This is a genomic window from Pseudomonas sp. ICMP 8385 (assembly GCF_002699915.1).
Classification (GTDB): domain Bacteria; phylum Pseudomonadota; class Gammaproteobacteria; order Pseudomonadales; family Pseudomonadaceae; genus Aquipseudomonas; species Aquipseudomonas gessardii.
In genome coordinates this window covers 344,343-401,411 of the sequence record NZ_LKBY01000001.1, presented here as the reverse complement: position 1 = coordinate 401,411, position 57,069 = coordinate 344,343, and the positions used below count along the sequence as shown (strand labels likewise).

Below are 57,069 nucleotides of genomic sequence, written 5' to 3'. Positions count from 1 at the left end.
GCCACGGCCAAGCTGTTTCCCGTGGCCAACACCCCCGCCGCGATCCATGCCCTGGGGGTTGAAGGGCTGTCGCAGTACATCAAGACCATTGGTTTGTACAACAGCAAGGCGAAAAACGTCATTGAAACCTGCCGATTGCTGGTGGAGCTGCATGGCGGTGAAGTGCCCCAGACCCGCGAAGCGCTTGAGGCGCTGCCCGGCGTAGGCCGCAAAACGGCCAATGTGGTGCTCAATACGGCGTTTCGCCAATTGACCATGGCGGTGGACACCCACATTTTCCGCGTCAGCAACCGCACAGGGCTGGCGCCCGGCAAAAATGTGGTGGAGGTGGAGAAGCAATTGATGAAGTTTGTACCCAAACCTTACCTGCTCGACTCTCACCACTGGCTGATCCTGCACGGCCGTTATGTGTGCCAGGCTCGCAAACCACGCTGTGGCAGCTGTCGCATCGAAGATTTGTGTGAATACAAGGAAAAGACGTCGGACGATTGAGCAATCATTGATTTTATTGATCAGTCGATTGAAAAAATCTTTTTTACCCGGTGCACGATTGTCGATATAAGGAGCGCCAACGGCAGTCTTAGCCTGGAGTTAACCTTATGAGCACTGGCAAAGAACAATTGGATGTAGAAGACGACTTTGTTGCCGCAGACACTGAAGAGACAGTCGATGCACCTGTAGAAGTAGCCAAGACCAATTTGAGCAAACGCCGCACCATCGACAACCTGCTGGAAGAACGACGCTTGCAAAAACAGTTGGCCGATTACGATTTCGATCTCTAGCCAAGCGATCACACAGAAGCCTCCGCTCTGGAGGCTTTTCCTGCCTGTTGCTCCCTGCTTCCTAAACCAGGCCGTTACGCTGGGCGAGCTCGATCAGGTCCACCAGGGACCGGGCATTGAGCTTGAGCAACAAGCGCGTCTTGTAGGTGCTCACGGTTTTGTTGCTGAGGAACATGCCGTCGGCGATTTCCTTGTTGGTTTTCCCCTGGGCCAGTTGCTGCAACACCATCATCTCCCGGCCTGAGAGCCGCTCGACCATATCCGCTTCGCTGGTGTTGCCCTGGGTGGAACGCACCGAGTTGAGTGCCTGGTTGGGGAAGTAGCTGTAGCCAGACAGCACCGCCTTGATCGCGCTCAGCAACTCAGTGAGATCCTGCTGCTTGCACACATAGCCCGCTGCGCCCGCCTGCATGCAGCGCATGGAAAAGTGACCTGGCGCCTGTGACGTCAGCACCAACACCTTGAAGGGTTGCGCCTGCTTTGTGGAAGACAAGCGACAAATAACTTCCAAACCGTCAAGTTTGGGAATTCCAATATCCAGGATGACAATATCCGGCATATGCTCCCGCGCTAGTTGCAATGCGTCGACTCCGTTATCGGTCTCTGCAACGACCTCATAACCATGACGCTCCATTAGCATGCGTACAGCAAGGCGAATGACGGGATGATCATCCACGATCAGCACTTTATTCATGGGCAAGTCCAATTTCGCTGTTCGAATTATTCAGAACCCGCACAATAGCCTAGTCGTTTCCTCCTTGGCATAGCACTCCCCCCCAAGTAATAACAAGCAGAGACCCAACCCACAAAGTTATAAGAATAAGCCTACAAAAAAACGCCTATATGGATGTGTCGGTTATTGTTCAGCCTTTCAGAACTTTCCGTGGGCAAACATATTTTGATCAAAAAAAGCACCACCAACCCCGGAAAAGTAAACAGACCGCACGCTATCTTCAGGAAATGCCCCTTGCACGGGTTACACCCAGGGTGTGATGGCGCCGAAAAACCGCCTCCAAAAAAGTTCCCTTGGTGTAACAGCGACTAACAATACCTAGAATCATCTGACAGATATTTCTACAAATAAAATTGAACCCGTCATCTTTCCTACTCAATAAACGAATGATTTCAAACACAAACAATGCCGCACGCTTAAAACGCCAACTTCCAGATACAAAAATCAAAAGCCAAAATAATAAACAGTAACAACCTCAAACTTCAGAAAAACATTAAACATTGATAAACGAAACCGGGCACCCTGAATTACAGGCAAAAAAACGGCCCCTTTTCGAGGGGCCATTCTTTATGCGGCTTCAGGCACTTCAGAACAACTTGCGGCCCTTGTTGGCCGCAATGCGCATGCGCAGTGCGTTGAGTTTGATGAAGCCGGCGGCGTCGGCCTGGTTGTAGGCACCGCCATCCTCTTCAAAGGTCGCGATGTTGGCATCGAACAGCGACTCATCAGACTTGCGCCCGGTAACGATCACGTTGCCCTTGTACAGCTTCAAGCGCACAACACCGTTCACGTGGACCTGGGAAGCATCGATCATCTGTTGCAGCATCAGGCGCTCAGGGCTCCACCAGTAGCCGGTGTAGATCAGGCTGGCGTACTTGGGCATCAGCTCATCCTTGAGGTGAGCCACTTCGCGGTCCAGGGTGATGGACTCGATGGCGCGGTGAGCGCGCAGCATGATAGTGCCGCCCGGGGTTTCGTAGCAGCCACGGGACTTCATGCCCACGTAGCGGTTTTCCACGATGTCCAGGCGACCGATACCGTGTTCGCCACCGATACGGTTGAGGGTCGCCAGCACGGTGGCCGGGGTCATTTCGACGCCGTCCAGCGCGACGATGTCGCCGTTGCGGTAGGTCAGTTCCAGGTACTGCGGCTTGTCGGGAGCGTTCTCCGGGGAGACGGTCCACTTCCACATGTCTTCTTCGTGCTCGGTCCAGGTGTCTTCCAGCACGCCACCTTCATAGGAGATGTGCAGCAGGTTGGCGTCCATCGAGTACGGGGACTTTTTCTTACCGTGGCGTTCGATCGGGATGGCGTGCTTTTCAGCGTAATCCATCAGCTTTTCACGGGACAGCAGGTCCCATTCACGCCAGGGAGCAATCACTTTTACGCCTGGCTTCAAGGCATAGGCACCCAGCTCGAAACGCACCTGGTCGTTGCCCTTGCCGGTGGCGCCATGGGAAATGGCGTCTGCGCCGGTTTCGTTGGCAATTTCGATCAGGCGCTTGGCAATCAGCGGACGTGCGATGGAAGTACCCAGCAGGTACTCGCCTTCGTAGACAGTGTTGGCGCGAAACATCGGGAAAACGAAATCGCGGACGAATTCTTCGCGCAGGTCGTCAATGTAGATCTCTTTGACGCCCATGGCTTGCGCCTTGGCTCGTGCAGGTTCGACCTCTTCGCCCTGACCCAGGTCAGCGGTAAAGGTCACCACTTCACAGTTATAAGTATCCTGCAGCCACTTGAGGATCACCGAAGTGTCCAGGCCGCCGGAATACGCGAGAACGACCTTGTTTACGTCGGCCATGCCATCACTCCACGGGGTTTTACGGAAAGGCGTCGATTCTACCGATCAAAACCGTGAAATTACAGGGGCGCGACAGCAAATGAAGATAAAGCGACAGATTATGTCGGGCGAGCGACGAATGGCCGCACCTAAGAGGTCGCCGCCGCATTCGCCGGGGCCGTGGCCTGGGGGGCCGGTTTCTCGGGAGCCGGCACGCGGTCGAGGTGGATATTCACCCGCCGGTTCTTCGCCCGGTTGGCTGGATTGGTATTGGGCACCAGGGGGTAACGTTCACCGTGGAAACGCAGCACGATCTGCGACTCGGGGATGCCGTTGGCCTTGAAGAAGTCCATCACGGCCAGGCCGCGACGGCGGGACAGGTCGCGATTGGTCAGGCGATTGCCGCTGTTGTCCGAATGGCCGTCCAGTTCGATATGGTTGACGGTAGGGTCGGCCTTGATGAACTCAAGCATCACCATCAACTTGGCCTTGGCGGCCGGATCCAGGTCGATACCGCCGCCCGGAAAGCCGACTTCAGCCTGCTTGACCTGCTCGAAATTCATCGGCAGCAATTTCGCGGTACATAACTGGTAATCGCTGTAGGCCTTGTTGAAGCGCACCGGCAGCAAGCGGATTTCCGAATAGCCGCCATCCCGGGAATAGTGGCGCACGGTGGGGCTGCGGCCATCGAGCAAGCCATTGAACAGACGCCCAGCCTGGGCCTGGGAGCTGTTGAACAACACATCGCCGCTGCCTGCCCGCACGGCACCGAGGTTGATATCACCGCGCCCGGGCTGCCACGGCGCAGCCGCCGCCAATAGTGTTGCGGAGCCAACGCCCAGCGCACTGTTATAGGCTTTGAGACGGAATGTCGCCTGCTCGCCGGCCCGGCGCACGAACTCACCCGAGCCAAAATCGGTGATTGGCTGGCTCAAGCGGCACTCGAACTTGTCGCCTTCCACCTTCCACTCAATATTTTCCAGGCGCGTCTGGAACGTCAGGGCCATCGCGGGCAGGCTGGCGAACACGCTGAGCAGGGCTAGATATTGCTGGCGCACGGGAGGCTCCACTGGTTTCTACAACACAACAAGGCGTCATACATCGTTAAGGCATACCCAGGGATATCGGTCACGCCCTGCAAAACTTGATAGCGAGTGCCTGCAAGAGTCTTTTCCGGTAGCATTCCCACCAGATTGACCCGCCTGGAATCCCCAATGTCCGACCGCCTGACCCTGCTGCGTCCCGACGACTGGCATATTCATCTTCGCGATGGTGCTGCGTTGCCCCAAACCGTGGCCGATGTAGCGCGCACGTTTGGCCGCGCCATCATCATGCCTAACCTGGTACCTCCGGTACGCAATGCCGCAGAAGCCGACGCCTATCGCCAGCGCATCCTCGCTGCACGACCGGCCGGCAGCCGCTTTGAACCGTTGATGGTGCTCTACCTGACCGACCGCACCCAGCCCGCCGAAATCCGCGCGGCCAAGGCCAGCGGTTTCGTGCATGCCGCCAAGCTGTACCCGGCCGGTGCCACGACCAACTCCGACTCCGGCGTGACCAGTATCGACAAGATCCTGCCCGCCATCGAAGCCATGGCCGAAGTGGGCATGCCGCTGCTGATCCACGGGGAAGTGACCCGGGGCGATGTCGATGTGTTCGATCGTGAGAAGATCTTTATCGACGAACACATGCGCCGTGTGGTCGAGCTGTTTCCGACCCTCAAGGTGGTGTTCGAGCACATCACCACCGCAGACGCCGTGCAGTTCGTCACCGAGGCTTCGGCCAACGTCGGCGCGACCATCACCGCGCATCACCTGCTGTACAACCGCAATCACATGTTGGTGGGCGGGATCCGGCCGCACTTCTATTGCCTGCCGATCCTCAAGCGCAACACCCACCAGGTGGCGTTGCTCGATGCCGCCACCAGTGGCAGCGCGAAATTCTTCCTCGGCACCGACTCGGCGCCCCACGCCCAGCATGCCAAAGAAGCGGCCTGTGGCTGTGCTGGCTGCTACACCGCCTATGCGGCGATCGAGCTGTACGCCGAAGCCTTCGAGGCGCGCAACGCCCTGGACAAACTCGAGGCCTTCGCCAGCCTCAATGGCCCGCGTTTCTACGGCCTGCCGGCGAATACCGACCGTATTACCCTGGTCCGTGAAGACTGGACCGCCCCCACCAGCCTGCCATTTGGCGAGCTGACCGTTATCCCGCTGCGCGCCGGTGAAACACTGCGCTGGCGCCTGCTGGAGGAACACCCGTGAGTGAAGACCATTACGACGACGAACAGGAACACGGTGGCGGCGGTTCGCGCCACCCGATGGCCGAGCGCTTTCGCGGCTATCTGCCTGTCGTTATCGACGTAGAAACCGGCGGCTTCAATTGCGCCACCGATGCACTGCTGGAAATTGCCGCGACTACCATCGGCATGGACGAACAGGGTTTTGTGTATCCCGAACACACCCATTTCTTCCGCGTCGAGCCGTTTGAAGGCGCCAATATCGAAGCCGCGGCCCTGGAGTTCACCGGAATCAAGCTCGACCATCCGTTGCGCATGGCCGTCAGCGAAGAAACGGCCTTGACCGACATCTTCCGTGGCGTACGCAAGGCCTTGAAGGCCAACGGCTGCAAACGCGCGATCCTGGTCGGCCACAACAGCAGCTTCGACCTGGGCTTCCTCAACGCCGCCGTGGCGCGCCTGGACATGAAGCGCAACCCGTTCCACCCATTCTCCAGCTTTGACACCGCCACCCTGGCTGGCCTGGCTTATGGCCAGACCGTACTGGCCAAGGCATGTCAGGCAGCCGGTATTGACTTCGACGGCCGTGAGGCCCACTCGGCTCGCTACGACACCGAGAAGACCGCCGACCTGTTCTGCGGCATCGTCAACCGCTGGAAACAGATGGGCGGCTGGGAAGACTTCAGCGACTGATTACATCGCTAAATCCCGCGCATAAAAAAACCGGCCCTCTCAGGCCGGTTTTTTTTCACCGCGAACCTGGCTTACAGCTTGCCAGCGTTCTCGGTCAGGTAAGCCGCAACACCTGCTGGCGAAGCGTTCATGCCTTTGTCGCCTTTTTTCCAGTTGGCCGGGCAGACTTCGCCATGCTCTTCGTGGAATTGCAGAGCGTCGACCAGGCGGATCAGCTCTTCCATGTTACGGCCCAGCGGCAGGTCGTTGATGATCTGCGAGCGCACAACGCCCTTGTCGTCGATCAGGAACGCGCCACGGAAAGCCACGCCGCCTTCGGACTCAACGTCGTAGGCCTTGGCAATGTCGTGCTTCATGTCGGCAGCCATGGTGTATTTGACTTTGCCGATGCCGCCATCATTGATGGCGGTGTTGCGCCAGGCGTTGTGGGTGAAATGGGAGTCGATGGAAACGGCAACCACTTCAACGTTACGCGCCTTGAAATCGTCCATGCGGTGATCCAGGGCGATCAGCTCGGATGGGCAGACGAAGGTGAAGTCCAGCGGGTAGAAGAACACCAGGCCGTATTTACCTTTGATGGCTTCAGACAGCTTGAAGCTGTCAACGATTTCGCCATTGCCGAGGACGGCCGGGACGTCGAAATCCGGGGCTTGTTTGCCGACGAGTACGCTCATGGGTTATCTCCTGATGGTAATTGAAGTAAATGGACCGCCCTTGAGTCTGCCGTGCATTGACGACAGGCCTGTGACGCGATCACGCTTCGTAAAGACCGACCATCATACCTGAAAAAAACCGTTCGTCAGTGAGGGCCCCATGGCAGGCAACGGTTTGAGAAAGCACTTTGACAATCATTCTCGTTAACATTAAGATCCATCGCACTTAAGCCTTAAACCGCGATGGTTCTCCCTTATGTATGTCTGCCTCTGCACTGGCGTCACCGACGGACAAATCCGCGAAGCGATCTATGAAGGTTGCTGCAGCTACAAAGAAGTGCGTGAAACCACCGGCGTTGCCAGCCAATGCGGCAAATGTGCCTGCCTTGCCAAGCAAGTGGTACGGGAAACCCTGACAAAGCTGCAGGTGGCCCAGGCCGCGATCCCCTACTCGGCAGAATTTACACACGCCTAATTTGACGTGTTTTAAAGAACCGGACTTAGTGTCCGGTTTTTTTATGCCTGTAATTCAAACAGTTAGCGCCAAGACGCGGAACACAAACATTCTTATTCCGATTAATTTTCATTTATTATTCAATAACTTAGGTTTGACACTCGTCATTGTGCCGCTCAAACTCCGCCCTATATACAACGAACACAGGGCAGGACCCCAATCATGAAAGGCGACATCTCAGTCATCCAGCAACTCAACAAAATCCTTGCCAATGAACTGGTCGCGATCAATCAGTACTTCCTGCATGCCCGCATGTATGACGATTGGGGCCTGGAAAAGCTCGGCAAGCGTGAGTACAAGGAATCGATCAAGGCCATGAAGGACGCAGACGCGCTGATCAAGCGCATCCTGTTCCTCGAAGGCCTGCCGAACGTCCAGGACCTGGGCAAGCTGAACATCGGCGAGCACACCCTGGAAATGCTCAACAGCGACCTGGGCTTCGAGCGCAAGAGCCATGCCGACCTCAAGGCCGCCATCGCTCACTGCGAAACCAAGGGCGACTTCGGTAGCCGCGAACTGCTGGAAGATATCCTGGAAGACCAGGAAGAACATATCGACTGGCTGGAAACCCAAGTTGGCCTGATCGACAAAGTGACCCTGGAGAACTACCTGCAATCGCAGATGGGTGAGTAACCCATCGCCTGCCGGTAAACATCAGGCACAAAAAAGCCCCGCTCTCGCATGAGAAGCGGGGCTTTTTATTGTGCGCCAGTTACGCTTCGGTCTTGGCCGCCGCTTTTTCGGCAGCGTCCTTGATCAGCGCCTGCAACGAACCATCAGCCGCCATTTCGGTGATGATGTCGCTACCGCCGACCAGCTCACCGGCTACCCACAGTTGTGGGAAAGTAGGCCAGTTGGCGTACTTGGGCAGGTTGGCGCGGATTTCCGGGTTTTGCAGGATATCGACGTAGGCGAACTTTTCGCCACACTGCATCACGGCCTGGGAGGCCTTTGCGGAGAAGCCGCACTGCGGGGCATTCGGTGCGCCCTTCATGTAAAGCAGAATGGTGTTGTTAGCAATCTGCTCTTTAATCGTTTCGATGATATCCATGGAACACCTCGGCTGGAACTTTGCGACTCACAGGTCGGCACGGTGGCGCATTGTAACGCAAAATCCCAGCGTGGTGCTCGGGCTCCCCGACAGACTCACTGCGTCACGCCGCCGCGACCTGCACCGGCACACCGTTCAACGCCGCGTTGCCCGACAACTCGTCCAACTGCCGTTCATCCGTCAGGTCGTTGGCACTGGCCCCCGGCTGCGCGCTGGCAATGCTCATGTGCACGCCCGGGCGGTCATGACCCCAGCCGTGGGGCAGGCTGACCACGCCGGGCATCATCTCCAGGCTGGCCTGCACTTGCACTTCGATCATGCCGATCCGCGAACTGACCCGCACCCGCTGCCCGTCACTGAGCTGGCGACTGGCGAGGTCATCCGGGTGCATCAGCAGTTGATGCCGCGGCTTGCCCTTCACCAGCCGGTGATAGTTATGCATCCATGAATTATTGCTGCGTACGTGCCGGCGGCCGATCAACAGCAACTCATCGACCTTGGGCAGCGGTAAGGCGGCAAACCGCGCCAGGTCCGCCAGGATCACTGCCGGTGCTGCCTGCACCCGACCACTGGCGGTTTTCAAGCGCCCGGCCAGGTTGGCCTTCAGTGGCCCCAGGTCCAGGCCATGGGGATGTTCGGCCAGCATCGCCACCGACAGCTTGTGCGTGGAGGCGTCGCCATAGGCCCCCGCCCGCAGGCCGAGGTCAATCATCTGCGCCGGTGCCAGGGTCGGCTTGAGCGGGTGGCCGGTGCGGGCCGCAAACGCCTGGGCCAGGCCGACGAAAATCTCCCAGTCGTGCAACGCCCCCTCGGGCTTGGGCAGAATCGCCCGGTTGAAGCGCGTGACATTACGCACCGCAAACATATTGAACGTGGTGTCGTAGTGGTCGTTTTCCAGGGCCGAGGTCGATGGCAGGATCAGGTCGGCATAACGGGTGGTTTCGTTGATATACAGGTCCACGCTGACCATGAACGCCAAGCCATCCAGGGCCTGCTCCAGTTGCCGCCCGTTGGGGGTGGACAACACCGGGTTACCGGCCACCGTCACCAGTGCACGGATTTGTCCTTCGCCCTCGGTGAGCATTTCTTCGGCCAGGGCCGACACCGGCAGCTCGCCGCTGTATTCCGGGCGCCCGGACACCCGGCTCTGCCAACGGTTGAAGTGCCCACCGGAGGTGGCCGCCACCAGGTCCACCGCAGGTTCGGTACACAAGGCGCCGCCGACCCGGTCCAGGTTACCGGTGACCAGGTTGATCAACTGCACCAGCCAGTGACACAAGGTGCCGAATGCCTGGGTCGACACCCCCATGCGCCCGTAGCAGACCGCCTTGTCTGCCGCCGCAAAATCCCGCGCCAACTGGCGGATCTGTTCGGCCGGCACCGCGCACCGGGCGCTCATGGCCTCGGCGGTCAAGCCCGCGACGGCGCGGCGCACCTCGTCCAGGCCGTCCACTGGCAAGTGGCTGTCACGGGTCAGGTGCTCGCTGAACAACGTGTTGAGCAACCCGAACAGCAACGCCGCATCGCCACCGGGGCGCACAAACAGATGCTGGTCGGCCATGGCCGCCGTCTCGCTGCGCCGAGGGTCGACCACCACCACGCGGCCGCCCCGAGCCTGGATGGCTTTCAAGCGTTTTTCCACGTCCGGCACGGTCATGATGCTGCCATTGGAGGCCAGTGGATTGCCGCCCAGGATCAGCATGAAGTCGGTCTGGTCGATATCCGGGATCGGCAGCAACAGGCCATGGCCATACATCAGGTGGCTGGTGAGGTGATGGGGCAACTGGTCCACGGACGTCGCGGAAAAGCGATTGCGCGTCTTCAACTGCCCGAGGAAGTAGTTGCTGTGGGTCATCAAGCCATAGTTATGCACGCTGGGGTTGCCCTGGTACACCGCCACCGCATTCTGCCCATGCTGCGCCTGGATCCCCGCCAGCCGCTCGGCTACCAGGGCAAAAGCCTCGTCCCAGGGGATCGGCTGCCATTCGCTGCCCACCCGCAACATGGGTTGGTGCAGGCGATCGGGATCGTTCTGGATATCCTGCAGGGCCACAGCCTTGGGGCAGATATGGCCACGGCTGAAGGTGTCCTGGGCATCCCCTTTGATCGAGGTGATGGCAATGCTGCCATCATCCGAGGTGGTGGTTTCCAGGGTCAGGCCGCAAATGGCTTCGCACAGGTGGCAGGCACGGTGATGGAGAGTCTTGGTCATGGCCAGTCTCTTTATTAGGGCTTTGGCCCGACTATGGGCCGCACTCCTCAGGGGCGCCAGCAACGTTCGCCCCGTGAATCAATGGGCATCAGGCCAGGCCATGGGTAAGCATGAGCAAATGTTTCAAAAACCTCCCACCCCGCCCTGGAAACCGACACAACCGGGTCCGGCGCCGTCATCACGCATTGCAAAAGGTCGCGACGCCAGTGTACAAATGACCCGCTGCTGTCCGTAAACAGGCCTCAAAAGTGCAATTCCCGCCCCTTTGAACACCCCTAAAAAACCGTAGCCTATTGGTAAGACGCGACATTTAGTGTCAATATCGCGCCTTCCCCTATTTCGTCGCCCCGTGCGGCTTTCGCCGCAGGTCTCGCCCGTTGTCACAATAAACAAGGCTTTGAGTATCTGCGGTCTGTTGCAAAAAGGTAGTTAATGATGAGCGCAAGGCACTTTCTCTCCCTGATGGATTGCACGCCCGAAGAGCTGGTCAGCGTGATCCGTCGAGGCATTGAGCTTAAAGACCTGCGTAATCGCGGCGTACTGTTCGAGCCTTTGAAAAACCGCGTACTCGGGATGATTTTCGAGAAGTCGTCCACCCGTACCCGCCTGTCCTTTGAAGCCGGCATGATCCAGCTTGGCGGTCAGGCCATCTTTCTGTCGCCACGGGACACCCAACTGGGCCGTGGCGAGCCGATCAGCGATTGCGCCATTGTCATGTCGCGCATGCTCGATGCCGTGATGATCCGTACCTTTGCCCACAGCACCCTCACCGAATTTGCCGCCAACTCGCGGGTGCCGGTGATCAACGGGCTGTCCGATGACCTGCATCCGTGCCAGTTGCTCGCCGATATGCAGACGTTCCTCGAACATCGCGGCTCGATCCAGGGCAAGACCGTGGCCTGGATCGGTGATGGCAACAATATGTGCAACAGTTATATAGAAGCGGCGATCCAGTTCGACTTCCACCTGCGCATTGCCTGCCCCGAGGGCTACGAGCCGAGCGCCGAATTCCTGGCCAAGGCCGACGCCCGCGTACAAATCGTGCGCGACCCGAAAGACGCCGTGATCGGCGCGCACCTGGTGAGCACCGACGTCTGGACCTCCATGGGCCAGGAAGACGAGACCGCCAAGCGCCTGGCCCTGTTTGCGCCGTATCAAGTTACCCGTGAGTTGCTCGACCTCGCCGCGCCGGATGTGCTGTTCATGCACTGCCTGCCGGCCCATCGCGGCGAAGAAATCAGCCTCGACCTGTTGGACGACCCACGCTCTGTTGCCTGGGACCAGGCAGAAAACCGCCTGCACGCGCAGAAGGCCCTGCTGGAGTTCCTCGTGCCGCCGGCGTACCACCACGCATGAGCCAGCCACTTCTGCTGAATCTGCGCAATCTGGCATGCGGCTATCAGGACCAACGGGTGGTGCAGAACCTCAACCTGCACCTCAACGCCGGCGATATCGGTTGCCTGCTGGGCTCCTCGGGTTGCGGCAAGACCACCACCCTGCGCGCGATTGCCGGGTTTGAGCCGGTGCACGAAGGTGAGATCAACCTGGCGGGCGAAGTGATCTCCAGCGCCGGCTTTACCCTGGCACCCGAGAAACGTCGCATTGGCATGGTGTTCCAGGACTACGCACTGTTTCCCCATCTCAGCGTGGCCGACAACATCGGCTTCGGCATTCGCAAACACCCGCGCAAAGAGCGCGTGGTCGCCGAACTGCTGGAGTTGGTCAACCTGAAGAACCTGGGCAAGCGCTTCCCCCACGAACTGTCCGGTGGCCAGCAACAGCGCGTGGCCCTGGCCCGTGCATTGGCACCGGAACCGCAATTGCTGCTGCTCGACGAGCCATTCTCCAACCTTGACGGTGAACTGCGGCGCAAGCTCAGCCATGAAGTGCGGGACATCCTCAAGGCCCGTGGCACCAGTGCGATCCTGGTCACCCATGACCAGGAAGAAGCGTTTGCCGTGAGCGATCACGTCGGCGTGTTCAAGGAAGGCCGGCTGGAACAGTGGGATACGCCCTACAACCTCTATCACGAACCGCTGACGCCCTATGTCGCGAGCTTTATTGGCCAGGGTTACTTTATCCGTGGCCAGTTGAGCTCGCCGGAATCGGTCAGTACCGAACTGGGCGAATTGCGCGGTAATCGTGCCTATACCTGGCCAACCGGCTGCGCGGTGGATGTCTTGCTACGCCCGGATGACATCGTGTATGCACCGGACAGCGCCTTGAAAGCACAGATTGTCGGCAAGACCTTCCTGGGCGCCTCGACCTTGTACCGCTTGCAGTTGCCGACCGGCGCCCAGTTGGAGTCGATTTTCCCCAGCCATGCCGATCACCTGGTAGGGGCGCAAGTGGGGATTCGCGTGGCGGCCGAGCACCTGGTGTTGTTCCAGGCCTCGGGGAGCACGGCGGCGCAGATTGCGCAGATAGAGTCCGGTGTGCGGCGCTATAGCACCGCCAGCTGAAGAAGCCGAATCCACCATGTGGGAGCGGCTTGCTCGCGATGGCGGTGTGTCAGTCAACTTTCTATCAACTGACACACCGCCATCGCGAGCAAGCCCGCTCCCACATTTGGACCGCCAACACCGTCCAAATTGAGGTCAAGCCCGGCCAATCGGCGCAAATGCCCCCTGGGTATGTTCGGCCAACACCATCGCCGCCAACTCCACTTCCAACCCTCTCCTGCCCGCGCTGACAAAAATTGTCGCAAAAGACTGCGCGCTCACATCGATGAACGTGCGCAGGCGCTTCTTCTGCCCCAACGGGCTGATCCCTCCCAACAAATAGCCGGTCGCGCGCTGCGCCGCCGCCGGGTCGGCCATTTCGACTTTCTTCACGCCTGCCGCGTGCGCCAGGGCCTTCAAATCCAGGCTTCCGACGACCGGCACCACCGCCACCAATAACTCATTTTTTTCACTGCTGGCGAGCAAGGTCTTGAACACCCGCGCCGGGTCGAGACTCAACTTTTCCGCGGCCTCCAGGCCATAAGAGGCCGCCTTGGGGTCATGTTCGTAACTGTGGATACGATGTTCGGCGCGAACTTTTTTCAACAAGTCCAATGCAGGGGTCATGGGGGCTCCAGGCTTGGGGGAGACGTGGAAAAGCAGACCGCCGATTCTAGGACAAACCCAGGTAAAACGCTCTAGTGCAGGGGGCTGTGCGACGAATCCGCGCAGAGTCTGGCCATGCTTGCCACCCGTTGCGTCGCCGTGTTGCCGCGATCATTCATCACATTAATAGTTTGAAAATGACCAACCGTTCACTTTCGACCTTTGACAGCGGTGTTTCTTGTCTATATTTTTTCGTTTCCGAATACTGCGGAAATCTATCCACAGTGTCCGAGCAGTAAGCCGTGGCCAGGATGGGGGTCCTTGCCACGGTGAAAATCGCGCACCGCCCGTTGTGGCACCGCGCCAGACAAGAAAAAAAACCGAGGTTTTCAATGACAACTGCTCTTCAACAGCCTTCACTTTCAAGCCAATGCATGGCCGAGTTTCTCGGCACCGCGCTGCTGATCTTCTTCGGCACCGGTTGCGTCGCTGCGCTCAAGGTCGCGGGTGCCAGCTTTGGCTTGTGGGAAATCAGCATTATCTGGGGGATCGGCGTGAGCATGGCGATCTACCTGAGCGCCGGCATTTCCGGGGCTCATCTCAACCCCGCAGTGAGTATCGCGCTGTGCCTCTTCGCCGATTTCGACAAGCGCAAACTGCCCTTCTATATCATCGCCCAGGTTGCCGGCGCCTTTTGCTCCGCCGCGCTGGTCTACATGCTCTACAGCAACCTGTTTTTCGATTACGAACAAACTCACCAGATGGTCCGAGGCTCGGCAGCCAGCCTGGAACTGGCCTCGGTGTTTTCCACCTATCCTCACGCCCTGTTGAATACGGCCCAGGCATTCCTGGTAGAAATGGTCATCACCGCCATCCTGATGGGCGTGATCATGGCCCTGACCGATGACAACAACGGCTTGCCCCGTGGCCCGCTGGCCCCACTGCTGATCGGCTTGCTGATCGCGGTGATCGGCAGCGCCATGGGCCCGCTGACCGGGTTTGCGATGAACCCGGCCCGGGATTTCGGGCCCAAGCTGATGACCTTTTTCGCCGGCTGGGGTGAAATGGCCTTCACTGGCGGGCGCGATATTCCTTACTTTTTGATTCCGATCTTTGCACCGATTGTCGGTGCCTGCCTCGGTGCTGCGGCCTATCGTGGGTTGATTGCCCGCCATCTGCCCAGCGCCGCAATGCCTGCTACAACTGTTGCACCCGAAACCGCCGCCAACGGCAACACCCGAACGTCCTGAAACGCTAGCCTGGGCCCCCTGCCCCTTGTGGCCCAGGCTACTGACCCATTCCTTTTTCCGTCCAAGGCAATCGACATGACCGACACACAGAATAAGAACTACATCATTGCCCTTGATCAGGGCACCACCAGTTCGCGGGCGATCATCTTTGATCGTGATGCCAACGTGGTGTGCACCGCCCAGCGCGAATTCGTCCAGCATTACCCACAAGCCGGCTGGGTCGAGCATGACCCGATGGAAATCTTCGCCACCCAGAGCGCCGTGATGGTCGAAGCCCTGGCACAAGCCGGCCTGCACCACGATCAGGTCGCCGCCATCGGCATCACCAACCAGCGTGAAACCACAGTGGTCTGGGACAAGATCACCGGCCGCCCGATCTACAACGCCATTGTCTGGCAGTGCCGGCGCAGTACCGAGATCTGCCAGCAGCTCAAGCGCGACGGCCATGAGCAGTACATCAGCGACACCACCGGCCTGGTCACCGACCCGTACTTCTCCGGCACCAAGCTCAAATGGATCCTCGATAACGTCGAAGGCAGCCGCGAACGTGCGCGCAACGGCGAGTTGCTGTTCGGCACCATCGACAGCTGGCTGATCTGGAAATTCACCGGCGGCAAGACCCACGTCACCGACTACACCAACGCCTCACGCACCATGCTCTTCAACATCCACACCCTGGAGTGGGACGCGAAGATGCTGGAGGTGCTGGACATCCCGCGCGAGATGCTGCCAGAGGTTAAGTCCTCCTCCGAAATTTACGGCCGCACCAAAAGCGGGATTGCCATCGGCGGCATTGCCGGCGACCAGCAAGCGGCGCTGTTCGGCCAGATGTGTGTCGAGCCGGGCCAGGCGAAAAACACCTACGGCACCGGCTGCTTCCTGCTGATGAATACCGGCGACAAGGCGGTCAAATCCCAGCACGGCATGCTGACCACCATCGCTTGCGGCCCCCGTGGCGAAGTGGCCTACGCCCTGGAAGGCGCGGTATTCAACGGCGGCTCCACCGTGCAGTGGCTGCGCGACGAGCTGAAGATCATCAATGACGCCCACGACACCGAATACTTCGCCAACAAGGTCAAGGACAGCAACGGCGTGTACCTGGTGCCGGCCTTCACCGGCCTGGGCGCTCCGTACTGGGACCCCTATGCCCGTGGCGCGCTGTTCGGCCTGACCCGTGGCGTACGGGTCGATCACATTATTCGTGCGGCCCTGGAGTCGATTGCCTACCAGACCCGCGACGTGCTCGACGCCATGCAGCAGGATTCCGGCGAACGCCTCAAATCCCTGCGGGTGGACGGCGGCGCCGTGGCCAACAACTTCCTGATGCAGTTCCAGGCCGACATCCTCGGCACCCAGGTCGAGCGCCCGCAAATGCGCGAGACCACAGCATTGGGCGCGGCCTACCTGGCCGGCCTGGCCTGTGGTTTCTGGGGCAGCCTGGAAGAGTTGCGGGGCAAGGCGGTGATCGAGCGCGAATTTGCACCGCAACTGGACGAGCCCGCCAAAGAAAAACTCTACGCCGGCTGGAAAAAAGCGGTCAGCCGCACCCGCGACTGGGAACCCCACGAAGGCGCTGAATAAGCCAAGCGCTGGACCCACTTAGGGTTGTAACTGGCAGGGAGCAGATTCCTGCGTCATCATGGGCCACTTTTTTGTACGGCAGCCCAAAGGACGCCCCATGAATCTGCCTCCCCGTCAGCAGCAAATCCTCGAACTGGTCCGCGAACGCGGCTACGTCAGTATCGAGGAAATGGCGCAGCTGTTCGTTGTGACCCCGCAAACCATCCGCCGCGATATCAATCAACTGGCCGAAGCCAACCTGCTGCGTCGCTACCACGGCGGCGCCGCCTATGACTCCAGCGTCGAAAACACCGAGTACGCCATGCGTGCCGACCAGATGCGCGATGAAAAACAGCGTATCGGCGAAGCCATTGCCGCCCAGATCCCCGACCATGCCTCGTTGTTCATCAATATCGGCACCACCACCGAATCCATCGCCAGGGCGCTGCTCAACCACAGCCACCTGAAGATCATCACCAATAACCTCAACGTCGCCATGATGCTCAGCGCCAAGGACGACTTCGACGTGCTGCTGACCGGCGGCAATGTGCGCCGCGACGGCGGCGTGGTGGGCCAGGCCAGCGTGGACTTTATCAACCAGTTCAAGGTCGATTTTGCCCTGGTGGGGATCAGCGGCATCGACGAGGACGGCAGCCTGCTGGACTTCGACTATCAGGAAGTGCGGGTTTCCCAGGCGATCATTGCCAATGCGCGCAAGGTGATCCTGGCGGCGGACTCCAGCAAGTTCGGGCGCAATGCCATGATTCGCCTGGGGCCCATCAGCTTGATTGATTGCCTGGTTACCGATCAGCAGCCGGTGCCGGCGCTGGTGCAGTTGTTGAACCAGAACAAGATTCGCCTGGAAGTCGTGTAACCGCCCGCACCTCTAGCGCCTGCACCGGCGCCATCGCGGGCAAGCCCGCTCCCACAGGTTGAACACATTCCAAATGTGGGAGCGGGCTTGCCCGCGATGGCGGCCTAAAGGGCCACAACTCTCTTGAGCCAACACAAGGCTCAATGTTCACAATTCTTCCTTTCCCTACCCTTCGATGAGTTTTTTCAATCGAATTCGACTGGCTGCGTCCGCCTTTATAAGCTACCATTTTCGCAAACGAACATTAATGTTCAAATTCAAATATAAATAAAGATCGCGAGGCCAGCCGATGACCCCTTCTACCTTGCCTGCCCCACCCCTTGCCGAAGTCTATGATGTTGCCGTTATTGGCGGCGGGATCAATGGCGTGGGCATCGCGGCAGATGCGGCCGGGCGCGGCCTGTCGGTGTTCCTTTGCGAAAAGGATGACCTGGCCAGCCACACCTCGTCCGCCAGCAGCAAGCTGATCCATGGCGGCCTGCGTTATCTTGAACATTACGAATTCCGCCTGGTGCGCGAAGCCCTGGCCGAACGCGAAGTGCTGCTGGCCAAGGCCCCGCACATCGTCAAGCAGATGCGCTTTGTGTTGCCCCATCGCCCACACCTGCGCCCGGCCTGGATGATCCGTGCCGGCCTGTTCCTGTATGACCACCTCGGCAAACGCGAAAAGCTCGCAGGCTCCAAAAGCCTGAAGTTCGGCGCCGACAGCCCGCTGAAAAGCGAAATCACCAAGGGCTTTGAATACTCCGATTGCTGGGTCGATGACGCACGCCTGGTGGTGCTCAATGCCATGGCCGCCCGGGAAAAGGGCGCGCATATCCACACCCAGACCCGCTGCGTCAGCGCCCGCCGCAGCAAGGGCCTGTGGCACCTGCACCTGGAGCGCGCCGATGGCAGCCTGTTGTCGATCCGCGCCAAGGCCCTGGTGAATGCGGCCGGCCCGTGGGTCGCCAAGTTCATCAAGGATGACCTCAAGCTCGATTCGCCCTATGGCATCCGCCTGATCCAGGGCAGCCACCTGATCGTGCCGAAGCTGTACGAAGGCGCCCATGCACACATCCTGCAGAATGAAGACGGGCGTATCGTCTTCACCATTCCGTACCTCAATCACCTGACCATCATCGGCACCACCGACCGTGAGTACACCGGCGACCCGGCGAAAGTGGCAATTACCGAGGGTGAAACGGACTACATGCTCAAGGTGGTCAATGCCCACTTCAAGCAGCAACTGAGCCGCGACGATATCGTGCACACCTATTCCGGCGTGCGCCCGCTGTGCAACGACGAGTCGGATAACCCATCGGCCATCACCCGCGACTACACCCTGGCGCTGTCCGGCACCGGCGAAGAAGCGCCGATCCTGTCGGTATTCGGCGGCAAGCTGACCACCTACCGCAAGCTGGCGGAGTCGGCCCTGGCGCAACTGGCCCCCTACTTCCCCCATATCAAGCCAAGCTGGACCGCCACCGCGAGCCTGCCCGGCGGCGAAGACATGAGCACGCCTGAAGCCCTGGCTACGGACATTCGCAACAAGTTCGAGTGGATTCCCAGCGAAATCGCCCGCCGCTGGTCCACCACCTATGGCAGCCGCACCTGGCGCCTGCTCGAGGGCGTGCAAGCGCTGGCCGACCTGGGCGAACACCTGGGTGGCGGCCTGTACACCCGGGAAGTCGACTACCTGTGCGCCGAAGAATGGGCGACCCAGGCCTACGACATCCTGTGGCGTCGCACCAAACTGGGGCTGTTCACCACCCCCGAGGAACAGGAAAACCTGCAGCGCTACCTGATCAAGGTCGAGCAGAACCGCAGCAAGATCGAAGCGGCCTGATGCACCCAGCCCCTGCACCGAAAGGTCCAGGGGCTTTTTTTGGCGCGGGCACTGTACGCAAACTCCTACAGATTCGGTTTTCCGAACGTGATACCACCCCCTATTCGGTTTGCCGGACTTAAACCCCGGATAAACCCCGTCACATAAAGTTAATCACTATATAAATCATATATTTATATCTTTATTCACAGTCTGGCACGACTCATGCTCTACACTTGGGACGTGTTTGCCTGAGATGCTTCAGGAGCCGTCACAGGCATTCGCTGTATCGAAAGAGCCGTCCAGGCTTCATAAAAAAAACAAATGTCGAGGAAGTATTGATGCGTATCGTTCCCCATATTTTGGGCGCAGCTATTGCTGCCGCTCTGATTAGCACTCCCGTCTTCGCCGCCGAACTGACTGGCACACTGAAGAAAATCAAAGAGTCGGGCACCATCACCCTGGGCCACCGCGACGCCTCCATCCCGTTCTCCTACATCGCGGACGGTTCCGGCAAGCCAGTGGGCTACTCCCACGACATTCAACTGGCCATCGTCAAAGCGGTCGAAAAAGACCTCGGCATGAAGGAAGGCGAGCTGAAGGTCAAATACAACCTGGTCACCTCGCAAACCCGTATCCCGCTGGTGCAGAACGGCACCGTGGACGTTGAGTGTGGCTCCACCACCAACAACGTCGAGCGTCAGCAACAAGTCGACTTCTCCGTCGGCATCTTCGAAATCGGTACCCGTCTGCTGTCCAAAAAGAACTCGACCTACAAGGATTTCGCTGACCTCAAGGGCAAGAACGTCGTAACCACCGCCGGCACCACGTCCGAGCGCATCCTCAAGTCCATGAACGCTGACAAGCAAATGGGCATGAACGTTATCTCCGCCAAAGACCACGGTGAGTCCTTCCAGATGCTGGAAAGCGGCCGCGCCGTTGCCTTCATGATGGACGACGCACTGCTGGCCGGTGAAATGGCCAAGGCCAAGCAGCCAACTGACTGGGCCGTGACCGGCACGCCACAATCCTTTGAAATCTACGGCTGCATGGTTCGCAAAGGCGATGCTCCGTTCAAGAAGGCTGTGGATGACGCCATCGTCGCCACCTACAAGTCCGGCGAAATCAACAACATCTACACCAAGTGGTTCAGCTCGCCGATCCCACCAAAAGGCCTGAACCTGATGTTCCCGATGAGCGACGAACTCAAGGCCCTGATCGCCAACCCGACTGACAAAGCGGCTGACGACAAAACGGCTGAAAAAAAGTCCTGATTCCGAACTAACCTTATCTCCTGAGGGAGCCAACCCTCCCTCAGGCGTCTGTTACTACCTGCTGGCATTATTTGGAACACTCGACCTGGCGGTTTCCGAGCCGATCGCGTGTGCCTGACGTTCACCGTCAGGCGGGAATGGATCTTCCCCAAGCGGGTGCTTGTACATCGATCGATTTCGGGGGAGACCCTAATGAATTACAACTGGGACTGGGGCGTATTCTTCAAGTCCACCGGCGTGGGCAGCGAGACCTATCTCGACTGGTTCATCTCCGGTTTGGGCTGGACCATCGCCATCGCCATCGTGGCCTGGATCGTCGCCTTGCTGCTGGGCTCGGTATTGGGCGTGATGCGCACGATGCCTAATCGCCTCGTGGCCGGCATTGCCACCTGCTACGTGGAACTGTTTCGTAACGTGCCCCTGCTGGTTCAGCTGTTTATCTGGTACTTCCTGGTGCCCGACCTGCTGCCGCAAAACCTGCAGGACTGGTACAAACAAGACTTGAACCCGACCACCTCGGCCTACCTGAGCGTTGTCGTGTGCCTGGGCCTGTTCACCGCCGCCCGCGTATGTGAACAAGTGCGTACCGGTATCCAGGCGCTGCCCCGTGGCCAGGAAGCCGCCGCACGCGCCATGGGCTTCAGCCTGTCGCAGATCTACTGGAATGTGCTGCTACCCCAGGCCTATCGGATCATCATTCCGCCGCTTACCTCGGAATTCCTCAACGTCTTCAAGAACTCCTCCGTGGCGTCCCTGATCGGCCTGATGGAACTGCTGGCACAAACCAAGCAAACCGCCGAGTTCTCGGCCAACCTGTTTGAAGCCTTCACCCTGGCCACGCTGATCTACTTCACCCTGAACATGAGCCTGATGCTGCTGATGCGCGTGGTCGAGAAGAAAGTCGCCGTGCCCGGCCTGATTTCCGTGGGGGGCAAATAATGGACTTCGATTTCAGCGGTATCATCCCAGCCATGCCCGGCCTGTGGAACGGCATGGTCATGACCTTGAAGCTGATGGTCATGGGCGTGGTCGGCGGCATCATTCTCGGTACTATCCTGGCCTTGATGCGCCTGTCCTCCAGCAAACTGCTGTCGCGCGTGGCCGGCGCCTATGTGAACTACTTCCGCTCGATCCCACTGCTGTTGGTGATCACCTGGTTCTACCTGGCGGTGCCGTTCGTGTTGCGCTGGATCACAGGTGAAGACACGCCGATTGGTGCGTTCACCTCCTGCGTCGTGGCGTTCATGATGTTCGAGGCGGCGTATTTCTGCGAAATCGTGCGGGCCGGCGTGCAGTCGATCCCCAAAGGCCAGATGGCCGCCGCACAAGCGATGGGCATGACCTACGGCCAGACCATGCGCCTGATCATCCTGCCCCAGGCGTTCCGCAAGATGACCCCGCTGCTGCTACAGCAGAGCATCATCCTGTTCCAGGACACCTCGCTGGTCTACACCGTGGGCCTGGTGGACTTCCTCAACTCCGCCCGTTCCAACGGCGACATTATCGGCCGCTCCAATGAGTTCCTGATCTTCGCCGGTGTCGTCTACTTCATCATCAGCTTTGCCGCCTCGCTGCTGGTCAAGCGTCTGCAAAAAAGGTTTGCCGTATGATCTCTATCAAGAACATCAACAAGTGGTATGGCGACTTCCAGGTGCTGACCGATTGCAGCACCGAGGTCAAGAAAGGCGAAGTGATCGTGGTGTGCGGGCCGTCCGGCTCGGGCAAGTCCACTCTGATCAAGTGCGTCAACGCCCTGGAACCGTTCCAGAAAGGTGACGTGGTAGTGGACGGCACCTCGATTGCCGACCCGAAGACCAACCTGCCGAAACTGCGCTCGCGCGTGGGCATGGTGTTCCAGCACTTTGAACTGTTCCCGCACATGACCATCACCGAAAACCTGACTGTCGCGCAGATCAAGGTGTTGGGCCGCAGCAAGGAAGAAGCCACCAAGAAAGGCCTGCAACTGCTGGAGCGCGTGGGCCTGTCGGCGCACGCCCACAAGCATCCCGGCCAACTTTCCGGTGGTCAGCAGCAGCGCGTGGCAATTGCCCGTGCCCTGGCCATGGACCCAATTGTCATGCTGTTCGACGAACCGACTTCGGCCCTGGACCCGGAGATGGTCAACGAAGTACTGGACGTGATGGTGCAACTGGCCCAGGAAGGCATGACCATGATGTGCGTAACCCACGAAATGGGCTTTGCCCGTAAAGTGGCCGACCGCGTGATCTTCATGGACGCCGGCAAGATCATCGAAGACTGCCCGAAAGAAGAGTTCTTCGGCGACATCAGCGCCCGCTCCGAACGTGCGCAGCACTTCCTCGAGAAAATCCTGCAGCACTAAGCACGACACAGCGTCCACTGTAGAAACCGGGCCCTGTGGGAGCGGGCTTGCCCGCGATTGCGGCATATCAGTCAACCTCTCTGTGGCTGACCTACCGTCATCGCGGGCAAGCCCGCTCCCACACGGTTCCAGGCAAGCGCTGGTTGACCCAAGGCATCTGTGATGAAATGCGACCCCACCCTCTATCGCGCCGCACCGCCATCCCTTGCCGTGAAGCCTCGTCTGATTCGCCAACTGTTCCTGCCGCCCCTGATCATCCTGTTGATGATCGGCCTGGGCTTTATCGGCTTCTGGACCAGCGAGCACTACGGCATCCGCACCCTGGGCGAGAACGGCGAGCGCCAGCTGGAGCTGCATGCGCGCACGGTCGAGAGTGAGATCAGCAAGTACACCTACCTGCCCAGCCTGCTGGAGCTGGAATCCAGCGTCTCCAAATTGCTGGCCGACCCGACCCCGGAACACCGGCAAACGGTTAACGACTACCTCGAAGGCCTGAACCGGCGCAGCCGCAGCCGGGCGATTTATGTGATGGACACCACCGGCCGCGTAATGGCCACCAGCAACTGGCGCGATGTCGACAGTTACCTCGGTGAAGACCTGTCGTTCCGCGCCTATTTCCAGAATGCCGTGCGTGGCCAGCCAGGGCGTTTCTATGGCATCGGCAGCACCAACGGCGAACCCGGCTACTACCTGGCCCATGGCCTGGAAGAACGCGGCAAGATCATCGGCGTGGCGGTGGTCAAGGTGCGCCTCGAAGCGTTGGAAGAACGCTGGCAGCGCGCGCGCCTGGAAGCCTTCGTCAGTGACGAGAACGGCATCATCATCCTCTCCAGCGACCCGGCGCGCCGGCTCAAGGCGGTGCGTCCACTGAGCGACGAGACCAAGGAACGCCTGGCCCGCAGCCTGCAATATTACTGGGCGACCCTTAACGAACTGCAACCCCTGGCCCGCGAGCACCTCAACACAGGCACCGAAAAACTGACCTTCCCGGCCAACAGTGAAGTGGTGGCCGACGACCGGGAAGTCACCTACCTGGCCCAGACCCGGCCCCTGAACGACACACCGTGGAACTTCACCCTGCTCACCCCGCTCAACGACCTGCGCCAGGCCGCGATCAACCAGGGCATCCTCGTCGCGGTGGCCTTTGCCCTGGTGGCGTTCCTGCTGATTGCCTGGAATGAGCGGCGCAAAGTGATCGCCACGCGCCTGGCCGCCCGCGAGGCCTTGCAAGAGGCCAATAACCAGCTGGAGCGGCGGATTGCCGAACGCACGACCGACCTGCGGGCCAGCAACGAACGGCTCAAGGCGCAGATCCGCGAACGGCGCCAGGCCGAAGAAACCCTGCGCCGGGCCCAGGACGAATTGGTCCAGGCCGGCAAGCTGGCGGCCATCGGCCAGATGTCCACCAGCATCGCCCATGAACTGAACCAGCCCCTGGCGGCCCTGCGCACCTTGTCCGGCAACACTGTGCGCTTCCTGGAGCGCGGGGCCCTGGATACCGCCAGCACCAACCTCAAGACCATCAATGAACTGATCGATCGCATGGGCCGCATCACCGCCAGCCTGCGCTCGTTTGCCCGGCGCGGTGACGACCAGGGCGAAGCCAGCCTGGGCAAGGCCGTGGACGCCGCATTCCAGGTGCTGGGCAGCCGCCTCGACAGCCTGCCGTTGACCGTGCACCGCGGCTTCAGCCAGGCCATGCTGCAGATCGACCAGACGCGCCTGGAGCAGATCCTGGTCAACCTGATCGGCAACGCCCTGGATGCGATGCACGCCCAACCCACCCCCCAGCTGTGGCTGGAAAGTGACAGCAGCGAAGGCAAATACCGCCTGCGGGTGCGAGACAACGGGCATGGCATCGACCCGGAGACCCGCAAGCACTTGTTTGAACCCTTTTTTACCACCAAACCCGGCGAACAAGGGTTGGGCCTGGGCCTGACCCTGTCGGCCAGCCTTGCGGCGGCCACCGGCGGCAGCCTGGCCGTCGAACATCCGGCTGCGGGTGGTACAGCCTTTGTCCTGAGCCTGCCCCTGGCAGGCCATCAACCCGGCGAGTCGATATGAACAGCCAATCCAACACCGAGCTGACCGTGCTGATTGTCGAAGACGATCCCCATGTGTTGCTCGGCTGCCAGCAAGCCCTGGCCCTGGAAGATATTCCCAGCGTCGGCGTGGCCAGCGCCGAAGAGGCCCTTAAACGTGTCGGCGAGAACTTTGCCGGCATTGTGATCAGTGATATCCGCCTGCCCGGCATCGACGGCCTGGAGTTGCTGACCCGCCTCAAGGCCCTGGATAAAAGCCTGCCGGTGGTGCTGATCACCGGCCACGGCGATATTTCCATGGCCGTGGGCGCGATGCGCAACGGCGCCTATGACTTCATGGAAAAACCCTTCTCCCCGGAACGCCTGGTGGACGTGGTGCGCCGCGCCCTCGAACAGCGCGGCCTGGCCCGGGAAGTGTGGTCGCTGCGCCGGCAACTGGCCGAGCGTGACTCCCTGGAAGGTCGGATCATCGGGCGCTCGCCGGCGATGCAGAACCTGCGTGAATTGATCGCCAACGTCGCCGACACCTCGGCCAACGTGCTGATCGAAGGCGAGACCGGCACCGGCAAGGAACTGGTCGCCCGTTGCCTGCACGACTTCAGCCGCCGCCACGCCCACCAGTTCGTGGCCCTGAACTGCGGCGGCCTGCCGGAAAACCTGTTTGAAAGCGAGATTTTCGGTCACGAAGCCAACGCCTTTACCGGCGCGGGCAAACGGCGGATCGGCAAGATCGAACATGCCCACGAAGGCACATTGTTCCTCGACGAAGTGGAAAGCATGCCGATGAACCTGCAGATCAAACTGCTACGGGTCTTGCAGGAGCGCACCCTGGAACGCCTGGGCTCGAACCAGAGCGTGGCGGTGGATTGCCGGGTGATTGCCGCCACCAAGTCCGACCTCAACGAATTGAGCCGCGCCAACCAGTTCCGCAGCGACCTGTACTACCGCCTGAACGTGGTGACCCTGGAACTGCCGCCGCTGCGCGAGCGTCGCGAAGATATCCTGCAGCTGTTTGAACACTTCCTGCAGCAGTCCTCCCTGCGCTTCGACCGCATCGCCCCGGAGCTGGACAACCAGACCCTGTCCAGCCTGATGAGCCATGACTGGCCCGGTAACGTGCGTGAACTGCGCAACGTCGCCGAACGTTTTGCCCTGGGCCTGCCGGCCTTCAAGAAAAGCGGCACCAGCCCCGACAACCATGGCCTGGCCTTTACCGAAGCGGTGGAAGCCTTTGAACGCAACCTGCTCAGCGACGCCCTGCAACGCAGTGGCGGCAACCTGACCCAGGCCAGCCTGGAACTGGGGATGGCCAAGACCACCCTGTTCGACAAGGTCAAGAAATACGGCCTGAGCCACTAAGGAGCCATACGTGGATTTAGTCTTCAAGGCCGCCCTCGGTGCGGCGGTGGTCTTGCTCCTGGCCGTACTGGCCAAGACCAGGAACTACTACATCGCCGGCCTGGTGCCGCTGTTTCCGACCTTCGCGCTGATCGCCCACTACATCGTCGGCAAAGGCCGCTCGGTGGACGATCTGAAGACCACCATTGTGTTCGGCATGTGGTCGATCATTCCCTACTTTGTGTACCTGGCGACCTTGTATGTGCTGGTCGACCGCATGCGCCTGGAGGCCTCGCTGGCAGTGGCGGCGCTGGCGTGGTTGATGGCGGCGACGGTGCTGGTCAGCGTGTGGGTGCGGATCCATGCCTGACCCCATGGTCTACCTGCAAACCGAGTTGCCCGCATCGCCGCCTCGCTAAAGCTCGACAGCTCCCACATTTGATCCGCGTGGTTCCCAGGATTCTGCGCACTGTCTGTCGAGCCAAATCCCTGTGGGAGCTGTCGAGCCCCGGCGAGGCTGCGATGGGATCGACTCGGTACACCTGCAAAACCGAGTTGCCTGCATCGCAGCCTCGCTAAAGCTCGACAGCTCCCACATTTGATTCGTGTGGTTCCCAGGATTCTGCGCACTGTCTGTCGAGCCGAATCCCTGTGGGAGCTGTCGAGCCCCGGCGAGGCGGCGATGGGATCGACTCGGTACATCTGCAAAACCGAGTTGCCCGCATCGCAGCCTCGCTAAAGCTCGACAGCTCCCACATTTGATCCGGGGGATTCCCAGGGCTCTGCGCACTGTCTGTCGAGCCGAATCCCTGTGGGATCGACTCGGTACACCTGCAAAACCGAGCTGCCTGCATCGCAGCCTCGCTAAAGCTCGACAGCTCCTACATTTGATCCAGGGGGATTCCTAGGATTCAGCGCACGATCTTGTCGATCTGGATCCCCAGCTTTTTCAAGCGGTACCAGAAGCTGCGCTCGGAGATGCCGATCCTCGATGCCGCTGCCGCCTGTACGCCATTGCTCTCTTGCAAGGCTGCCAGGATGTAGGCTTTTTCTACCTCGGCCAGTGCTGCGTCCAAGTCCTGGGGCACGCCTGGGCCTTCGCTGAGGATTGTCGTCACATCCCGCTCGGTCGGCTGGGACGCGAACAGGTAGGCCGGCAAGTCGATATCTTCAATCAGCGGGCTGGCGGCGACGATGGTCGCGCGCTCTACGCAGTTTTGTAGCTCGCGGATATTGCCCGGCCAGTTGTAGGCGGCCATAGCCTGCAAGGCGTCGGGGCTGAAGCCGGTGATGCGCTTGCCGGCGTTGGCGCTCAGGCTGCGGGCAAAGTGGCGAGCCAGCGGGGCGATGTCTTCGACGCGCTCGCGCAGGGCGGGCAGCGGGATCGGGAATACATTGAGGCGGTAGTAGAGGTCCTCGCGAAACGTCTTGTTCGCCACCGCTTCCAAAAGGTTCTTGTTGGTGGCAGCGATCACCCGCACATCCACCTTGCGCTCGCGTGGGTCACCCACCGGTTCGATCACCCGCTCCTGCAAGGCGCGTAGGATCTTGGCCTGCAACGCCAAGGGCATATCCCCCACTTCATCGAGAAACAGCGTGCCCTTGTCGGCCTGCATAAAGCGCCCTACCCGGTCAGCCACGGCGCCGGTAAACGCGCCCTTGCGATGGCCGAACATTTCGCTTTCCAGCAAGCCTTCGGGGATCGCCGCGCAGTTGACCGCCACAAAGGGCTTGTCTGCACGGTTGCCATGCTTGTGAATGGCGCGGGCCACCATTTCCTTGCCAGTGCCGCTTTCGCCGGTCAACAGGATCGTCGCGCTGCTCTCGCGTACCGAGTCCACCGCCTGCAGCACCCGGCGGAATGCCGGGCTATCCCCCACCAGGCTATCGAACTGCGCGTGCTCATCGAGCTCGGCGCGCAGCCGTGCGTTGTCGCGCATGATGTCGCGAAACTGCAAGGCCTTGGCCACGGTGATGTCCAGCTCGTCGATATCGAAGGGCTTGGCAATGTAGTCGTAGGCGCCGTTGCGCATCGACTGCACGGCATTTTTCACGGTGCTGTAGGCCGTCATCACGATCACCGGCAACTGCGGGTAACGCACCTTGATCTCGGCCAGCAGTTGCGGGCCGTCCATGCCGGGCATGCGCCAGTCGCTGATCACCAGGTCGATCTCTTCCTGCTCCAGCACCTTGAGCGCATGCAGGCCATTGCCGGCGATAAACACCTGGATATCGTTCTGGCTCAGGGCCGACGACAGCAAGTCGCAGAGCTTGGGCTCGTCGTCGACCACCAATATGTTATGTGTCATGACTGTCCTCGTCGTCGCCGTCATCTGCACCGTTGGCCGGAATGTACAAGGTGAAGGTGGCCCCGGCATCTTTCTCGCTGGTGCATTCGATGCGGCCATCGTGACTTTCCATGATCGAATAGACTTTCGCCAGGCCCAGGCCGGTGCCCGAGGCCTTGGTGGTGACAAAGGGGGTAAAGATCCGCTCGATCATTTCAGGCGGGATACCCTGGCCGCTGTCGCTGATGCTGATCACCGTGGAGTGCCCGGCACGGCTGATGCCCAGGGTCAGGCGCCCGCCCTGGGGCATGGCGTCGATGGCGTTGAGGATCAGGTTCAGGCACGCCTGCTTGAATTGCTTGGCGTCCACATACAGGGTCGCGCCGGGCGCCTGGTCATCGAGGTGCGCGTCAATGGCGTGGCTGGCCAGTTCCGGCGCGCAAAAGCCAAGGATTTCCTCCACCAACGGCCGCGCCAGTTGCTGGCTGCGCAGCGGCTCGCTGGGCTTGGCGAAGTCGAGGAAGTCGGTGATCAGGTCATTGATCCGGCTGACTTCGCTGATCACGTATTCCAGGTGGCGCTTGTCGGTCTCCGGCAGGTCCGTGCGGCGGTGCAGCAATTGGGTCGCGGTCTTGATGATGCCCAGGGGGTTGCGGATTTCATGGGCCAGGCCCATCGCCACTTCGCCCAGGGCATGCAGGCGGTCGCGGCGGCGCAGTTGGGCTTCGAGGTGATGCAGCTCACTCAGGCGCTCGGTCATATGGTTGAAGGTGCTGCTCAGTTGCGCCAGCTCGTCGCCGCCAATGACCGCCACGCGGTGCTGGTAGTTGCCGCTGATCACCGCGCTCACGCCCTGGGACAACTCACGCAGTGGCCGGGTCAGGTGCCGGGAGACCAGCACACCGGCGCCCAGGGACAAGGCGGAGCTGAGCAGGAAGATCAGCACAAACAGATTGCTCTGGTTCACCAGCCCCACCAGGCTGGTGTGGCGCAGCAGGCCGCTGAAGATCACGCCCTGCAACTCGCCGGTGTCATTGAAGATCGGCCAGTACAGGCCGCTGTAGTTGCTGGTGAACTGTTCGCTGGGCTGCTTGGTGCTGCGCAGCAGGGTTTCCACGGATTTCGGCACGCGGGTCGGGTGGTCTTCAAAACGCTGGGTGGAGAAGATCTCCGAGAAACCATCGGTATTGGCCAGGTACAGGCGCAAGTCCAGGGAGTGCACCTCGGCGACACTGGTCAGGAAGCTGCTGTCCAGGTAGGTGCCGACCAGCAGTTCATAGTCGACGCCATCCTGGCGGGTCGCGAAGGTGGAGATCACCACGCCGGTGGCCACGCCGCCGATCTGCACGGTTTGCAGCACCGCATTGGGTGCCAGGCTGATCTGGTTCACCACCTCATCGCCGACGGTACTGAACATCACCTTGCGGTCGTCAAGACGGATCAGCGTCACCACGTCGATATCGGTGGCGCGGGCAATGTCGGCAATCAAGCGGTCGTGCCGCGCCGCTTCCTGGCTGGAAGGCGAGCGCACATACCGCAGGAAGATCTGCGCCACACGGGCGTTGTCGTGCAGGATGTCACTGACTTCGTCCTTGACGATACGGGTCGACTCTTGCAGCCAGATGCGCACGTTGCTGTCGAAAATCTGCGACAGGGTGGTGGCCGCCAGTTCGGCGGCGATCATCGTCGGGATCACCGTCACCAGCCAGAACGCCAACACCAGCTTGCGCTGCAGGCTCCAGCGGGAAATGGCAAACGGGCGGGTTTTCTGGCGGGTTCTGGCGGTCATCGGGTTTCGCTTATTGCAGCAGCCATGGCAGGGTCGGATCGGTCCGGGCGAATAAATATTTTTACCAGCTTGAGCAGGGTGTCGAGCAGCCGGTTACGGTGCTGGAAGAACAGCGTATTGCCGGCAAACTCACAGCCCAGGCGTAGCTTACTGGCATACCCGGCCTGCCCGCACTCATACAACGCAATATTGTGCTCGATGCAGTAGGCGACGTTGGCCAGCCAACTGCGAAAGTACAGGTTATGTTCGCGGCTGTGGGCCAGGTCATGGGCAAAGAATTTGTCGATCAACCGGTGCTGGTCCAGCAGTACCAGGTTGAACGCCACCAGTTGCCCATCCACCCAGTAAAGTACACAGCGCGCCCGTTGTTCAAGCTGGGCAAGCACCTGGCTGAAATACCCGGCGGGCAGGCGTTCAAATTGCAGGTCGGCGCGGGCCAGGGTCGCTTCGTAGAGGCGCATGATGTCCGGCAGCACGTCATCGACATTGTCCCGCCACTCCACCTGTGGCCCCGGCGCACGCAGCTTGCGCCGCAGGTCCTTGCGCGTGGATTTGCCCAGGGAGCCCAGGTAGGCATCCACCGAGCCGTAGGGCAGCGGCAGCAACCCAGTGGGCAGGCTCGGCATGCTGTGCAGGCCGGTGGCCTGGCAGCTGTCGGCCCAGTCCTGGTCCCGGGTCGGGGCATCCTTGACCGCCAGCAGGCCGATGCCGAATGCATCGGCGTCCCGACGCGCGGCGACCAGTAGTTGCTCCAACAGCACCCCGCGCCGCGCAGCGGGTACATGGCTGGCGACACCGGCATGGCATTGCTCGGCCACCGGCGAGCCGATGGCGTACAGGCCCAGCCGCAAAACCCCGGGCCGCCAGCGCTCCAGGCGTTGGGTAAAGCGTTTGGCGATGCCCGACACGGTGGTATCGAGGCGGTAATGGGTGATGAACGCCGGGGCGACCGCCAGCAGTTGCCCGTCCTCATAGAGGGCCAGGTAACGCCATTGGAAGTCGTCGATGGCGGCGTTTTCCACGGCCACGTAGTAATCCCAATCTTCCAATGCCAGGGGAAAGCAGTCATTCCAGACACTGCGGTCGATGGCTTGGATAGTTGAATAGGCTTTAGTGCTGATCACAGCGTTTCCTTCATCTAAAAACACCGCGTAAACCGGACCATATGCGTCATCGTTCACGACCATCGCGGGCAAGCCCGCTCCCACAGGGGACGGTGTCAAGCCCGGAGATATTCGTCCACAGGGGTGGCGTGTTGCTCGATAAAGCCGGCACTCAACTCGATCACCCGGCGGTATTGCAGGTCGACGGTGATCATGTGGTAGCAGTTGTCCAGCAGGATCTTGGTCACCGGGCCGCCCAGGTGGCGTTCCACGTAGTCGGCGTTCCAGCGGCTGGTGATGTCGTCCTCGATGGAGTGCAGCACCAGCGCCGGGGTCTTGATCGACGGCATGCGTTTTTTCACCACCGCGTTCATCCAGTGCAGCTCGCGCACGGTGACGCCCTCCATGGTCAACAACCCGGCCTCGCTGCTCTCGCCCTCTTTCATCTGCCGCTCGACAATGGCCCGCAGGCGTTCGTTCTTGATGCCGTAGGGCGGCTTCTCGGTAAAGCGGAACAGGCGCACGCCGAAGGGAATGCGGATCAGCAACGGCGTGATGAAGGCAAATTTGTTGATGCTCCAGCCGTCGTACTTGAGGGTCGTGGAGTACATCAGCAACCCCGCGACCTGGCCCGGGAACTCCGAAGCCAGGTACATCGACATCACCGCGCCCATGGACAAGCCACCGACAAACACCTGGGTATGGCGCTGCTGCACGCCGACAAAGGTCTTGCGCACGCCCTCGTACCAGTCGCGCCAACCGGTGGCCTGCAGGTCTTCGTTGCCCCCGCAGTGCCCGGCCAGGGTCGGCACATACACGGTGCAGTTGCCCGCCTTGGCCAGGCCCTGGGCCACCCGCCGCAACTCGGTCGGGGTGCCGGTCAGGCCGTGGATCAACAAGACCCCGACCGGACCGTTGCCGAGAACGAAGCCGGCGTTGCCTTCGCCGAGATCGATATCGGCCTGGTTCACCGCTTCATCGCTCGGGTCAGCAGTTGCTCCAGCAGCTTCAGGCCCAGGTCGATTTCCGGGTAGCTGATTTCCAGGGACGGCGCCAGGGTGATCACGTTCTTGTAGTAGCCGCCCACATCGAGGATCAACCCCAGTTTCTGGCCGTCGACCAGCATGTCGCCTTTCATGCCCTCGTCAACCATGTAGTCCAGGGTCGCCTTGTCCGGGGTGAAACCATCGGGGCCGCAGATTTCACAGCGCAGGGCCAGGCCCAGGCCATCGACGTCGCCGATGATCGGGAAGCGCTTTTGCAACTCTTGCAGGCCTTCAAGGAAATATTTGCCCTTGGCCATGACCATCGCGCCGTAGTCGACTTCGCTGGTCATCTTGAACATTTCCAGGCCCACCGCCGTACCCAGCGGGTTGGAGGCGAAGGTGGAGTGGGTGGAGCCCGGCGGGAAGATTTTCGGGTTGATCAACTCTTCCTTGGCCCAGATGCCGCCCAGGGGGTTGAGGCCGTTGGTCAGGGCCTTACCGAACACGATCACATCCGGCTGCACGTCGAAGTGCTCGATCGACCACAACTTACCGGTGCGCCAGAAGCCCATCTGGATTTCATCGACCACCATCAGGATGCCGTGCTGGTCGAGCACCTGCTTGAGTTCGCTATAGAAGTTCATCGGCGGGATCACGTAGCCGCCAGTGCCCTGGATCGGCTCGACGTAGAACGCGGCGTACTCGCTCTGGCCGACTTTCGGGTCCCACACACCGTTGTATTCAGTCTCGAACAGGCGCGCGAACTGCTGCACGCAGTGGCTGCCGTATTCTTCCTTGGTCATGCCCTTGGGCCCACGGAAGTGGTACGGGAACGGGATGAAGTTGGCGCGCTCGCCAAAGTGGCCGTAGCGGCGGCGATAGCGGTAGCTGGAGGTGATGGACGACGCGCCGAGAGTACGCCCGTGGTAGCCGCCCTCGAAGGCGAACATCAGGCTCTTGCCGTTGCTGGCGTTACGCACCACCTTCAGCGAATCCTCGATGGACTGCGAACCGCCGACGTTGAAGTGCACCCGGCCATCGAGACCGAATTTTTTCTTGGCATCCACCGCGATCATTTCCGACAGCTCGATCTTGCCCTTGTGCAGGTACTGGCTGGCGATTTGCGGCAGGGTGTCGATCTGCTGTTTCAGCGCATTGTTCAGGCGCGGGTTGGCATAGCCGAAGTTGACCGCCGAATACCACATTTGCAGGTCGAGGTAGGCCTGGTCTTCGGTGTCCCACACGTAGGAGCCTTCGCAACGGCTGAAGATACGCGGCGGGTCGATGTAGTGGACGGTGTCGCCGTAGGAGCAATACTTGGCTTCTTTATCCAGCAGAACCTGGTCTTCGGCGGTAGCGATACGGATATCAGACATGATGAAAGAGTTCCTGAGTGTCGGAGGTAAAGTGGGTGGCGTTGGCGGCGATGCCCTGGGGCAGCCTGGCCAGCAAGGCCGGGAGTTCGGCAAAGCTGTCGAAACGCAGATGGGGGATGGCGTGGGCCTGGCAGTACTGGGCCAGGCTGCCCTTGGCGAAGACGAAATCGGCGGTGGTCGACACGCACATATCGGACTTGCCATCGCCGATCACCAGCACCCGTTTGTTGCGCGGGGTGGACTTGCATTTGCAGTTGCCCGAGGCCGCGCGGCAGGCGTCACTGGCATGGGGGAAGTCGATGCGCCAGCTGTCCTGGTCAACCTGGCGCAGGCGGTTGGCGATGATCGGCAGCAAGGTCACGTAGTTGCGCGACAGGATCCGCGCGATGCCTTGCTCGATGCCGTCGCTGACCACTTCAAGGGAGGCGCCAAGGCCAAGGACATGGTCGACGAAATCCGGGAAGTCCGGGTCGATCTCGACCGTGTCGAAATACGCCAGCAGTTCGGCCGGGGTCGCCTTGATCAGCGCCAATTGGCGGCTCAGGCATTCCCGGGAACCGATATGGCCATCCAGCCATTGCTGCTCGATGGTTTCCCACTCGGGGCCGGCGAAGCGTTGGAGAACATTGTCGATGACATCGGTGGGTGTGATGGTCCCATCGAAGTCACACACGATATGCCAGTCATTCATCTGCGTTTACCTTGGAGATGACAGCGCGGATGCGCTTGTACCAGGGTTAGAGCAGGGACTGTGCCAAGTAGGCAAAACCCAATAGGGCCGGGCTTGCGGCGGATGCCTAAGGGAAATACCCGTGGCCCAGGCTACAATTTTTGTAGGTCGCTACAAACAAGATGAGTGCTTGCGTGAGCCCCCGCGCCTGCGCGTTCATGCGCGTATGTTTTCGAGAGGGCAGTACCATGATGTGCAGGATGAGTTCGGCGCTGTTCGCCGGTTTGCTTGGCCTTTGGGCGGGCTCGGCGTTGGCTCAAGGCATTAGCGGCGAGGTCGGCCTTGGCGCCAGCTACCAGCCCCGCGAGCCCACTGGCAGCCGCTATCACACGGTGCCGGTGCCCTACTTCGACCTGGAGTGGGGCGATGTCAGCCTCGATACCGATGACGGCCTGACCTGGAGCGCGCTCAACCACCAGGGTTTCAGCGCTGGCCCCTACCTCAACTACTTGCCGGGACGCGCGGCCAATGGCCCGCTACGGGGTTTGCGGGACGTGTCGGACATGGCCGAGATCGGCGGGTTTATCCAGTACGCACCGGCCGATTTCTGGCGGGTCTATGCGCAACTGGGCCGGGCCGTGGGCGGCGCCCGCGAGCAGAGCGGCGTGCTCGGCAAGCTCGGCGGGGAACTGGGTTACCCGCTGGGCGGCGGGGTGATTGGCAGCAGTGGCCTGGTCGCACACTTTGCCGATGGCCGCCAGACCCAGACGTTTTTCGGGGTGGATGAGCATGAGGCGGCAAACTCCGGGATTCGCCCCTACAGCGCCAGCGGCGGGTTCCAGAACCTGACCCTGACCCAGAGCCTGCAGATCCCCCTGGCACCCAAGTGGACGCTGCTGACCAGTGCCAGTTGGATACACCTGACAGGTTCGGCGGCCGATAGCAGCCTCGTGCGCCAGACCGGCGAGGTGAACCAGGGGCAGGTGCAGACGGCGATCAGCTATACCTTCGATTGATTGTCTCAAGGGCGACACCCATCAAAATGTGGGAGCAAGCTTGTGTGGGAGCCAGCTCCCACACAAGCCAGCTATTGCAGTCTGAGCTCAGTTTTCCTCGCCCTCGGCCAACAGCGCAATCCCGCCAATAATCACCACCACGCCCACCCAGTGCAGGAAGCTGATGTGCTCGCCCAACCCCAGCCACGAGCCCAGCAGCACCACCACAAACACCAACGAACTCAGAGGGAAGGCCAGGGACAGGCTGCTGCGCCGTAGGATCAGCATCCACACAAAAAATGCGCCGATATAGCAGGCGATCGCCGCGAGAACCCCCGGGTTGACCGCCACCGCCGCCAACCATTGCCAGTTGAAATCCATCTGCCCCAATTGATCGCCAGCCACCTTGGTAAACAACTGGCCGGCGCTTTCGGTGAGGATCAATAACGCCCACAGCACCACGGTGCCCAGGCGCCCATGCAGCCAGCCAACCGGGCGCAGGGCCATCTCTTGCGAATTCATGATTGTGCTCCCGCTATTGCCACCAACATCACCCCGGCGGTAATCACCAGCGTGCCCAGCCAGCGCCGACGGCTGACGGTTTCGCCCAGCACCACCTTGCCCGCCAGCACCACCCCGCAATAGGCCAGGGCGGCGGCCGGGAACAGCAGGCTCAACGGCGCGCGGGACAAGGCTTCGAGCCAGACGAAAAACTCGATCACATAGGCGCCGATGCCCGCCCACAGCAACGGCGCATTGAACACCTGGCCCCAGAAGGCATTCAGGCGAAACCCGCCCTCCAGCTCCGGCAAACGGTCCAGGCCCAGTTTGAAACACAGCTGGCCGATCACATCGAGCACGATGGAAAAGGCCACCAGCAACACCACAGTCAGGGTCACGGAAACAGCTCCTCGAACAGGTTGATCAACGCTTCATTGGTGGTCGCGTTACGCAGCAGGTCGTCCGCGCTCCAGCGCTCGGCCGGGGGTTGGTCGGACTTGGCTTCCCACCGTTTGAAGGCGTTGCTGAACGCCGGCTGGGCAAACTCGCCACACACGTCGATGCCGACGATCCGTTTGCTCGCCGCCAGCATCCGCAGCGCCTGCAACAGGTGGGTCAGGCGCATGCCGCCCTGGTCCCAGTTGGTGGCCGCGTCCTCGCTGGCCAGCACATCCTTGTCGAGGGTGATCCACACCGCCTCGGTGGGCAGGCTGGCGATCATCTGCTCAAGGAATGCGGGCCAATCAAGCTCAGCGAGGTTGCGCCAGTGCAGGTGGTTCTCCTGTTGTGCATGGCCGGCGCCATCCCCTACCCGGCCCCAGACTTTCGACGGCGCGTGCTGCCAGGGAAACAACTGCAAGTGCCCACGCTTGAGGGCGCCGAGGTTGCCGCCGCGCAGTTGCGGGTTGTGCAGGTCGTCGCTGCACGGGCCGAGGGTGACGATGCGCTGGATCGCCGGCATCTTCAGGGCCTGGTTGACCCACGAACCGCAGTGCCGGCGCGGAGCCAGGCGTACCCAGTCGGGGTGGTTGTCGAAGTGGATCAGGCTGATGGGCTCCTGCACCTCGGCGAGAAAAGCCGGGGTCAGGTGGTGATAGTCGCCGGAGCCGACAAAGAAGATTTCCGGGCGCGCCGTGCCTGGCCGGGGCCGTTGGGCCAGGCGCTGGGCAAAGCGCTTCCAGGTTTTTTCGGTGGACCACAGGCGCAGCTTCGGACCCAGGTCGAGCAGGTCCAGGCGCGTGGCCTGACCACTGGCCAAACGCCGGGCGATGGGCGCCTGGGCCGTGAGGCTGTGGTCGAGATCGAGGATATTCAAGGTAATGTGCCCCCCTGGCAGTGCCCAGCCGCCTACCGGCTGGGCTTTAGGGGGGTAATGCAAGGGATGGGCCAGGGTTGGATGATTACACAATGAACCCATGTGTGGCGCGGGCTTGTGTGGGAGCGGGCTTGCCCGCGATGGCGGTGGGCCAGTTGAAAGATACTTAGCTGATACACCGCCATCGCAGGCAAGCCAGCTCCCACATTTTGCTTTGCGCTCGGCTTTAGGCCTTGGACTCGTTGATGATCTGGCGGATAGCACCGACAAACGCCTCAACCGGCTGCCCGCCGCTGACCGCGTACTGGTCGTTGAACACGATGGTCGGCACCGAACTCACCCCGCGCGATACCCACAGTTGCTCCTGCTCGCGCACCTCGGCGGCGTACTCGTCCGAGGCCAGGATCTCGGCTGCGCGCTGGAGGTCCAGGCCAACGCTTTCGGCAATGATCGCCAACGTGGCGTGGTCGGACGGGTCCTGGCCATCGCTGAAGTAAGCCTTGAACAGCGCTTCCTTGAGGTTGTACTGCAAGCCCTCGAGGCCGGCCCAATGCAGCAGGCGATGGGCGTCGAAGGTGTTGTAGATACGGCTTTGGCCATCGGTGCGAAACGCAAAGCCCAGGGCGGCGCCCATGTCGCGGATGCGCGCGCGGTTGGCCTGGGACTCTTCGGCACTGGAGCCGTATTTTTCGGTGATGTGTTCCACGATGTTTTGCCCTTCGGCGGGCATGTTCGGGTTCAGCTCGAAAGGCTGGAAGTGGATCTGGGCCTGCACTTCGGCGCCCAGTTGGTCCAGGGCCTCGGTCAGGCCGCGCAGGCCGATGACGCACCAGGGGCAGGACACGTCGCTGACAAAATCGATTTTCAGGGAAGTACTCATTCAGGCAACCTCGCAGGCATTACACGCCACAAAGTTCGCACCATACACCTCTACGCGGCCGTCATAAAACCTTGGCGGGGGCCAGCGGTTCGACCTGCGCCCAATGCGCCGCCTCTGCGCGGTGGGCTTGCAGGTACGGCAACACCGCCGCCAGCAACGGCGCCTTGAAGGCCTCCTGGAAACGATGGGCCAGGCCCGGGATCAGCCGCAACTGGCTGCCCTGGATATGCGCCGCCAGGTGCACGCCATGCATCACCGGCAGCAACGGGTCGGCCGTGCCGTGTACCACCAGGGTCGGCACCCGCAGTTGGTTGAGCAGCGGCACCCGGCTCGGCTCCGCGAGGATCGCCATGATCTGGCGCTTCACCCCCTCGGGGTTGAACGCGCGGTCATAGGACTGCGCCGCCTGCTGCAACAACGCCTGGCGATCATCCTGGACCTGGGGGCTGCCCAGGGCCGCCAGCAAGTCGGCCTGTTGCTCCAGGGCCACTGCGCGGTTGGGCGCGCTGCGCCGTGACAGCAGTTGCACCAGCGCGGCATTCGGCGCGGGCAAGCCTTCGGCGCCGGAGCTGGTCATGATCAGGGTCAGGCTTTCCACGCGCTGCGGCGCCATGGCCGCCAGGTGCTGGGCGATCATCCCGCCCATGCTGGCGCCCAGCACATGGAACTGGCGGATCTGTAGCGCATCCATCAACCCCAGGGCATCGTCGGCCATATCGGTCAGGGTGTAGGGCGCGGCCACCGGCAGGCCCAGTTTGTAGCGCAACACTTCAAAGGTCAGGTTGGCGCTGGCCGGGGCCTGGCGCCAGGTGGACAGACCGACGTCGCGGTTGTCGTAGCGAATCACCCGAAAACCTTGTTGGCACAGGGCGACCACCACTTCGTCCGGCCAATGGATCAACTGCCCGCCCAAGCCCATCACCAGCAGCAACGCCGGATCGGAAGCACGGCCAATGCTCTGGTACGCCAGGCTCACCGTGGCCAGGTCGACCCGCTCAGTCGGGACATTGACATCACATCGAGACGCCGCAAACGACGGCAGGCCGAACAAGAGAGCGGCCAGTAAAAACAACACGCGCATGGAAAACACCGAAACACAGAACCCCAGTAGAGCGCGAGTCTGATGAAGTTTGTTCAAGCGCGCTGCCACAGTTACGTGACAGTTTGATGAAGAGTGCCCAGCGGTCATGGTCGACAGCCTGCTCAACATGAGACAGACTCACGCTATCCAAACTTGTCACAAATTGTCTTCATGGAGAGCCCGTGCTCGAAATCCGCCACCTCAAGACCCTGCACGCCCTGCGCGAAGCCGACAGCCTGGTAGAAGCCGCCGAGCGCCTGCACCTGACCCAGTCGGCGTTGTCCCACCAGTTCAAGGAGCTGGAAGAGCGCCTGGGCATGCCGCTGTTTGTGCGCAAGACCAAGCCGGTGCGCTTCACCAGCGCCGGCCTGCGCCTGCTGCAACTGGCGGATGCCACCCTGCCGCTGCTGCGCGGTGCCGAACGGGATATTGCGCGCCTGGCCGGGGGCACCGCCGGGCGCCTGCATATGGCGATCGAATGCCACAGCTGCTTCCAGTGGCTGATGCCAACCATCGACCAGTTCCGCGATGCCTGGCCGGAAGTCGAGCTGGACCTGGCCTCGGGGTTTGCCTTTGCCCCGCTGCCAGCCCTGGCCCGTGGCGACCTGGACCTGGTGGTGACCTCCGACCCGCTGGAGCTGGCGGGCATCACCTATGTGCCGTTGTTCACCTACGAAGCCATGCTCGCCGTGGCCAACCAGCACGCCCTGGCGCACAAGCCGTATATCGTGCCCGAGGATTTGCTCAGCGAAACCCTGATCACCTACCCGGTGGAGCGCGACCGCCTGGACATCTTCACCCGTTTCCTGGAACCGGCCGACGTCGAGCCGGCCCAGGTGCGCACCGCGGAACTGACGGTGATGATGATGCAACTGGTGGCCAGCGGACGCGGCGTGTGTGGCATGCCCCACTGGGCGCTGCATGAGTACAGCTCGCGGGGTTATGTGAAGGCCAAGCGGCTGGGGGAGAAAGGGCTGTTCGCCACGCTGTACGCCGGGATCCGTGCGGATATGCTGGATGCGCCGTACATGCGTGACTTTTTGCTGACCGCCAAGGACACGTCGTTTTCCACCCTGGATGGGGTCAGCGCGGTCCGCTGAGTGTTTACGCGCTGCGCCGTTGCTCCAGCATCAGGCGCACCGCCAGGGCGGCCAGCACAAACCCCATGAAATAACGCTGCACCGCCAGCCACGTGGGGTTGTGGATAAACCAGGCGGCAATGCTCGCGGCGCCCAGCGAGATCAGCAGGTTGACCACAAAGCTGACACTGATCTGGGTAAAGCCCAGCATCAGGCTCTGGGTAAAGATCGAACCGTGCTCCGGGGTGATGAACTGCGGGAACACCGACAGGTAGAACACCGCGATTTTCGGGTTCAGCGCACTGGTCAAAAAGCCCATGGTCACCAGCTTGCGTGGCGAATCGGCAGGCAGTTGCTGGGCCTCGAACGGCGAACGGGCGCCTGGCTTCACCGCCTGCCAGGCCAGCCACAACAGGTACAGCGCGCCCGCCCATTTCAGCACTTCATAGGCCATCGGCACCGTAAGAAACACGGCGGTCAAACCCGCGGCGGCGGCGAACAAATGCACAAAGAACCCCGCGACCACACCCAACAGCGACGTCACCCCGGCCTTGCGGCCCTGGCAGATCGAACGGGAAATCAGGTAGATCATGTTCGGGCCGGGTGTGAGTACCAGCAATAGCGAGGCGGCGGCAAAAATCAGCAAGTCATTGAGGGGGATCACGGGTCAGTCCTTGGCGCCCGACAGCTCAGGCAGTAGTGGTCAGCGATGAGCGATAGAACGGCAGGATCAGGTCGCGTGTCAAGGGCGCCAAGGCCAGGCCGCCGTCGCCCATCGGGTCGATCCAGCGCACTTCCTCAATCTCGGCGGCGGGGGTCACCGGCACGTCGATACGCACCTCAAACAGCTCGGCCGCCACGGTAAACCCCGGCTCATTGGCCGCCGGTGCCGAGAAGTGGCCAAGGTAGTGCGCCGCCGCCGGCTCGATACGCAACCCCAGCTCTTCGTACAGCTCGCGCGCCAGGGCCTGCGCCGGTTGCTCGCCCGCATCGATCTTGCCGCCCGGTTGCATGAAGGCCTGGGTGCCGCGCTTGCGCACCAGCAGGGTCTGGCCGTCGCTGCCGATCAACAGGGCAGCGGCGATACGGATGGTCTTGGACATGAAGTCAACGCCTTGGAGTAAAGGGCGCAAAGGATCACATGCCCCTGCACTGCGCCGCAATGCCCGCTGGCCCTACAGCGAGGGCGCAGGTTCCTCGGGCTCCTTGATAAACACGCTGTACTTGGCGCCCTCCATGGCTTCAAAGGCGATCAGCTTGTCCACCAGCGGCAGGTTAAGCACCTTGCCGGCGTTGAGCAGCAGCATGCCATTGTCGGCGTTGAGGTTGCGCGCCAGGACCATGCCGGCGGCCAGCTCACGGGTGCCCAGGACCTTGACGCTCGGGTCGCCCAGGGTCACGTCACTGAGGAACGCGGCACAGGCCTGGACAAAGTCTTCCACCATGTCCGGGTCATACAGGCGGCCCGCGTATTTGCGGATATACAGCAGCGCTTCGTCGCTGTTCATGTTGCGCTCAAGGATCAAGCCGCGCTGCAACTCGATAAAGTCCACCGCCAGCTTCAATAGCCGTGAGCCAAAGGGAATCCCGTCCCCCTTGAGGTGGTCGGGAAAGCCACTGCCGTCCCAGCGTTCCTGGTGGTGACGGATGATGCGCGCCGCATCCTTCATCGGCTCCAGGGTCATCAGCAGCGATTCGCTCTGGGTCGGGTAAGTGCGATACAGCTCGCGGTCGGTGCTGTGCAGCAGGTCAGAGGGGGCGATCATCATGCGGTCGGCCCAACTCAACTTGCCGACGTTGTAGAGCGCCGCAGCCATGGTCAGGTCGCGCACACTGGACTCATCCATCGACTGGGCCTTGCAGTAGACCCGGATCAGCTCGATCAGCGGGCGGTTGGTCTGCTTTTCCTTGGGCAGGCGCAGGTTGGCCAGCAGGGAAAACACCTCGGTGCCGGTCACGTAGCTGCGCTTGAGCTCATCGTAGGCCAGGTCCAGCATGTCAGCGGTCTGTTGCAGCTCGCTGGTGCGCGAGAGCACGCGTTTTTCCAGGGTGGCATTGAGCGCCTTGAGCTGATCGTTCTGTTCGCGGGTCAGGTGCTCCAGGCGCAGCCTTTCGCGCTCGGAAAACTGATGCTCCAGGGACTGGCGCAAAACCAGGAGCATCTCTTCATCGTTCCACGGCTTGCTGATGTAGCGGTGGATCTGCCCCTCGTTGATGGCCTTGATGATCATCGTCAGGTCGGCGTAGCCCGTCAGCAGGATGCGCGAGGTTGCCGGGTACAGGCGGTGGGTTTCGGCCAGCAACGTCGCACCGTCCATGGCTGGCATCCGGGCGTCGGTCATTACCAGGTCGATGGGCTGGGCCGCCATGATCTCCAGGGCCTGGGCACCGCTGCCGGCCAGCACCACCTCATAGGGCTGGCCGCGCAGCAGGCGGCGCAGGCTGTTGAGGATCGATTCTTCGTCATCGACCAGCAACACCGTGGGTTTATAGGCGGAAGGGGTAGCGAGTTGCTCATCCATGGCGACACCTGCTCAAACTTGAACTAGATTAAACCCCTGCACCTTGCCGTTGACTGCAGGCGGCGCTTGCCCAGGCAATCAGCGCACGAGGTCAAAGGGTGAACTGCGGCTTATTTGACGCCAACTGACCGACTATTTCAAGGGAGTAGGCTACCCTTGAAGATAAAGTAATTGGCTCACTCAACCCCGCCATTGAGGAAAGGACGCCTTATGTGCCCATCCATGCTGTTGCGCCTAAGTGAGTGGCAGTCATGAGCCCCCAGGGCGAACGTGCGAACCGCCGCATCCTGATCGTCGACGATACCGCGTCGATCCATCAGGACTTTCGCAAGATCCTCTGTGCCGAGACCATTGCCGAGCAGACGCTGGAAAGCATCGAACAAAACCTGTTCGGTACTTCGCCCCCTGTGCACCAGAGCTATTCCCTGGACTCCGCCTACCAGGGCCAGGAAGCCCTGGCCCTGGTACACCAGGCGCTGGCCGACAACACGCCGTACGCCCTGGCCTTTATCGACATGCGCATGCCGCCGGGGTGGGATGGCCTGGAAACCATCGAGCAGTTGTGGAATATCGACCCCAACCTGCAGATCGCCTTGTGTACGGCCTACTCTGACTACTCCTTTGAAGCGATTGAAGCGCGCCTGAAGTTCAACGATCAGCTGCTGATCCTGAAAAAGCCTTTCGACCACCTGGAAATCCGCCAGATGGCCAGTGCCCTGACCTGGAAATGGCAATTGGCACAGGATGCACTGCTCAAGGTGTTGAGCCTGGAACGCACGATCGAGGAGCGGGTCCAGGAGCTCCTCAAGGTCTCGCACCTGCTGCAATACGATGCCCTCACCAGCCTGCCCAACAGCACACTGCTGGGCGACCGGCTGACCCAGGCCATTGCCCTGGGCAGGCGCCACGATACGCAACTGGCCGTTATGTTCATTGGCCTGGACCGCTTCAAGCGCATCAACAATGCCTTGGGCCACCCGGTGGGCGACGAAGTGCTGCAACAGGTCAGCCAGGACCTGGTGGCTGCGGTCCGTGCATCCGACTCGGTGTTCCGCTACGGCTCGGATGAGTTCGTGATGATCCTCAACGACATTCATCACCCCCAGCAAACCCAGGGCATTGCCGAGAAAGTCCTCACGGCCGTGGGGCGTACCCGCCATATCGCCGGCCATGACCTGCGTGTCACCGCCAGCCTTGGCATCAGCATTTACCCCAATGACAGTTTCAACGCCGTGGACCTGATCAAGAAGGCGGAAACCGCCATGAGCAACGTCAAGGAGCACGGGCCTGACAGCTTCAGCTTCTTTATCGAAGACATGAACCTGATCGCGCGCCAGCAACAAAACCTGGAGGCCGCGATTCGCCTGGCCCTGGAGCGCGACGAGTTTGTCTTGCACTACCAGCCGAAACTGGACTTGAAAAGCGGGCGGATTGTCGGTGCCGAAGCCCTGATCCGCTGGTATCAACCTGGCCATGGCTGGGTCTACCCATCCGCCTTTATCCCGATGGCCGAAGACAGTGGCCTGATCGTGCCCTTGAGCCAGTGGGTATTGCGCCAGGCCTGCGCACAGGCCCAACGCTGGCGGGCCCAGGGCTTGGCGCCCATTTGTGTTTCGGTGAATATTTCGGCTATCGATTTCCGCCAGCGCGACTTTGTCCCCAACCTCGCCGCCACCCTTGAGCAGACGGGCCTGGCGCCCGCCCTGTTGGAGCTGGAGATCACCGAAAGCGTACTGATGCAGAACGTCGAGGAGACCGTGACAACCCTGCGCGAGATCAAAAAAATGGGCGTGCGGCTGGCCATCGATGACTTTGGCACCGGTTATTCCAGCCTCAGTTACCTGCGGCGCTTTCCCGTCGATGTGCTAAAAATCGACCAATCGTTTATTCGCGGCATGGCCGAGAGTTCCCAGGACCTGCAATTGATCAGTGCCATTATCAGCCTGGGCAAGAGCCTGGACCTGAATATCATTGCCGAAGGCGTGGAGACTCTGGAGCAGTTGGAGTTCCTCAAAACCAGGAACTGCGAGGAGGGCCAGGGCTACCTGTTCAGCAAAGCCGTGGCGGCCGAGGATTTTGCCCTGCTGCTGGAACCCGGCCGAAGTCATCTGATGCCGGATCAATAATCCTCTGCTCACAAGGAATTCAAGTTGAGCAATACACCATCGCGTTACCCGCTGGCATGGGGCACAAGCCTTGTGCTCGGCATCTGGCTGGGCAGTTCGGCGGCACTGGCCGCCCCCCTCGATGAGGCGCTCAAGCCCCTGCCCGAGGTGCCCGCCCTGGACGCGGCACAGGTCGAGTTGGGGCGTCGGCTGTTCAATGAAACGCGTCTTTCGATCAATAACACGCTGTCTTGCGCCAGTTGCCATCGCCTGGATAAAGGTGGCGCCGATGACAAACCCTTCTCCCTGGGCTTTGACGGCAAGCCCGTGGCCCTCAACACGCCCACAGTGTTCAACGCCACCTTGAACTTCAAACAGTTCTGGAATGCCCGGGTGGACACCCTGGAGGCCCAGATCGAGCAAGTGGTGATCAGCCCCGTGGAAATGGGCAACACCTGGCAAAACGTCGTCACGACCTTGGCCGCCGTGCCTGAATACCAGCACGCCTTCACCCAGGCCTACGCCGATGGCGTCACGGCCAGCAACGTGCAGAGCGCCCTGGCAACGTATGAGCGCTCCCTGCTCACACCCAACTCACGCTTCGACCGGTACCTGCTGGGCAATACCGATATCCTCAGCTACGACGAAAAACAGGGCTACCTGCGCTTCAAGGAATACGGTTGTATTGCCTGCCATCAAGGGGTCAACATCGGGGGCAACATGTACCAGAAGTTCGGCGTGATGGGGGACTACTTCAAGGACCGCGGCAACCCGGTGGAAGCTGACCTGGGGCGCTACCTCCTGACCCAGGATGAAGAGGACCGCCATGTGTTCAAGGTGCCGAGCCTGCGTAATGTCGCCGTCACCGCCCCGTACTTTCACGACGCCTCGGCCAAGACCCTGGAAGAGGCCGTTGCCGTGATGTTCAAGTATCAGTTGGGACGCATCCCCACCAGCGAGGACAAGACCCTGATCGTGCAGTTTCTCAAGACGTTGACCGGCGAGTGGGCAGGCAAACCGCTATGAAGCTGACCCGCCGCTCCAGCCTGGCCCTGCTGGGCGCCATCACCCTCGTGCTGGCCTCGATCCTGGTGTTCCTGTACGTCAAGTCCTCGTCGGACCTGAGCACCAACTACACACAATCGCGCGACTTGATCCGCCATATCAAGCAATTGAACGCGCAATGGGACAGCGAGGTACTCAAGGCACGGATTGCCCTGACCCACAATTATGACCCGCTGGTTGCCCCCCTCAACGAAATGAACAGCCTCTGGGCCACCCTGACGCAGCAGGAGTCGCTGCACGCCCATGCCGACCCCACCCACTGGCAGGCGCTGCAAAGCACCTATCAGGCAGCGGTTCAGGAAAAGGCGCGGCTGGTGGACCAGTTCAAGGCCCATAACGCGGTTTTGCGCAACTCACTGGCCTTCCTGCCAAACGCCGAAGACGATATCCAGGCGCAATTCGGCCTGCTGGACGACCAACTTCGACTGCAGTTGCAAGACATTGCCACCGACACCTACGACCTGTTGCTCAGCAGTCTTGAGTTCGCCCTGGTAGCCAGTGATGACAAGGCAGCGGATATTCTGGTCGGGTTGAACAAACTGGCGGTCAACAAGGAACACCTGCCACCAGATTTCCAGGGCCCGATCGAAATTCTCAGTAACCACATCTCCCTGATCATGCGCGAGCAGCCGGTGGTCAACAGTTTGCTGGAGCGCATCGCCGTGATCCCGCTGGCCGAGCAGTTGGATGAGCTGACCACCCAACTCAACCAGGACCAACAGGCCGCCGACCTTATCGACCAGAAATACCACCGCTACCTGCTGGTCTTTTCGGCCTTGCTGATGCTGGTACTGGTGTACCTGGCCGTGCACCTGTTGCGCAGCTTCGCCGAGATCAACCGGGTCAACCGGGCCTTGCAGGCCTCCAACGAAAGCCTCGAACAACGGGTCGAAGCGCGTACCCGGGAACTCAAGGACGCCCAGAGCGAGCTGCTCGACAGCGCCCGCCAGGCCGGCATGGCGGAAATTGCCACCAACGTGCTGCACAACGTCGGCAACGTGCTCAACAGCGTGAACGTCTCCGCCGACCTGGTCACCCGCAAGCTGCGGGCCAGCAAGGCCCTGGGGCTGGGCAAGGCCATGCAGTTGATCAACGAGCACCCCCATGACCTAGGCACCTTCCTCACAGAAGATGACAAGGGCAAATTACTGCCGGGGTATTTGAATCAGTTGGTCGACGCCATTGCTATCGAGCAGCAAGGCATGGCCGATGAACTGGGGCAACTGACCAAGAGCGTCGACCACATCAAAGAGATCGTGTCGACCCAGCAATCCTATGCCGGGGCCTCCAAGCTGCTGGAGCCGGTGCATATCAGCGCCCTGGTCGAAGACGCGCTGCGCATGAACTCCGGCGCCTTGAACCGCCACCACGTCACGGTGGTCAAGGACTTTCACCCGGTCCCCGAGGTCATGGCCGACAAACACCGCTTGCTGCTGATCCTGGTGAACCTGATCAGCAACGCCAAGTACGCCATGTCCAACCTCAGCGATCGGCCACGCCAGATAACCCTGACGGTCCAGGCCGTGGCAGACGACACCTTGCAGATCAGCGTCAAGGACGACGGCGAAGGCATCCCAGCAGAGAACATGACGCGGATCTTTACCCACGGTTTCACCACCCGCAAGGAAGGCCATGGCTTCGGCCTACACAGCTGTGCCCTGGCGGCCATCGAAATGAATGGCCACCTGACCGTACACAGCGATGGACCCGGCCTGGGCGCCGTGTTTACCCTGCAAATCCCTCTTGAGCGTGCCGAGACCTGACCATGAATCAACCCCCGAACCGGCGCATCCTGCTGATTGACGACACCCCCTCGATCCACGAAGACTTTCGCAAGATCCTCATGCCGCCTGTGGAACAGAACGCGGCACTGGACGACATGGAAAGCGCCCTGTTTGGCGAGGCCGCCAAACCCCAGGCCCCAACGTTTGAGCTGGACTCGGCCTATGGTGGCCAGGAGGGCCTGCAACAACTGTGTACCGCCATGGAACAAGCCCGGCCCTACGCCCTGGCCTTTGTCGACATGCGCATGCCCCAGGGCTGGGACGGCGCACAGACCATGGAAGAACTCTGGAAAGTCGACCCGGACCTGCAAGTGGTGGTGTGTACCGCCTACTCGGACTATTCCTGGGAAGAACTGCTGTCGCGCCTCAAGGGCCACGACCGGCTGCTGATCCTGAAAAAGCCCTTCGACAATATCGAAGTCCAACAGATGGCCAACACCCTGGCGGCCAAATGGGACATGGCCCGCCGCGCCCGCCTGAAAACCATCAACCTCGAACAGCTGGTCGAACAGCGCACCCAGGCACTGACCCTTGCCAGCCAGGCCTTGCAACTGGAAATCGACGAACGCAAGCAGCTGGAAAGCCAGTTGATCCAATCGGAAAAACTCGCCTCCCTGGGGCAGATGGCTGCCGGGGTGGCGCACGAAATCAATAACCCGGTCGGCTTCGTCACCTCCAACCTTGGCACGCTGGAGGGTTACTTCAAGCAATTGCAGCGCATGCTCGACGCCTATCAACAGGCTGAGGCGGCCCTGGCGCCCGGTGGCGGCCTTGAACAACTGAGCGCCTTGCGCAAAGAGTTGGACCTGGAGTTCCTCAAGGACGATATCCCGATCCTGATCCGCGAATCCAAGGATGGCATCGGTCGGGTGACGCAGATCGTCAAGGACCTGAAGAACTTCTCCCGGGTCGATAACGACGAAGCCTGGCAATGGGCGAACCTGCAGCAAGGGATCGACTCGACCCTGAACATCGTGGCCAGCGAGCTCAGGCACAAGGCGGATGTGATCAAGCATTACCAGCCCTTGCCCGAGATCGAATGCCTGGCCTCGCAAATCAACCAGGTAGTAATGAACCTGGTGATCAACGCCGCCCAGGCCATGGGGCCGGAGCGCGGCACAATCACCTTGAGCAATGGGGTCGAGGGCGATCAGGTCTGGCTGGAGGTTGCAGACAACGGCTGCGGGATTGCCCCGCACAGCCTGCAGAAAATCTTCGACCCGTTTTTCACCACCAAGCCGGTGGGCGAAGGCACGGGCCTGGGGCTGTCGCTGTCCTATGGCATCGTCAAGAAACACCATGGGGATATTTCGGTGAGGAGTGAAGTGGGCAGCGGCACCACCTTCCGGGTGGTGCTGCCGATCCGCCAGACCGCGGCGTGACAGCCCTGGCGGTTCAGGCTTGAGCGGGCTTGGGACTGGAACCAAACGAGGCAAACCGTTTGTTGAACCCGGCAATCCGCCCTTCGACCTGGGTCTTGCGCTGCTGGCCGGTGTAGATCGGGTGGGAAGCGCTGGACACGTCCAGGGCCATGTAGGGGTAAGTGTTGCCATCGCTGTGTCGGTGGGTGCGGTCGGTGTCGACAGTGGAGCCGATCAGGAAAAACACATCGGCGGCAGTATCGTGGAACAGCACGGTGCGGTAGTCGGGATGGATACCAGCTTTCATGGGGCCTCCGGGGCGTTTTGGCAGAATCAATACGTTATACAGTAACGTAAATAATGCACCTAAACGAGAACGTATTGCAATACCCGTCGTGGCTTGGGCTCTATGCGGTTGCCCCGGCAAGGAACTCGCCCGTAAGCTTGGGCTCAGTGTGAACCGTGAACACCCTAAAGAAATAGAACCTTGTAGGAGCCGGCTCCTACAGGTCATAGAGAGTCCGAACCCAAGGAAACCGTATGAGCCTGTCGTTGCTTAGCCGTTATGCATTCTTTGCCGTGTGTGTCATTTTCACCCTCGCCAGCCTCCCCTTTATCCAACACGAATGGCTCTGGCCGATAACCCTGGTGACCGGCGTGCTCAGCCTGATCGGCGTGTTCGACCTGCTGCAAAGCCCCCACGCGGTGCGCCGCAACTACCCGATCCTGGGCAATATCCGCTACCTGGTGGAAGGCATCCGCCCGGAAATCCGCCAGTACCTGCTGGAGTCCGACAGCGACGCCCTGCCCTTCTCCCGGGCCCAGCGCTCGCTGGTGTATTCGCGGGCCAAGAATGAAAGCGCCGACAAACCCTTCGGCACCCTGATCGATGTGTACCAGTCCGGCTTCGAGTTTATCGGCCACTCCATGCGCCCGGCCCCGTTGAGCGACCCCAGCGCCTTTCGCGTGATGGTCGGCGGCCCGCAGTGCACCCAGCCGTATTCGGCGTCGGTGTTCAATATCTCGGCCATGAGTTTCGGCTCGTTGAGCGCCAATGCCATCCGCGCCCTCAACCAGGGCGCCAAGCTCGGCAACTTCGCCCACGACACCGGCGAGGGCAGCATCAGCGCCTACCACCGGGAACACGGCGGCGACCTGACCTGGGAGCTGGGCAGCGGCTACTTCGGCTGCCGCACCCGCGACGGCCGTTTCGACCCGCAACGCTTTGCGGTGCAGGCGCAAAACCCGCAAGTACGGATGATTGAAATCAAGATGAGCCAGGGCGCCAAGCCCGGCCACGGCGGGATCCTGCCCAAGCACAAGGTAACCCAGGAAATCGCCGAGACCCGCGGCATTCTGATGGGCGAAGATTGCATCTCGCCATCACGCCACAGCGCGTTTTCCACGCCGATTGAACTGATGCAATTCATCGCGCAATTGCGTGAGCTGTCCGGTGGCAAACCGGTGGGCTTCAAGTTCTGCCTGGGCCACCCGTGGGAGTTCATGGGCATTGCCAAGGCCATGCTGGAAACCGGGATCCTGCCGGACTTTATTGTGGTCGACGGCAAGGAAGGTGGCACCGGCGCTGCGCCCGTGGAGTTCACCGACCATATCGGCGTGCCCCTGCGCGAAGGCCTGCTGTTTGTGCACAACACCCTGGTGGGCCTGAACCTGCGTGACAAGATCAAGCTCGGCGCCAGCGGCAAGATCGTCAGCGCCTTCGATATCGCCAGCGTGCTGGCCATCGGCGCCGACTGGGCCAACTCGGCCCGGGGCTTTATGTTCGCCATCGGCTGCATTCAGTCGCAAAGCTGCCACACCAACAAATGCCCGACCGGCGTGGCCACCCAGGACCCCTTGCGCCAACGCGCACTGGTGGTGCCGGACAAGGCCCAGCGCGTGTTCAACTTCCACCGCAACACCCTCAAGGCCCTGGCGGAAATGCTCGCGGCGGCCGGCCTGGATCATCCATCGCAACTGTCGGCCAAACACCTGGTGCGGCGCATGTCGGCCACCGAGATCAAGCTGTTCTCGCAGTTGCATGTGTTCTTAAAGCCTGGGGAATTGTTGACCGGCGAAGTGAACGGCGAGTTCTATTCGCGCATGTGGCAAATGGCCCGGGCCGACAGTTTCGAGCCCCATGAAGTAGACGCTGCCTAAAAGGACCGCTGTGATGTTGAAGGTAATCGCTGAAGACTTTATCCAACCCGAACACTTGGACACCGTACGCCCCTGGTACGCCGAACTGGTGGAAAAAACCCGCCAGGAACCGCTGTGCATTGCCTACGATCTGTTTGTCGACCAAAAAGACCCGGGGCACTTTATCTTTATCGAGCAATGGCCGGACCAGGCCGCGCTGGATGCACACTGCCAGACCGAGCACTTCACCCGGCTGGTGCCGCAGATAAACGCGCATCAGGCCAAGGCGTGTCGGGTGCTGTTGATGGATGGGTTTTAAACAATCCCCCGCTGCTGAACCGGACCACCGACGGCATCGTTGAAACAAGGAGGTTCACCATGCCGTTACTCGATTTTGTCTCGCTCGCTCAGCAATTGCCTGATAGCTGGACATCCACACGGGGCCCCTTCAAAGGACTGCCTCATCATATTACGGGTGTTACTGACTGATATAAACATCACCGAGATCCATTAACTTCATTACGACATAGCCAGACTCACCTACAGTACACACATCATAAAATTTGTTTGCAACTATAATATTTTCCTGACAACGAACAGAAACCGACCTAAATTTTTTTTCTTCCATAGACAACACATTGTTGACACCCCCGATTCTAGGCAACATCTCCGGGAGCAGGATAAAGCTCATATTCACTACATACCGCATAAAAGGCAACGCAGACATTGTGCCATCGCCACCAACAAGCCAGCCCTTCGTAGAGTTTCTCACCATGTAAAAAACCTTTACACGGCGCAAATCAGCATGACTTATAAGATCATAGGAAAGATAACGCGCAACACTTTCCCCCAAGGTCTTATGCAAACTCAACATACGCCCATGGGCATATGAAAAAGAAAGCATTGCCATCAAGGGCACCACCAACAACAAAGCACCATTTACATGAATCAACCTAAGCGCACGATAACTCAAAAATAATATCAGCACCAAGAGTGTCGATACGCCCATCATCAACCGGGCCTCATCGTTAAAATAATCAAAAGCCAGAGCTATACCGGGGATTGATAACAGCACCACCGGAACAACACATATACACAGCAAACAATGAATAATTTTATGAGACACCCTATCCGCAGAAAGCAGAACACCTCGCACCACAATACAAAACCCGGCAACCGCTAATAAAATAAGCAGCCCGCACAACCAAGCGTTATCTTCGTGATAGAGCAATCCCACCCGCTGGCTAGCCAACTTCAAATCTGCTACCAGTTTGACTGGCCACCCATCAGCGAACTGGCGCATAGCCGTCCGCTCCTCCGTCATGAGTTGGAAGGCCGTCGCCAAATATATAAGCAGCGCAACCAACAACTGCAGCAACCGATCCCTTAACCTGATCAAATTTACATATAGGCTTTGTTGATCATGTGCAATCATCAGCCGTTCAATACACACCAGACCAATATAAACATTTATCACTACCTGATAAAAACTCAGGCCTACTGCCAGCAATATGGCAGGCACTACTATATTAGAAAATAGCGACCGCCCCTTGTAGGCAATAGAAAATATAACAGCCGCAACCCCTAGCCCCATAGCAGGGCCGTCATACTGATAGGATAGACTCTGCAAAAAGTAAGGACTGTACCAAAGCGGCAACACCACAAAACAACTACTGAGTGTCGGACGTAAAAAGAAACTTACAACCAAAGCCCTTAATGCAAAAGCCATCACCACGACGCAAATCAAAAGCGGCAGCGGGAAAATATTCGGTGCAGCACTCGTAAAGCTTAGCCCTTTATATAACCATTCAACCAGTATTCTCCCACTGTCTGCCCACCCCAGACCTGCCGACTGAGTACGCCAACTATCATCGATATATAAATAATCGGCCAACATCAACGGAATTACAAAAATCAGATTCGCCACGCAGAAAAAACTCAGCATCTGACTCGATGACAGCTCCATGTCAACAATTTTCACTTAGTACCTCCCACGCGCACTGTCCTTCGACACTGCAAGGCTAGTCTTTCAAATTGTTTGCTTTCGCGAAATCACATCCTTAATCACATACCGCGGCCGATGCTTGGCCTCCATATAAATCCGCCCCACATACTCCCCCAAAATACCGATCCCGATCAGTTGCACGCCGCCCAAAAACAGAATCGCCGTCATCAACGACGGATAACCCGGCACATCATTGCCAAACAGCAACTTGTCGATGATCAAATACCCCGCATACCCCAGCGCCAGTAACGAAATGCAGGCACCGATATAACTCCATAGCCGCAGCGGCAAGGTACTGAACGACGTAATGCCCTCCAGCGCCAGGTTCCATAGTTTCCAGGCGTTGAACTTGCTCTGGCCGAGCACCCGCGATGCCCGGTCATATTCGACAATGGCCACCGTGAACCCCGCCCACGACAGCACGCCTTTCATAAACAGTTGCTGCTCCGGCAACGCCTTGATCACGTCCACCACCTTGCGGTCCATGAGGCGGAAGTCACCGACGTTTTCTTCGATATGGGTGTAGGCGATGCGATTGAGCAGGTGGTAGAACAGCGAGGCGCTGTGGCGTTTGAGGTAGCTGTCGCTGGAACGGTCGCGGCGCTTGGCCAGGACCACATCGGCGCCCTTGTGCCACTCATCAATCAAGCGGGCAACCACTGGCACCGGGTCTTGCAGGTCGACATCCATCGGCACCACCGCCTCGCCACTGGCGTATTCCAGGCCGGCGAACAGCGCCGCCTCCTTACCGAAGTTGCGGGAGAAGTTGATCAGCACCACGTTGCGATCGAGCAGGGCAATCTCCCTGGCGATAGTCTGCGTGCGATCCGTGCTGCCGTCGTTGATAAAGACGATCTCGACGTCATACGCCTGCAGCGACGGCTCGCTGTGTACGGCCCGGTAAAATGTCTCGATCGCCTGCTCTTCATTGAACAACGGCACGATCAGCGAGAGCCTCATGGTTCAGGCCTGCGAAACACCAGGTACTTGGCCAGCAAGAAGCCACACACCAGGCTGCTAAGGGAAAACACCACCACCGTGACGAGCCCGGGCAAACGCCAATAGTCCCCCATCCAGCCCACCGCCAGGCTCAGGCTGCCCAGGCACAGCATGAACACCAGGTAACGGCCAACCGAAGCCGCTACGCCAAAGGTGAACGTGGCATTCACAAAAAACGAGAAGGTCGCGGCTACGCAAAAAGCCAGAAGGTTGCTGAGCGCCTGGCTGAGGTCCAAGGCGGCCCTGAGCACGAAAAAGACCTGCCAGTGGATCACGGTGTTGGCGATGCCGATCACCGTGTAGCTGGAGAACCCCGTCCATAGCCTGCTCATGCCACCGTCACGCCTCATTATCCATTAGCCGATGGGCAAGCAAGCCATGCGCAAAACAGCGCGTCTACTGTCATAAATAACAGGTAGAGGCGGTTATACGACGAACGGCAGCAGCCCATCCCACAATTGAGACATTCAGTAATACCCAACCTTTGCAATTGCTTACAAATACCGCCAACCTGCGCCCGCCCGACGTGCGGCTCGACCACTGCCAAGCCCCACGGGTCACTATTTCACTCAATTGTTCAAGAGCCCGCAGCCATGCTTAACGGACGCGACCCACGCATCGATTTTTTTCGGGGCCTGGCGTTGATCTTCATTTTCTGGGATCACGTGCCCCACAACCCTCTCGGCCAGATCACCCTGCGTAACTTCGGTTTCAGCGATGCCGCCGAGGTCTTCGTGTTCCTTGCCGGCTACGCCTCGGTACTGGCCTACAGCAAGGTGTTGCAGCGCGAAGGCTACTGGATGGCCTGCCTGAAAATCCTGCGCCGCGCCTGGGTGTTGTATGTGGTGCATATCTTCTTGCTGGCGATGCTGATGGGCATCGTGTTCTTCGCCAACAGCAAGGTGGAAACCCGCGACCTGGTCCAGGAAATGGGCCTGACGCACTTCATCACCAACCCGCAACAAGCCCTGACCGATGAGTTGCTGCTGCGCTTCAAACCCAACCTGATGGACCCGTTGCCGTTGTATATCGTGCTCTTGCTCGGCTTGCCGCTGGTGCTGCCGGTGCTGGTGCGCAAGCCCCTGGCGGTGGTGGCGGTGTCACTGGTGGTGTACCTGCTGGCGCCAAGGCTGGGCTGGAACCTGGCGGCAATTGCCGATGGGGTGTGGTACTTCAACCCGGTGACCTGGCAGTTTCTGTTCGTACTCGGCGGCGCGGCGGCGATCCACGCCGGCCAGCCACGGGCGCCGCAAACCCGGGCCTTGCACCAGCAGCCCGTGTTTCTGGCCGCGGCGACCTACACACTGCTGGCTGGGGTGATCACCCTGTCCTGGCGTTGGCCCCAGATCCATGATGCCGTGATGCCCGCCGTGTTGAGCGAGCTACTGTACCCCATCAGCAAGACCGACCTGTCCCCCGTACGTTTACTGCACTTCCTGGCCCTGGCCTATGTCACCGCCAAGCTGCTGCCCGGCCGTGGCTGGACGCACAACTGGCTGGCGCAACAAAGCTGTCGCATGGGCCGCTATTCCCTGGAAGTGTTCTGCCTGGGGGTGTTGCTCGCGCCACTGGCGGACATGCTCAACGCCCAGGTCAACGACGCCTGGCCGATGCAGATTTTCAGTGCCCTGCTGGGGCTGGTACTGATGGCCGGGTTGGCAGCGTGGCTGGAGTTCAACAAGCGCTTGAACCAGACCCCGCGCCGGGACGGCCACCCGTTAAATAGTTAGCCCCCCCGGCGGCATGCGCGGTGATTCCATCTGCCCTCCACTTATCGTGAAAGGTAGAGCGCATGCCGACTCATCAATTACTCAACGGCCTGTCCGGCAATCTGCAATCGAGTACCTCTTGGGCCCAGCAACAGGCGCTGGCGCTGATCCAGCGCAATGTGCTCCAGGCCCTGGAGGGCCTGGACACCGAGGAAAAACAACGTTTCCTGCACTTGCAACGCCAGGCCCTCACGGCCCTGGCGGCCGTTGAAACCGAAAAGGAACGGCTTGTCCGCACCTTCAAGGCCGGCGGCCTGGCGCAGTTGCGTAACAGGATCGGTGGACGCGACCCGGAGCAGTATCGCTTCGAGACCACCTACCTGGAGAAGGTCGAGCAACCCTTGCCCTGGGAGCGACAGCCAGGCAGCCATATCAGGCTGCCCCGGCGCTCCGATCAGGATCTGCGCTACGTCGAACACATCAAGAGCCTGTCGTTGTGGGACGCGGCCTGTGTGAACTTCGGCTTCACTTCCGCCATTCGCCAGGACTCCGGCTATAGCCTGGTGGACGCCAGCACAGTGGTCGGCCCCGACGGCGATCGCAGCCTCGGCGCCCGGGAGTTCATCACCATTGCCCGTGAGCTGGACCTGGGCCATCAATTGCAAGGGAAGATCAGGGCCGCCCTTGGCGAGAACGGCACGTTGCGCCGGTTGATGGGCGAGGCGGCGCTGGCCCTGTTGCACTTTGACGTGCTGGACGCCTGGCGCAACCGTGCGCAAAACGGCCTGACCCAGGTGGTGTACAACAGCCTCAGGGCATCGCTCGACGGCAGCGGCCCGCAACTGCCTGTCGACAGCCTGAGCTTGACCGGCGGCGTCACCCCCCTGATCGCCGTGCCCTTCGTACCCTGGGAAAGTGCGATTCCAGTGCCCTTGCTGCTGATCAGGGTGGCCAGCCTCGGGGTGCTGTCATATTTCCCTTTCCGCCCCGGCGGCGCATTTCGCTACCACAGCGACGCCCGTTCGGCCGAAGCCGACTTCCGCCAGCAGTTGCTCGACAGTCACCAGCAAGGCGACCTGGGCTGGTTCTCCCGACAATTGCCGCTGGTGGGCCTGTCGGTGTTCAAG

General features: G+C 60.4%; 54 protein-coding genes (2 of these 54 running past the window's edge). 29 read left to right on the top strand and 25 right to left on the bottom strand.

Features of this window, described 5'->3' with window-relative positions:
- Both nth and AO268_RS01840 read left to right on the top strand, forming a co-directional pair.
- On the top strand, positions 1-492 hold the 3' portion of the coding sequence (nth, locus tag AO268_RS01845) for an endonuclease III (protein WP_076965284.1). The gene continues 147 nt to the left of window position 1, outside the view; only the last 492 of its 639 coding nucleotides appear in the window; the start codon falls outside the window, past its left edge; its stop codon occupies positions 490-492.
- A gap of 107 nt (positions 493-599) precedes the next feature.
- Entirely contained in the window at positions 600-782 is a 183-nt protein-coding gene (locus tag AO268_RS01840) for a PA3496 family putative envelope integrity protein (RefSeq protein WP_076965283.1), read from the top strand.
- 61 nt (positions 783-843) lie between these two features.
- On the opposite strand, the gene AO268_RS01835 is transcribed toward AO268_RS01840, so the two are convergent.
- The 3 genes from AO268_RS01835 to AO268_RS01825 form a co-directional block, all read right to left on the bottom strand.
- Positions 844-1,476, bottom strand: coding sequence for a response regulator transcription factor (locus AO268_RS01835; protein ID WP_032858436.1), 633 nt, complete (start codon positions 1,474-1,476; stop codon positions 844-846).
- A 625-nt stretch (positions 1,477-2,101) separates the two neighbouring features.
- Positions 2,102-3,319 (bottom strand): argininosuccinate synthase, encoded by a 1,218-nt coding sequence (locus AO268_RS01830; RefSeq protein ID WP_029295244.1) that lies wholly within the window; start codon positions 3,317-3,319, stop codon positions 2,102-2,104.
- A 128-nt stretch (positions 3,320-3,447) separates the two neighbouring features.
- On the bottom strand, positions 3,448-4,356 hold the full coding sequence (locus tag AO268_RS01825) for a flagellar protein MotY (protein WP_076965207.1): 909 nt from the start codon (positions 4,354-4,356) through the stop codon (positions 3,448-3,450).
- Positions 4,357-4,512: 156 nt separating this feature from the next.
- Here AO268_RS01825 and pyrC point away from each other — a divergent pair, with 156 nt between their 5' ends.
- Both pyrC and rnt read left to right on the top strand, forming a co-directional pair.
- Positions 4,513-5,559 carry a dihydroorotase gene (gene pyrC, locus AO268_RS01820; RefSeq protein WP_076965206.1) on the top strand — a complete coding sequence of 349 codons (1,047 nt, stop codon included), beginning with the start codon at positions 4,513-4,515 and terminating at the stop codon, positions 5,557-5,559.
- A complete protein-coding gene (rnt, locus tag AO268_RS01815; protein ID WP_099167728.1) occupies positions 5,556-6,227 on the top strand; it encodes a ribonuclease T in 672 nt (223 codons plus the stop codon). The genes pyrC and rnt overlap by 4 nt, the downstream gene beginning before the upstream one ends.
- Positions 6,228-6,298: 71 nt before the next feature.
- On the opposite strand, the gene AO268_RS01810 is transcribed toward rnt, so the two are convergent.
- Positions 6,299-6,901 carry a peroxiredoxin gene (locus tag AO268_RS01810; protein ID WP_032858443.1) on the bottom strand — a complete coding sequence of 201 codons (603 nt, stop codon included), beginning with the start codon at positions 6,899-6,901 and terminating at the stop codon, positions 6,299-6,301.
- 235 nt (positions 6,902-7,136) lie between these two features.
- Here AO268_RS01810 and AO268_RS01805 point away from each other — a divergent pair, with 235 nt between their 5' ends.
- Together AO268_RS01805 and bfr are read left to right on the top strand one after the other, a co-directional pair.
- Entirely contained in the window at positions 7,137-7,355 is a 219-nt protein-coding gene (locus AO268_RS01805; RefSeq protein ID WP_038442994.1) for a bacterioferritin-associated ferredoxin, read from the top strand.
- Between the two features lie 201 nt (positions 7,356-7,556).
- Positions 7,557-8,027, top strand: a complete 471-nt coding sequence (gene bfr / locus AO268_RS01800; protein ID WP_038442996.1) for a bacterioferritin — start codon at positions 7,557-7,559, stop codon at positions 8,025-8,027.
- A gap of 79 nt (positions 8,028-8,106) precedes the next feature.
- Here the strand turns inward: bfr and grxD are convergent, their stop codons facing one another.
- Complete coding sequence (grxD, locus tag AO268_RS01795; protein ID WP_032858447.1) at positions 8,107-8,445, bottom strand: Grx4 family monothiol glutaredoxin; 339 nt, start codon at positions 8,443-8,445, stop codon at positions 8,107-8,109.
- 103 nt (positions 8,446-8,548) lie between these two features.
- Positions 8,549-10,657, bottom strand: a complete 2,109-nt coding sequence (locus tag AO268_RS01790; protein ID WP_076965204.1) for a molybdopterin oxidoreductase family protein — start codon at positions 10,655-10,657, stop codon at positions 8,549-8,551.
- A gap of 435 nt (positions 10,658-11,092) precedes the next feature.
- Between AO268_RS01790 and argF the strand changes: the two genes are divergently transcribed.
- Together argF and AO268_RS01775 are read left to right on the top strand one after the other, a co-directional pair.
- Positions 11,093-12,013 carry an ornithine carbamoyltransferase gene (gene argF, locus AO268_RS01780; RefSeq protein WP_032858449.1) on the top strand — a complete coding sequence of 307 codons (921 nt, stop codon included), beginning with the start codon at positions 11,093-11,095 and terminating at the stop codon, positions 12,011-12,013.
- Entirely contained in the window at positions 12,010-13,119 is a 1,110-nt protein-coding gene (locus AO268_RS01775; RefSeq protein ID WP_099167727.1) for an ABC transporter ATP-binding protein, read from the top strand. The genes argF and AO268_RS01775 overlap by 4 nt, the downstream gene beginning before the upstream one ends.
- Before the next feature lie 135 nt (positions 13,120-13,254).
- On the opposite strand, the gene ybaK is transcribed toward AO268_RS01775, so the two are convergent.
- Entirely contained in the window at positions 13,255-13,725 is a 471-nt protein-coding gene (gene ybaK, locus AO268_RS01770; RefSeq protein ID WP_076965202.1) for a Cys-tRNA(Pro) deacylase, read from the bottom strand.
- 371 nt (positions 13,726-14,096) lie between these two features.
- On the opposite strand from ybaK, the gene AO268_RS01765 reads away from it, so the two are divergent.
- The 11 genes from AO268_RS01765 (at position 14,097) to AO268_RS01710 (ending at position 26,560) form a co-directional block, all read left to right on the top strand.
- Positions 14,097-14,954: an MIP/aquaporin family protein gene (locus AO268_RS01765; RefSeq protein ID WP_099167726.1), complete on the top strand. Its 858-nt coding sequence runs from the start codon at positions 14,097-14,099 to the stop codon at positions 14,952-14,954.
- 75 nt (positions 14,955-15,029) lie between these two features.
- The gene (gene glpK, locus AO268_RS01760; protein ID WP_076965200.1) at positions 15,030-16,535 is read left to right on the top strand and encodes a glycerol kinase GlpK; all 1,506 of its coding nucleotides are present in this window, start codon (positions 15,030-15,032) and stop codon (positions 16,533-16,535) included.
- 97 nt (positions 16,536-16,632) lie between these two features.
- On the top strand, positions 16,633-17,388 hold the full coding sequence (locus AO268_RS01755; protein WP_076965199.1) for a DeoR/GlpR family transcriptional regulator: 756 nt from the start codon (positions 16,633-16,635) through the stop codon (positions 17,386-17,388).
- A gap of 289 nt (positions 17,389-17,677) precedes the next feature.
- On the top strand, positions 17,678-19,216 hold the full coding sequence (glpD, locus tag AO268_RS01750) for a glycerol-3-phosphate dehydrogenase (protein ID WP_099167725.1): 1,539 nt from the start codon (positions 17,678-17,680) through the stop codon (positions 19,214-19,216).
- A gap of 320 nt (positions 19,217-19,536) precedes the next feature.
- The gene (locus AO268_RS01745) at positions 19,537-20,469 is read left to right on the top strand and encodes a glutamate/aspartate ABC transporter substrate-binding protein (protein WP_076962430.1); all 933 of its coding nucleotides are present in this window, start codon (positions 19,537-19,539) and stop codon (positions 20,467-20,469) included.
- Between the two features lie 192 nt (positions 20,470-20,661).
- Positions 20,662-21,408 carry an amino acid ABC transporter permease gene (locus AO268_RS01740; RefSeq protein WP_076962429.1) on the top strand — a complete coding sequence of 249 codons (747 nt, stop codon included), beginning with the start codon at positions 20,662-20,664 and terminating at the stop codon, positions 21,406-21,408.
- Complete coding sequence (locus AO268_RS01735) at positions 21,408-22,079, top strand: amino acid ABC transporter permease (protein ID WP_076962428.1); 672 nt, start codon at positions 21,408-21,410, stop codon at positions 22,077-22,079. The genes AO268_RS01740 and AO268_RS01735 overlap by 1 nt, the downstream gene beginning before the upstream one ends.
- A complete protein-coding gene (locus tag AO268_RS01730) occupies positions 22,076-22,810 on the top strand; it encodes an amino acid ABC transporter ATP-binding protein (protein ID WP_076962427.1) in 735 nt (244 codons plus the stop codon). Before AO268_RS01735 ends, AO268_RS01730 begins: the two co-directional genes overlap by 4 nt.
- A 162-nt stretch (positions 22,811-22,972) precedes the next feature.
- Positions 22,973-24,874, top strand: coding sequence for a sensor histidine kinase (locus AO268_RS01720; RefSeq protein WP_076962426.1), 1,902 nt, complete (start codon positions 22,973-22,975; stop codon positions 24,872-24,874).
- Positions 24,871-26,211 (top strand): sigma-54-dependent transcriptional regulator, encoded by a 1,341-nt coding sequence (locus tag AO268_RS01715; protein WP_099167723.1) that lies wholly within the window; start codon positions 24,871-24,873, stop codon positions 26,209-26,211. Before AO268_RS01720 ends, AO268_RS01715 begins: the two co-directional genes overlap by 4 nt.
- A gap of 10 nt (positions 26,212-26,221) precedes the next feature.
- Positions 26,222-26,560: a GlpM family protein gene (locus tag AO268_RS01710; protein ID WP_099167722.1), complete on the top strand. Its 339-nt coding sequence runs from the start codon at positions 26,222-26,224 to the stop codon at positions 26,558-26,560.
- 541 nt (positions 26,561-27,101) lie between these two features.
- Here AO268_RS01710 and AO268_RS01705 read toward each other — a convergent pair.
- From AO268_RS01705 to AO268_RS01680, 6 genes are all read right to left on the bottom strand, one after another.
- A complete protein-coding gene (locus AO268_RS01705; protein WP_099167721.1) occupies positions 27,102-28,499 on the bottom strand; it encodes a sigma-54-dependent transcriptional regulator in 1,398 nt (465 codons plus the stop codon).
- Positions 28,489-30,267, bottom strand: coding sequence for a sensor histidine kinase (locus tag AO268_RS01700; protein ID WP_099167720.1), 1,779 nt, complete (start codon positions 30,265-30,267; stop codon positions 28,489-28,491). The genes AO268_RS01705 and AO268_RS01700 overlap by 11 nt, the downstream gene beginning before the upstream one ends.
- The gene (locus AO268_RS01695; protein ID WP_099167719.1) at positions 30,264-31,391 is read right to left on the bottom strand and encodes a GNAT family N-acetyltransferase; all 1,128 of its coding nucleotides are present in this window, start codon (positions 31,389-31,391) and stop codon (positions 30,264-30,266) included. The genes AO268_RS01700 and AO268_RS01695 overlap by 4 nt, the downstream gene beginning before the upstream one ends.
- Before the next feature lie 95 nt (positions 31,392-31,486).
- Positions 31,487-32,341: an alpha/beta hydrolase gene (locus AO268_RS01690; protein ID WP_076962420.1), complete on the bottom strand. Its 855-nt coding sequence runs from the start codon at positions 32,339-32,341 to the stop codon at positions 31,487-31,489.
- Complete coding sequence (locus tag AO268_RS01685; RefSeq protein ID WP_099167718.1) at positions 32,338-33,732, bottom strand: aspartate aminotransferase family protein; 1,395 nt, start codon at positions 33,730-33,732, stop codon at positions 32,338-32,340. Before AO268_RS01685 ends, AO268_RS01690 begins: the two co-directional genes overlap by 4 nt.
- Entirely contained in the window at positions 33,725-34,423 is a 699-nt protein-coding gene (locus AO268_RS01680; protein WP_076962418.1) for an MtnX-like HAD-IB family phosphatase, read from the bottom strand. The genes AO268_RS01685 and AO268_RS01680 overlap by 8 nt, the downstream gene beginning before the upstream one ends.
- A 230-nt stretch (positions 34,424-34,653) precedes the next feature.
- Here AO268_RS01680 and AO268_RS01675 point away from each other — a divergent pair, with 230 nt between their 5' ends.
- Positions 34,654-35,418, top strand: coding sequence for a MipA/OmpV family protein (locus AO268_RS01675; protein WP_076962436.1), 765 nt, complete (start codon positions 34,654-34,656; stop codon positions 35,416-35,418).
- An 87-nt stretch (positions 35,419-35,505) separates the two neighbouring features.
- Here the strand turns inward: AO268_RS01675 and AO268_RS01670 are convergent, their stop codons facing one another.
- The 5 genes from AO268_RS01670 to AO268_RS01650 all read right to left on the bottom strand — a co-directional run bounded on the left by AO268_RS01670 (position 35,506) and on the right by AO268_RS01650 (position 39,174).
- On the bottom strand, positions 35,506-35,919 hold the full coding sequence (locus tag AO268_RS01670) for an EamA family transporter (protein WP_076962417.1): 414 nt from the start codon (positions 35,917-35,919) through the stop codon (positions 35,506-35,508).
- Positions 35,916-36,296 carry a transporter gene (locus AO268_RS01665; RefSeq protein ID WP_076962416.1) on the bottom strand — a complete coding sequence of 127 codons (381 nt, stop codon included), beginning with the start codon at positions 36,294-36,296 and terminating at the stop codon, positions 35,916-35,918. Before AO268_RS01665 ends, AO268_RS01670 begins: the two co-directional genes overlap by 4 nt.
- Positions 36,293-37,213, bottom strand: a complete 921-nt coding sequence (locus AO268_RS01660) for an arginase family protein (protein WP_099167717.1) — start codon at positions 37,211-37,213, stop codon at positions 36,293-36,295. Before AO268_RS01660 ends, AO268_RS01665 begins: the two co-directional genes overlap by 4 nt.
- A 226-nt stretch (positions 37,214-37,439) precedes the next feature.
- Positions 37,440-38,093, bottom strand: coding sequence for a DsbA family oxidoreductase (locus AO268_RS01655; protein WP_099167716.1), 654 nt, complete (start codon positions 38,091-38,093; stop codon positions 37,440-37,442).
- Between the two features lie 61 nt (positions 38,094-38,154).
- Positions 38,155-39,174 (bottom strand): alpha/beta fold hydrolase, encoded by a 1,020-nt coding sequence (locus AO268_RS01650; RefSeq protein ID WP_076962413.1) that lies wholly within the window; start codon positions 39,172-39,174, stop codon positions 38,155-38,157.
- A gap of 182 nt (positions 39,175-39,356) precedes the next feature.
- Between AO268_RS01650 and metR the strand changes: the two genes are divergently transcribed.
- Positions 39,357-40,274 carry a transcriptional regulator MetR gene (metR, locus tag AO268_RS01645; RefSeq protein ID WP_076962412.1) on the top strand — a complete coding sequence of 306 codons (918 nt, stop codon included), beginning with the start codon at positions 39,357-39,359 and terminating at the stop codon, positions 40,272-40,274.
- 4 nt (positions 40,275-40,278) lie between these two features.
- Here the strand turns inward: metR and AO268_RS01640 are convergent, their stop codons facing one another.
- The 3 genes from AO268_RS01640 to AO268_RS01630 form a co-directional block, all read right to left on the bottom strand.
- On the bottom strand, positions 40,279-40,917 hold the full coding sequence (locus AO268_RS01640) for a LysE family translocator (protein WP_076962411.1): 639 nt from the start codon (positions 40,915-40,917) through the stop codon (positions 40,279-40,281).
- A gap of 25 nt (positions 40,918-40,942) precedes the next feature.
- Complete coding sequence (locus AO268_RS01635) at positions 40,943-41,356, bottom strand: NUDIX hydrolase (protein ID WP_099167715.1); 414 nt, start codon at positions 41,354-41,356, stop codon at positions 40,943-40,945.
- Positions 41,357-41,428: 72 nt separating this feature from the next.
- A complete protein-coding gene (locus AO268_RS01630) occupies positions 41,429-42,775 on the bottom strand; it encodes an HD domain-containing phosphohydrolase (RefSeq protein ID WP_076962409.1) in 1,347 nt (448 codons plus the stop codon).
- A 251-nt stretch (positions 42,776-43,026) separates the two neighbouring features.
- Here AO268_RS01630 and AO268_RS01625 point away from each other — a divergent pair, with 251 nt between their 5' ends.
- The 4 genes from AO268_RS01625 to AO268_RS01610 are packed head-to-tail and all read left to right on the top strand — an operon-like array spanning position 43,027 to position 49,111.
- On the top strand, positions 43,027-44,901 hold the full coding sequence (locus AO268_RS01625) for a GGDEF/EAL domain-containing response regulator (RefSeq protein ID WP_099167714.1): 1,875 nt from the start codon (positions 43,027-43,029) through the stop codon (positions 44,899-44,901).
- Positions 44,902-44,952: 51 nt separating this feature from the next.
- Entirely contained in the window at positions 44,953-45,906 is a 954-nt protein-coding gene (locus AO268_RS01620; protein WP_099167847.1) for a cytochrome-c peroxidase, read from the top strand.
- On the top strand, positions 45,903-47,708 hold the full coding sequence (locus AO268_RS01615; protein ID WP_099167713.1) for a DAHL domain-containing protein: 1,806 nt from the start codon (positions 45,903-45,905) through the stop codon (positions 47,706-47,708). The genes AO268_RS01620 and AO268_RS01615 overlap by 4 nt, the downstream gene beginning before the upstream one ends.
- 2 nt (positions 47,709-47,710) lie before the next feature.
- Positions 47,711-49,111, top strand: a complete 1,401-nt coding sequence (locus AO268_RS01610; protein WP_099167712.1) for an ATP-binding protein — start codon at positions 47,711-47,713, stop codon at positions 49,109-49,111.
- Positions 49,112-49,124: 13 nt separating this feature from the next.
- Here AO268_RS01610 and AO268_RS01605 read toward each other — a convergent pair whose 3' ends face one another.
- Positions 49,125-49,397, bottom strand: a complete 273-nt coding sequence (locus AO268_RS01605; protein ID WP_076962404.1) for a type B 50S ribosomal protein L31 — start codon at positions 49,395-49,397, stop codon at positions 49,125-49,127.
- Positions 49,398-49,630: 233 nt separating this feature from the next.
- On the opposite strand from AO268_RS01605, the gene AO268_RS01600 reads away from it, so the two are divergent.
- The gene (locus AO268_RS01600; protein ID WP_076962403.1) at positions 49,631-51,250 is read left to right on the top strand and encodes an FMN-binding glutamate synthase family protein; all 1,620 of its coding nucleotides are present in this window, start codon (positions 49,631-49,633) and stop codon (positions 51,248-51,250) included.
- Between the two features lie 13 nt (positions 51,251-51,263).
- Positions 51,264-51,548 carry a putative quinol monooxygenase gene (locus tag AO268_RS01595; RefSeq protein WP_076962402.1) on the top strand — a complete coding sequence of 95 codons (285 nt, stop codon included), beginning with the start codon at positions 51,264-51,266 and terminating at the stop codon, positions 51,546-51,548.
- 159 nt (positions 51,549-51,707) lie between these two features.
- Here the strand turns inward: AO268_RS01595 and AO268_RS01590 are convergent, their stop codons facing one another.
- Genes AO268_RS01590 through AO268_RS01580 form a run of 3 tightly spaced genes read right to left on the bottom strand, consistent with a single transcriptional unit; the run spans position 51,708 to position 54,565 of the window.
- On the bottom strand, positions 51,708-53,210 hold the full coding sequence (locus AO268_RS01590; RefSeq protein WP_141562765.1) for a glucosyltransferase domain-containing protein: 1,503 nt from the start codon (positions 53,208-53,210) through the stop codon (positions 51,708-51,710).
- A gap of 48 nt (positions 53,211-53,258) precedes the next feature.
- A complete protein-coding gene (locus tag AO268_RS01585; protein WP_099167710.1) occupies positions 53,259-54,194 on the bottom strand; it encodes a glycosyltransferase family 2 protein in 936 nt (311 codons plus the stop codon).
- On the bottom strand, positions 54,191-54,565 hold the full coding sequence (locus tag AO268_RS01580) for a GtrA family protein (protein WP_099167709.1): 375 nt from the start codon (positions 54,563-54,565) through the stop codon (positions 54,191-54,193). The genes AO268_RS01585 and AO268_RS01580 overlap by 4 nt, the downstream gene beginning before the upstream one ends.
- A gap of 261 nt (positions 54,566-54,826) precedes the next feature.
- On the opposite strand from AO268_RS01580, the gene AO268_RS01575 reads away from it, so the two are divergent.
- Together AO268_RS01575 and AO268_RS01570 are read left to right on the top strand one after the other, a co-directional pair.
- Positions 54,827-55,963 (top strand): OpgC family protein, encoded by a 1,137-nt coding sequence (locus AO268_RS01575; protein WP_076962398.1) that lies wholly within the window; start codon positions 54,827-54,829, stop codon positions 55,961-55,963.
- A gap of 62 nt (positions 55,964-56,025) precedes the next feature.
- Positions 56,026-57,069 carry the start of an NEL-type E3 ubiquitin ligase domain-containing protein gene (locus tag AO268_RS01570; protein ID WP_099167708.1) on the top strand. It continues 5,442 nt past the right edge of the window, so the window shows 1,044 of its 6,486 coding nt (coding positions 1-1,044); the start codon lies at positions 56,026-56,028; its stop codon lies beyond the right edge, outside the window.

Bases quoted from the DNA above. Each gene is read 5' to 3' on its own strand.
- AO268_RS01610 (WP_099167712.1), top strand. From the start codon at position 47,711: ATGAATCAACCCCCGAACCGGCGCATCCTGCTGATTGACGACACCCCC.
- AO268_RS01685 (WP_099167718.1), bottom strand. From the start codon at position 33,732: ATGTCTGATATCCGTATCGCTACCGCCGAAGACCAGGTTCTGCTGGAT.
- AO268_RS01740 (WP_076962429.1), top strand. From the start codon at position 20,662: ATGAATTACAACTGGGACTGGGGCGTATTCTTCAAGTCCACCGGCGTG.
- AO268_RS01705 (WP_099167721.1), bottom strand. From the start codon at position 28,499: ATGACACATAACATATTGGTGGTCGACGACGAGCCCAAGCTCTGCGAC.
- AO268_RS01835 (WP_032858436.1), bottom strand. From the start codon at position 1,476: ATGAATAAAGTGCTGATCGTGGATGATCATCCCGTCATTCGCCTTGCT.
- AO268_RS01755 (WP_076965199.1), top strand. From the start codon at position 16,633: ATGAATCTGCCTCCCCGTCAGCAGCAAATCCTCGAACTGGTCCGCGAA.
- AO268_RS01670 (WP_076962417.1), bottom strand. From the start codon at position 35,919: ATGAATTCGCAAGAGATGGCCCTGCGCCCGGTTGGCTGGCTGCATGGG.
- AO268_RS01730 (WP_076962427.1), top strand. From the start codon at position 22,076: ATGATCTCTATCAAGAACATCAACAAGTGGTATGGCGACTTCCAGGTG.
- glpD (WP_099167725.1), top strand. From the start codon at position 17,678: ATGACCCCTTCTACCTTGCCTGCCCCACCCCTTGCCGAAGTCTATGAT.
- AO268_RS01675 (WP_076962436.1), top strand. From the start codon at position 34,654: ATGTGCAGGATGAGTTCGGCGCTGTTCGCCGGTTTGCTTGGCCTTTGG.
- AO268_RS01775 (WP_099167727.1), top strand. From the start codon at position 12,010: ATGAGCCAGCCACTTCTGCTGAATCTGCGCAATCTGGCATGCGGCTAT.
- AO268_RS01635 (WP_099167715.1), bottom strand. From the start codon at position 41,356: ATGTCCAAGACCATCCGTATCGCCGCTGCCCTGTTGATCGGCAGCGAC.
- AO268_RS01715 (WP_099167723.1), top strand. From the start codon at position 24,871: ATGAACAGCCAATCCAACACCGAGCTGACCGTGCTGATTGTCGAAGAC.
- bfr (WP_038442996.1), top strand. From the start codon at position 7,557: ATGAAAGGCGACATCTCAGTCATCCAGCAACTCAACAAAATCCTTGCC.
- AO268_RS01765 (WP_099167726.1), top strand. From the start codon at position 14,097: ATGACAACTGCTCTTCAACAGCCTTCACTTTCAAGCCAATGCATGGCC.
- ybaK (WP_076965202.1), bottom strand. From the start codon at position 13,725: ATGACCCCTGCATTGGACTTGTTGAAAAAAGTTCGCGCCGAACATCGT.
- AO268_RS01840 (WP_076965283.1), top strand. From the start codon at position 600: ATGAGCACTGGCAAAGAACAATTGGATGTAGAAGACGACTTTGTTGCC.
- AO268_RS01585 (WP_099167710.1), bottom strand. From the start codon at position 54,194: ATGAGGCTCTCGCTGATCGTGCCGTTGTTCAATGAAGAGCAGGCGATC.
- AO268_RS01810 (WP_032858443.1), bottom strand. From the start codon at position 6,901: ATGAGCGTACTCGTCGGCAAACAAGCCCCGGATTTCGACGTCCCGGCC.
- AO268_RS01735 (WP_076962428.1), top strand. From the start codon at position 21,408: ATGGACTTCGATTTCAGCGGTATCATCCCAGCCATGCCCGGCCTGTGG.
- AO268_RS01615 (WP_099167713.1), top strand. From the start codon at position 45,903: ATGAAGCTGACCCGCCGCTCCAGCCTGGCCCTGCTGGGCGCCATCACC.
- AO268_RS01680 (WP_076962418.1), bottom strand. From the start codon at position 34,423: ATGAATGACTGGCATATCGTGTGTGACTTCGATGGGACCATCACACCC.
- AO268_RS01630 (WP_076962409.1), bottom strand. From the start codon at position 42,775: ATGGATGAGCAACTCGCTACCCCTTCCGCCTATAAACCCACGGTGTTG.
- pyrC (WP_076965206.1), top strand. From the start codon at position 4,513: ATGTCCGACCGCCTGACCCTGCTGCGTCCCGACGACTGGCATATTCAT.
- argF (WP_032858449.1), top strand. From the start codon at position 11,093: ATGAGCGCAAGGCACTTTCTCTCCCTGATGGATTGCACGCCCGAAGAG.
- AO268_RS01745 (WP_076962430.1), top strand. From the start codon at position 19,537: ATGCGTATCGTTCCCCATATTTTGGGCGCAGCTATTGCTGCCGCTCTG.
- glpK (WP_076965200.1), top strand. From the start codon at position 15,030: ATGACCGACACACAGAATAAGAACTACATCATTGCCCTTGATCAGGGC.
- AO268_RS01805 (WP_038442994.1), top strand. From the start codon at position 7,137: ATGTATGTCTGCCTCTGCACTGGCGTCACCGACGGACAAATCCGCGAA.
- AO268_RS01625 (WP_099167714.1), top strand. From the start codon at position 43,027: ATGAGCCCCCAGGGCGAACGTGCGAACCGCCGCATCCTGATCGTCGAC.
- AO268_RS01700 (WP_099167720.1), bottom strand. From the start codon at position 30,267: ATGACCGCCAGAACCCGCCAGAAAACCCGCCCGTTTGCCATTTCCCGC.
- AO268_RS01600 (WP_076962403.1), top strand. From the start codon at position 49,631: ATGAGCCTGTCGTTGCTTAGCCGTTATGCATTCTTTGCCGTGTGTGTC.
- AO268_RS01605 (WP_076962404.1), bottom strand. From the start codon at position 49,397: ATGAAAGCTGGTATCCATCCCGACTACCGCACCGTGCTGTTCCACGAT.
- AO268_RS01830 (WP_029295244.1), bottom strand. From the start codon at position 3,319: ATGGCCGACGTAAACAAGGTCGTTCTCGCGTATTCCGGCGGCCTGGAC.
- AO268_RS01790 (WP_076965204.1), bottom strand. From the start codon at position 10,657: ATGACCAAGACTCTCCATCACCGTGCCTGCCACCTGTGCGAAGCCATT.
- AO268_RS01575 (WP_076962398.1), top strand. From the start codon at position 54,827: ATGCTTAACGGACGCGACCCACGCATCGATTTTTTTCGGGGCCTGGCG.
- AO268_RS01595 (WP_076962402.1), top strand. From the start codon at position 51,264: ATGTTGAAGGTAATCGCTGAAGACTTTATCCAACCCGAACACTTGGAC.
- AO268_RS01720 (WP_076962426.1), top strand. From the start codon at position 22,973: ATGAAATGCGACCCCACCCTCTATCGCGCCGCACCGCCATCCCTTGCC.
- AO268_RS01650 (WP_076962413.1), bottom strand. From the start codon at position 39,174: ATGCGCGTGTTGTTTTTACTGGCCGCTCTCTTGTTCGGCCTGCCGTCG.
- AO268_RS01655 (WP_099167716.1), bottom strand. From the start codon at position 38,093: ATGAGTACTTCCCTGAAAATCGATTTTGTCAGCGACGTGTCCTGCCCC.
- AO268_RS01580 (WP_099167709.1), bottom strand. From the start codon at position 54,565: ATGAGCAGGCTATGGACGGGGTTCTCCAGCTACACGGTGATCGGCATC.
- grxD (WP_032858447.1), bottom strand. From the start codon at position 8,445: ATGGATATCATCGAAACGATTAAAGAGCAGATTGCTAACAACACCATT.